A 55986-nucleotide genomic window follows, 5' to 3' on the forward strand; every position below is an offset into this window, starting at 1 on the left:
TCGCCAAATCTTACACCCACTTGGCCATGGGAGGCAGGCTCATCAGGACCGCATTCGCGTCGTGCCCTGTCGCCAAGCCAAACTTGGTGCCACGATCATAGACGAGGTTGTATTCTGCATAGAGGCCGCGATGCACCAGCTGTGTGTCCTTGTTGGCCTCGTCCCACGGCGTGTTGCGGCGCTTTTCGGTCACTGGCACGAAGGCGGGTAGGAATGCGCGGCCAATGTCTTGGGTCAGGGCAAAGTCCGTTTCCCAATCGCCAGTGTTGCGGTCATCCATGAAGATCCCGCCAACACCACGGGCGCGGCCGCGGTGCGGGACATAGAAATACTCGTCCGCCCATTCCTTCAGCTTGCCGTAAAGCCCGGGGTCATGGGGATCCAGATGCTCTTTCTGAACATTGTGGAAATGCGCGGTGTCCTCGTCATACTCGATACAGGGGTTCAGGTCCGAACCTCCACCGAACCACCACGCGCCGGGGGTCCAGAACATGCGGGTGTTCATATGCACCGCAGGGCAATGCGGGTTCTGCATATGCGCCACCAGCGAAATACCCGAGGCCCAGAAGCGGGGATCATCCTCGATCCCCGGAACGCCTCGGGCCGCCATTGCTTGCTGTGCGGGTTTGCCCAGCGTGCCGTAAACGGTCGAGATATTAACGCCTACTTTTTCAAACACACGCCCACCGCGCATGACGCTCATCAGTCCGCCGCCCGCGTCCGATCCGTCGTCTGACTGGCGCGTGGTTTTTGTCACTTCGAACCGTCCGGCGGGTTGATCCGACAGGGGGCCGTCCGTCTGGCTGTCTTCAAGCGCCTCGAATGCGGTAACGATCTGGTCGCGCAAGTCGTGGAACCACTGGCTGGCGCGTGCTTTTTGATCGGTCATCTGGTCGGTCATCGGTGGCTCCGGGTGTCAAATTAAACTGCTACCCGATCAGCTATCAAAGCTGCGCAGGTTTGGCAAAAGGCAGGATGTCGCGAGGGATGCGCGCTTAGTGTGCTGGATTACCCACTGCGTCTAACAGGCTGCGCCCGCCGTCGACCTGCATGATGTGGCCGGTCATGAAGCTGGACCCTTCCGAGGCCAAAAACTGCACCGCTTCGGTGATGTCCGCGGCGGGTGCAATCCGCCCCAGGGGCGTGCCTTCGATAATGTCATCGCGGGTTTCGGGGGCTTCGCGGATGGTGTTGCGCAGGCTTGCGCTCATCAGCGACGCGAAGGACACGGCGTTCACGCGGATACGATTGGGGGCAAGCGCCACCGCCAGCGACCGGGTCATCTGGTCCACCGCCGCCGAGGCAATCGAATAGGCCATGAGACCGGGTTGAGTGCGGGTCGACGCGATTGAGGACAAGTTCACGATTGCGCCCAGTGGGGTCTCATCGTCTTCGTCGTCCAGATCCTCGCCCTGAAGGATCATCCGTTTGGCGACCAGTTGGCTGAGCCGCAGGCTGGTCATCAGGTTTTGATCAAGCAAGGACGTGACCGATTTGTCATCCACGTCCAGAGGATCGGCCAACGCCACCTGACGCGATGCATTGACCAGAATGTCTACGCGTTCAAACGCATCGATTGTCGCCGACAGCAGGTTTGCAATGGTCAGTTTTTCGCGCAGGTCGCCTGCGAAAATGCGGGTGTTTCCGGCCTCGTCACTGTCTTCATCGGGGTTCGGGCCCCATTGATCCAAAAGCCCCGCTTCGTCCATGTCGGCGCACACCACATTGGCGCCGTGATCGGCGAAATGGCGGGCGATGGACAGGCCGATGCCGTTGGCGGCGCCGGTGATGATGGCGGTTTTGCCTGCGATGGAAAAGGACATGATGTCTCCTGTCTCTGGGCGATTCCCCGCGCCAGACTAGCGGATGTTACCGCGTCACGCGATGAGGTTTCAGCCCTGCTAGCAGCTTGAAGCCCGGCGTGCCGCCCAGATCCTCGACCACGCGGAAATACTTGGCCAGCGTTTCTTCGTAGGGCAGGTGGCGATTTGCAACCATGACGAAGCGGCCCGATGGCTTCAGGATCCGTGCCGCCGATTGAATGAAGGCCTGCCCCAACTCGGGGCGGCCTGCGCGGCTGGTGTGAAACGGCGGGTTCGAGATCACCACGTCATAGGGTTGATCCGTTGTGAAGGTTGTCGCGTCGTCCCAGAGGAACCGCACGCGCGGGTCGTCGATGTTGCGACGGGCGCAATCCAGCGCGACCTTGTCGGCTTCGATCAGGTCCAGAGCTTCGACGCCTTCGCGTGCTAGGATGTGGCGCGACAGATAACCCCAGCCCGCGCCCAGATCCGCGACGCGACCGTTGATGGCGTCGGGCATAGCTGCGGCCAAAACCTCGGACCCTTTGTCGATCTTCTCGGCCGAGAAGACGCCGGGGCGCGTGGTGTAACCGTCGGGAAGAGCGATGTCTTGGGCCGCCCATTCCGGGGCGTCCAGACCTTGAAACCAGACAATCTTGCCATGTGCTTTGGACAGGTTGTCTAGCAGGTTAGATCGATTTTTCAGGGCTTTCAGATGGCTGTCCATCCCGTCGGTTTTCTGACCGTCCAGAATGACCAGACCGCCATCAGTGGCACGATCCGCGGCGTGAAGCCAAGCCTGCGCCAGCGCTTTCGAACGGGGCGCACAGACCAGCGCAGCGGTAAAGCCTGCGTCCGGCAAGTCACTGACAACTTCGTATCCCCGCGCGGTCCAGAACTGCACATCGGGGTGGAAGTGGCTGTAAATCGTCAAGCGATCCTTGGGCAGCGCTGATAAATCGTGATCCGGCGACGGGCCGATCACCAGAATGCCGCCATCGTCAGGCAGCGCAATCAGCCCTTCATCAAGGGCAATGGGCAAACGTGTTTGAAGCATTTCAGACCCCGCGCGCGGCGGTCATTCCTTTTCCATGGTGCATTGCAGCGGGTGCTGGTGTTCGCGCGCCAGCTGCATCACCTGAGTGACCTTGGTTTCCGCAATCTCGTACGAGAAGACACCCGCCACGGCCAGCCCCTTCTTGTGCACGGTCAGCATCAGCTCGAACGCCTGCGAGTGGTTCAGACCAAAGAAGCGTTCCAGCACCATGACGACAAACTCCATTGGCGTGAAATCGTCATTCAACAGCAGCACCTTGTACATCGGCGGGCGCTTGGTCTTGGGCTTGGTTGCAACCGCAAGGCCAGCTTCGCCGTCATCATCGGGGTGACCCGAGGACAGGATGAATGGGGATGTTGTCATAAAGACATCGCTCCTTGGGTTGCAGTCAAAGGCATCCGGGTCACACAATATATGTTCTGCCTGCGCCCTGAAAAGGGGAAGGGGTAAGGTATTCGGCTTGGCTCATACAAAATAGGGACGCAAGCCTCAACAATTGGTTTCTGTGCATCGGCGGGATGTGGCAAATCAAGCGCGGATTTTTGCCCGATCTATCGTTTGGGTGGGGCTGAACTGTGGGCAGATGTTGTGGGCTGAGTGAAGGCGCGCACCAATATCTGGCGTTTTCAGGCCGGACGTGGCCTGCAAGCCACGCTGTAGAGCTTTGAAAATAAGCGGTTTCCCAAACGTTTCCTGCGTGCTAGCCTGAAAAAAACAAATCAGCTGGACAAAAAGATCTGGCGATTGAGGCAGAAAAGGTAACCGTCGTGATGACGCGTTTAAAGCAGTTGGCCCGTTTCGGGCTATTTCTTGCAGTTATTGGCTGTATGGTTTTCTCCATGTCCGCGCGCGCGCAAGCTGCGCCCTATGCGGCGATGGTTATTGATGCGCGTACTGGCAAAGTGCTGCACGCGCGCAATGCCGATACCCGGTTGCATCCGGCCTCTCTGACCAAAATGATGACGCTGTATGTCGCGTTTGAAGCCATTAAGCACGGCGAGATTTCAGCCGATACGGTTGTGACCATCACGGGCAAGGCTGCGGCAGAGCCCCCGTCTAAGCTGGGCCTTCGCAAGGGACAGAAAATCAAACTGCGCTATCTGATCCGCGCTGCCGCAGTGAAATCTGCCAACGACGCGGCCACCGCAATCGGTATTGCGATCTCGGGGTCCGAAGCCGCCTTTGCACGCCGTATGAACCGCACCGCCAAAGCGCTGGGCATGACGCGGACGCATTTCAAAAACGCCCATGGTCTTACTGAAAGCGGACACCTGTCGACCGCGCGTGATATGACCACACTTGGTCGCCACCTGTTTTATGATCATCCCGGTTATTACAATCTGTTTTCGCGCCGCTCGACCCATGCGGGGATGAAGTCTGTGAACAACACCAACCGCCGTTTCCTGAACAGCTATAAAGGTGCGGATGGTATCAAGACCGGGTTCACCAATGCTGCGGGGTTCAACCTTGTTGCATCGGCTGAACGCGGGCAAGAGCGGATCATTACAACCGTATTTGGCGGACGTTCAACCGCATCGCGCAACGCAAAAGTGGCCGAGCTGATGAACCTTGGGTTTCGCCGCGCACCCAGCCGGGCTGCGGTACGTAAGCCTGCTCCGCCTTTGTATGCAGGGAATGTGGGCGGTGCCAGCCCAGCCGCTCCGACCGAACGGGTTGAGCCAGGTGCAGCAGGAAAGACCATTCGTCTGATCACCGCTGTCAAACGCAGCCCGCGCCCAGCGCCCCGACCTGTCGCGGCTCAAGAGCCGGTCGTTGATACGCAATTGGCCAGTTTGACGGACAGCATCAAGGATGCCGTCGCTGCGGCTACAGATGTAACACCTGCCGTCCCTGAGGCCGAGGCCGTTGCCTTAGTTCCCGCGATTGAAACCACGCCCGTACAACCCTTCGGGAATGAGCCTGCGGTTGCACAAGCGGCTATGGCCTCTCCGCCGCCGCGACCTGCTGCGATTATCCTGACATCGCTGGAACCAGCCACGAAGCCAGCGGATGCAACGCCTGAGATTGTGACCCGTATGTCAACGTCTGGCGGCCGGCACTATGCGATCAATGTAGGTGTTCTGGGGTCACGCTATCAGGCAGAGCGTCGTTTGCTGAAAACCGCCCTGCGCGAGATTGACACGTTGGACGAAGCCCTGCGCAAAGTCGTGAAACGTTCGGACGGGTGGCATGCGAACTTTGTCAGCATGACACAAGAACAGGCCGATCTGGCGTGTCGTCGCCTGAACGCACGCAATACGCGCTGCAAGGTGATGGGACCGTCCTGATTTAACCGTTTACTGAGATACCGCGTCGCTGGCTTTCATGTCGAAGGCAGCGGCCATCAGCGCGCGCGTATACTCGGTTTCTGGTGCGTCAAACACTTGATCCGCATCACCGCTTTCCACGATGTCACCGGCACGCATGACCAGCACTTTGTGGCTTAATGCGCGCACGACACGCAGGTCGTGGCTGATAAACAGGTAAGCCAGCCCATGTTTCCTTTGCAGACTGCGCAACAGCTCGACGATCTGAACTTGTACAGTCATATCAAGCGCCGAGGTCGGTTCGTCCAGCACAACGAGCTTGGGGCGTAGGATCATGGCGCGTGCAATGGCGATGCGCTGGCGCTGCCCGCCTGAGAACTCGTGCGGGTAGCGATGCATGGTGGAGGGGTCCAGTCCGACCTCTTCCATAATTTCAGCCACCATTTCACGCCGGTTTCTGCCGGGTTCAAGGCCATGCACCGACAGGCCTTCGGCAATGATTTCCTCGGCGGTCATGCGCGGGGAAAGCGATCCGTAGGGGTCTTGGAACACGATCTGCATGTCGCGACGCAACGGCTGCAATTGGCGTGACTTCAGCCCTTGAATACCATCGCCCATAAAGACAATCGGTCCATCCGAGCTGATCAGACGCATCACGGCAAGCGCTAGCGTGGTCTTGCCCGATCCACTTTCGCCAACAATGCCGATGGTTTCACCTGCGCGCACGTTGAAGGTCGCTGCGTTCACAGCTTTGATATGACCGACCGTGCGGCGCATCAGTCCGCGCTGGATGGGGAACCAGATGCGCAGGTCTTCGGCGCTTGCGATTTCAGGTGCGTCTGCGGGGACCGGATCGGGGCGGCCATGCGTCTCGGCCCCCAAAAGCATTTTCGTGTATTCGTGCTGCGGGTTCTCGAATACCTCGACGGTCGGGCCAGTTTCGACAATCTCGCCATCTTTCATGACGCAGACTCGATCCGCGATCTTGCGCACGATGCCAAGGTCGTGGGTGATGAACAGAAGGCTCATCCCCTCGCTGTCTTTTAGATCCGCCAGCAGGTCGAGGATCTGCGCCTGAATGGTCACATCCAGCGCCGTGGTGGGTTCATCTGCGATCAACAGCTCGGGGCCATTGGCCAGCGCCATGGCAATCATGACACGCTGACGTTGCCCGCCGGACAGCTGGTGCGGATAGTTCACCAACCGCGTTTCCGCGTCTCGTATGCCAACTTTGTCCAGCAGCTCTAGAATACGGGTGCGCACCGCGTCTCCGGTCAGCCCCTGATGCAGCTGGATCGACTCTGCCATCTGCTTTTCGATCGTGTGCAGTGGGTTTAGCGATGTCATCGGCTCTTGGAAAATGAAGCTGATGTCGTTGCCGCGCACGTCACGCAGTTCGGACTTTGACGCGCCGATCATCTCGCGCCCTTCATAGGTGATCGACCCGGTGACCTCGGCGCTGTCGGGCAGAAGCGACACGGTCGACAGGGCCGAGACGGATTTCCCCGACCCGCTTTCGCCCACCAAGGCAACGGTTTCGCCTTTCTCAACGTTGAAGCTGATTCCACGTACAGCGGGGTGGCTTTGCCCATCCTGTCGGAACGAGACGCTTAGGTTGTTGACGGTCAGAAGGCTCATTGGAAGGTCTTTCTTGGGTCAAACGCGTCCCGCACACCTTCGAAAATGAAGACAAGCAGCGACAGAAGGATTGAGAAAGTCATGAAGGCGGTAAAGGCCAGCCACGGGGCTTGCAGGTTCTGCTTTGCCTGTCGTGTGAGTTCGCCGAGCGATGGGGCCGAGGACGGAAGGCCGAAGCCAAGGAAGTCCAGTGTTGCAAGGGTCGAGATCGTGCCGGTGATGATGAAGGGCAGCATGGTCAGCGTGGCAACCATCGCGTTGGGCAGCACGTGGCGGAACATGATCACGCGGTTCGAGACACCCAGCGCGCGGGCGGCGCGGACATATTCAAAATTGCGGGCGCGCAGGAACTCGGCACGGACCACTCCGACCAGCGCGGGCCAGCCGAATAGGACCGTCACAAAGACCAGAAGCCAGAAACTTCGCCCGAGGATCGCAAAGAGGATGATGATCACGTAAAGCGACGGGGTCGAGGACCAGATCTCCAGAATCCGTTGGAAGATCAGGTCGATCCAGCCGCCGAAATAACCCTGAATAGCGCCGGCCGTGATCCCGATGATCGAGGTCAGGACCGTGACCACGATTGTAAAGAAAACCGAAAGGCGGAAGCCATAGATCACGCGGGCCAGCACGTCGCGGGCCGTGTCGTCTGTGCCCAGAACGTGTTTAGCATCGGGCGCGCTGGGGGCGGCGCCGTCAATGTCGTTGATGGTCGTGTAGCTGTATGGGATCGGCGGCCAGAGCAGCCAACCTGTGTTGATCGGCTCGCCCTCGACGGTGCCGGATTTGGCCTCGGCGATCACGCCTTCCGGATCGTCCCAGCAAGCCTCGGCTCCTTGGGCGATGATCAAGCATTGAACCTCGACATCGCCATAGACGGCTTCCGTTCGGAAGTCGCCCCCGAACGCGGTTTCGGGGTAGAATTTGAAGACGGGCGTGTAGAAGCCGCCGTCGTATTTCACCAAGATCGGTTTGTCGTTCGCCAGAAGTTCGGCGAACAGCGACAGGCCGAACAGGATTGCGAATAGGATTAGCGACCAAAAGGCGCGCCCATTGCGGCGGAAGTTGCGCCAGCGGCGTTGGTTCAGGGGGGACAGCGCCATGATCAGACCTCGCGCCCTTCAAAGTCGATGCGGGGATCGACGAAGACATACATGAGATCCGACAAGATGCCGACTAGAAGGCCAAGCAGGCCGAAGACGAAGAGGGTGCCGAAGATCACCGGGTAGTCGCGGGCCAGCGCGGCTTCGTAGCCCAGACGGCCCAACCCATCGAGCGAGAAGAGCGTTTCGATGATCACCGAGCCGCCAAAGAACACGCCCAGAAAGACCGAGGGGAAGCCTGCGATCACGATCAGCATCGCGTTGCGGAAGACGTGGCCGTAAAGCACCTTGTTTTCGGCCAAGCCCTTGGCGCGAGCAGTCACGACATACTGCTTCTTGATCTCGTCCAGAAAGCTGTTCTTGGTCAGCAGGGTCAGAGTCGCAAAGCTGGCAATGGTCGAGGCCAGAACCGGCAGGGTGATGTGCCAGAAGTAATCCACGACCTTGCCCCACAGTGACAGCTCTTCCCAGTTGTCGGATGTCAGACCGCGCAGCGGGAACCATTGCAGGTAAGACCCGCCAGCAAACAACACCAGCAGCAAGATCGCGAACAGGAAGCCCGGAATGGCGTAGGCCACGATGATCATGCCCGAGGTCCAGGTGTCGAACTTCGACCCGTCCCGCACCGCTTTCTGAATGCCCAGTGGGATCGAAATCATATAGGCAATCACGGTTGACCACAGCCCCAGCGTGATCGACACGGGCATTTTCTCGGCCACCAGCTCGAAAACGCCGATGGAACGGAAATAGCTCTCGCCAAAATCCAGCCGCATATAGTTCCAGATCATCGTGAAGAACCGCTCGAGCGGGGGCTTGTCGAAGCCGAATTCCTTTTCCAGCTCGGCAATGAACTCCGCAGGTAGGCCGCGCGCACCAAGATAGCTTTCGTCGCCGCTTGTGGCCGCCTCGACCCCGGCGTCTCCACCACCCGAGATGCTTTCAAACACATCCCCACCGCCTTCCATCTGGGCGATGATCTGTTCGATCGGGCCTCCGGGCACGAATTGCGTCAGCGTGAAATTGATCACCATGATACCGAACAGGGTCGGAATGATCAAAAGCAGTCTTCGCAGGATATAGGCGCCCATATGCGGTCCTTGGTTTTGTGCTCGGTTATGCGGCGTGGGTTATTTCAACACGCCTGCCGCTTCCAACTTGGCGGCTTTGTCTGCGTCGTACCACCAGAAGGACAATTCGCCCAGAGCCAGCGGCGGAAGATTTTCCGGGTGGCCGAAGATGTCATAGAAGGCCACGGTGTGCTTGTTCTTGTACCATTGTGGAATGGTGAAGCCGATATAACGCAGAACCCTGTCCAGCGCGTTGGTGGTTGTGCGCAGTTCGTCCAGTGTTTCAGACTGCGCCACAATGGGCAAAAGCGCATCCACTGCAGGATTGCGCAGACGCATCAGGTTGCGCGAGCTGTCATCGGCGGTTTTCGAGTGGAACCACTGTTCCAGCCCCGTGCCGGGTTCGAACCCCATTCCGATCGAGTGGGTTACAAGGTCGAAATCACCCGAACGGGTGCGTTCGATATATTGCGGGATGTCCACGCGGTCGAGCTTTGCATCCACGCCCAGCTGTTTCAGGTTCTCGACCAGAGGATTGATCACGCGATCAAATGACGGGCTGTAGGCCAGGAACGTGGCGGTCATCCGTTGACCATCTTTTTCAAGGAAACCGCTCGATCCGATTTCCCAGCCGGCCTCGTCCAGCAGTTTGTTGGCCTGCCGGTAGAATTTTCGCGAGGGCTGGTTTTCATCGGCATCGTGCACAGGAGGCATCACGGCGTCCTCCGTCAGGATGCTTTCCGGCAGCAGCCCCTGATCGACCAACGGCTGAAGGATTTCAACTTCGGCCGCGCTGGGCGCGCCTCTGGCGCCCAGATCAATGCCCGGCCAGAAGCTGTCCACGCGGCTGTAAAGCCCGCGGAACAGGGCCTCGTTCGACCATTCGAAGTTGAACATCAGACGCAGGGCCGCGCGCACCTTGGGGTCCTGCCATGTAGGGGTGTCCAGATTGAAGATGAAGCTCTGCGCGGTGCCGACCGATCCATCGGCAAACTCGGCCTTGATCGCATGGCCGTTGCGCAGGTTCGGGAAATCATAATCCTCGGCCCAGATCTGCGAGGAGTTCTCGGTGCGGAATGTGTAGGTGCCCGCTTTGAAGCCCTCCATCGCGGCGGTACCATCGGCGAAATAGATCGCCGTGATTTTGTCGAAGTTATTCTGCCCGACCGACAGCGGGTGGTTCTCGCCCCAATAGTTCGGATCGCGCTCGTAGGTCACGTGGCGGCCATAGTCGAAGCTGCCCAGCTTATAGGCCCCAGTGGCCATAAACGGCGCGTCCGAGCGGTCGTCCACACGTGCGCCGGTTTCTTCGAACCACGCTTTTGACAGGGCCATGCTGCTGCCCGCAAATCCAATACGGTCGCGCTTGGGGGCGTCCTCGGTGAAGGTGTATTTGACCTGCAGCGGGCCGGTGACTTCCACTCCGGCCACAATTTCTGTGATGATCGCGCGATATTCGGCGATGCCTTGTTCGACGAACAGGTTATGGCTGAAGGCGATGTCCTCGGCCGACATCTTGCTTCCGTCCCAGAATGTCACATCGTCGCGCAGATTGAAGATGACCCATGACAGATCGTCTGGATACTCCAACGTGGTACACAGGAAGCAGTAGACACCATAGGGATCGTCGGCGGTGTTCACCAGAATGCGTTCATACCCGATATCCGCCATCGAGGCCGTCGTGCCCTTGCGCGTGAAGCGGTTGAAGCTGTCAAACGTGCCCTGCGCCCAGATCGAGATTTCACCGCCCTTGGGCGCGTCCGGATTCACGTAATCCAAATGGGTGAAGTCCGGCCCATACTTCAGTTCGCCAAAATTGGAATAACCGTGGCTGACGGTGGTGTCCGCCTTTGCCGCCAAGGGTGCCAACGCAAGCACAACCCCGGTTGCCAGCCCAAGCCCCAGCGTCAGGGCGCGATTGTCGGGTCGGGCAAGGGTCTTTGTTTGTGCGTCGCGCATGGCGTTACCTCCGTTGATCAGCGGATTTCGTTGAACCGAGTAAAAAGGGCTGCCCGGTAACATTCAAGGCGCGAATTGGTGAACTGGGTGTTAATCGGCCGTGCGCCGCCTGAAACAGTGCAACGAAAAAGGCCGCCCGGTATCGGACGGCCTTTGAATTCTTCACCTAAGGGGCGTTTAGCCGCCGATGGTGGCGAGATACGCAACCAGGTTAGCGCGATCTTTGTCTTTCTTCAGACCCGAGAAGGTCATCTTGTTGCCCGGAGCAAACGCTTTCGGGTTGGCCAGCCAAGCGTCCAGCGCCTCGACGGTCCAGGCGTCGGCGCTCATGCCAGCCAGAACATCCGAGTATCCGAAGCCGGCAACGCCAGCGATCGGGCGGTCAACCAGGCCGTACAGGTGCGGGCCGGTGCCGTTGGCGCCGTCTTCCAGCTTGTGGCAGGCTTTACACTTGCCCCAGACCTTTTCGCCTTTGGCGGGGTCAGCTGCTGCAACCAGTTCAGCAAAGGGAACGGCTTCTTCTTCTTCCGCTGCACCGTGGTCTTCGCTTTCAGTCGCGATGACATAGCCGGTGGCTGCTGCGTGTGCTTCGTCGCCATGGCCTTCGCCGTGACCACCGCCGCTGGTGTTGAACAGGGCACTACCGGCCCAATTGCCCAGCAGGAATACCAAGAGCGTGCCAATCACGGCGCCGCTCGCTTTTGTAACTGTCATTGTGTCGAACATGTCGCGATCCGTCTCATCCAAAGTCAGAAGCCTTCTAGCCGCTTCCCTTGTATGTTTTCAAGCGATATGACGCCCAACTTATAGTCCTTTAACGCTAAACCGCAGGGAGGGTCCGTAAAATGACCAGCCGAATCGCCTTTCAAGGAGAGCCAGGCGCCTATTCCCACGAGGCATGTCAGGCCGCCAGACCCTATATGGAGGCCATGCCCTGCGAATCCTTTGACGAGGTCATTGCGGCCGTGCGGTCGGGTAAAGCGGATCAGGCGATGTTGCCGATCGAGAATACCACCTATGGCCGGGTTGCGGATATTCACCGGCTTTTGCCGGAAAGTGGGCTGAATATTCTTGATGAAGCCTTCGTGCGGGTTCGGATCAGCTTGATGGGGCTTCCGGGGACAAAGATCGAAGATATCCGGCTGGTGCGCGCCCATCCCGTTTTGCTGCCACAGTCCGCAAATTTCTTGAAGCTGCACGGTATGCGCGGTGTTGGTGCTGCGGACAGTGCCGGGGCGGCTGCGCATCTGGCAAAGACAAAAACGCCGGGCGAAGGCGTACTTGCCTCCGCCCTTGCAGCCGAGATCTATGGTTTGGATCTGTTGGCCGAGGACGTCGAGGATCACGGCCACAACACCACCCGCTTTGTCATCATGGGCCGCGAACCCAATCTGGCGCGGCGCGGAGAACATGGCATGATCACGACCTTCGTCTTCGAAGTGCGCAACATCCCTGCCGCGCTTTACAAGGCGATGGGAGGGTTTGCGACCAACGGCGTGAACATGACCAAGCTGGAAAGCTATATGGTGGACGGATCGTTCAACGCGACGCGGTTCTATGCCGATATTGATGGCCATCCAGAAGATCGGGGTGTTCAGCTGGCGCTCGAAGAGCTGGCCTATTTCACCTCAACGCTGGACATTTTGGGTGTCTATCCCCGCGATCCTGCGCGCGACTGAGGCAAAGGTGTCGGGCCCGTTTAGGCCCGATACCGTGCTTCGATCGTCGCCGCATATTCCGACACGCGCTTGCGAAATCGCCGCAGCATTGTTGTTCGTGCCAGTTTCAAAGACTGAATCAGAAGCCTTGCCGGAATGGTCTTAGGGCGCATGTCAACGCTAAGTGTCATGCGTGTCCGGGTGCGAGACAGGGCCATCAGCTCTACGTCCACATCCGCAGTCAAACCCGCGATCTTTGACAAGATACGCATTTGGTTGGGGCGATCAAATTGTTCTAGATTTATGTCCGCGACCCTTTGGCGTCCGCGATGTGTGAACTTGGCCTGCCAGCTCATCCCCTGACCGGGTAGTGCCATCGAGTCGGTGCGACGTACTTCCGCTCCGCGGCGCAAAGCAGCAAGTTCGAAGCTTTCGAAATCGGTCACGGCACTAAACACCTGATCGATGGTTGCTTCGATATCTTCGTGTGTTTTGATCTTCATCAACCACTCCTACCACTCACGCTGCCCGCAAAATGAGGCTAGTCCAGTCGATCTGCAAGCCAGTTCTGCATCAGAAAATGTGCAATGGCGCCTTTTCTGGCGGGTTTGATCGCCGGATTGCGCCCTGCAAAAATATCCAACATGTCCTCGCGCGTGATCCAGGTCGCATCGGCCAGTTCGGCCGGGTCAATCTTGATTTCTGTCGATGTCGCCTGTCCCCAGGTGCCCACCATAAGGGATGACGGATAAGGCCAGGGTTGAGACGCCAAATAGCCGACTGGCCCAACTCTTACACCAGCTTCTTCAAAAACTTCGCGTCTTGTGGCCGCTTCAATCGTCTCGCCGGGCTCGAGGAAACCCGCCAGCAGCGAATACATATCGTCTGGCCAGCCCACGCCGCGCCCAACCAGAACCGAATTGCCATGGGTGATCAACATGATCACCACCGGATCCGTGCGTGGGAAATGCGAGCGGCCGCAGGCATCGCAATTGCGCTGCCAACCGGCCATCGCGACATGTGTTTTCTTTCCACAGTTGGCACAGAACCCGTGAATGCGGTGCCATTCTAGGATCGACCGCGCTGTCGCGGCGACCTCGGCCTCGTCCGGGGTCAGGCCTGCCATGGTCGCGCGCAGCTCGGAGAATCCGATATCACTGGGTAAATCGGGATGACTTTGAATGCTGCGATCCACGAATTGCGTTGGATCTGGCAGATCATCTTCTGGCTCCCACCGAGAGACGTCTAACGCAAAGAGCGGCACGCCGTCTTGAAGGCCAAGATATACACGTGGTGCGTCTGCGAAATCCGCAGGAAGTGTGTCATGGGTCAAATACCCAAGATCCCATCCCTCGGCCTCGGGTCTCATCAAAATTTTTCCACGCCACACGGGCAAGAGCTGTGCGCTCTGGGTGAGCGTCTCCAATCTTTCCGGATCCGCGCGGCTTTCGGCATCCCGATTCAATTTGCCGGCGGCAAAGGTGACCTGTTCGGCGATTTTCATTGGGGTGCAGTCCTGTGTTGATGTAGTGCGGCGCACGCTAGCAGTTCCGACAAGTCTGTCCAGTTTGGAATCTTGCCGTGATCGGGCCATCAAATTGACATTTTGCAACAATAGCGAGAAATGAATTTAGATAAAACATCTCATGGGGGCGTTCGCGAAAGGCGGCGTGAATTAGGAAAATGGCAAGGGGATGAGGCACTTCGTTCAAGATTTGGCTGCGGATCAAGGGGCGCGCGTAAAACTGCGGATTCTAGCAACCACGGATCTGCATATGAATATTCTGCCCTATGATTATCACGCCGACCGGACGGTCGGTGGGTGGGGGCTTTCGCGCACGGCACAGCTTATTGAGGCGGCTCGGGACGAGGCAGCAAATGTGATCCTGTTGGACAACGGGGATTGCCTTTTTGGCTCGGCCTTGGGCGAAGTGCATTCGGCTGTCGCTGACCACCAGCTACACCCCATGATCCGCGCCCTGAACCACCTAAATTATGATGCAATGAACCTTGGAAATCATGATTTCGACCAAGGGCGGAGCGCGCTGATACAAGCCATTCAAGGAGCGGGGTTCCCGGTCTTGACGGCGAATGCAGTTCTGCCGGAAGAGGCACATCAGGCTCGGATTGCGCCGTTTACATTGCTGCAAAGGAAAGTGAAGGATGCTCTAGGCGATATACACGATCTGACCATCGGCGTGATCGGCTTTTTGCCACCAAATTCGTTACACCAAGCTCGGATTGCCACCACCGATATTCTTGAAGCTGCACGCAGATATGTCCCTCAGATGAGGGCGCAGGGTGCGGATGTGGTCATTGCGCTAGCTCATAGTGGTTTGGGCGCGGAAGCGCACATTCCCGACATGGAGAACGTGTTGTTCCCCTTGTCTGAGGTGGAAGGAATCGATGCGCTGATCGGGGGGCATACGCATCAGGTGTTCCCAGCGGTCGGTGAGGATGCGGATAGCTCTCTGAACGGAGTTCCGACGGTGATGCCCGGTTTTTGGGGGTCACATCTCGGAATTATCGACCTGGCCATCGAGCGTTGCAACGGGCGATGGGACGTGCGCCAAGGTTCAGCCGGTTTACGGCCGGTATCGGACGAAACGCCGGATGATGTTCTGGCGAAAAGCAGCTTTGAAGCGCTGTTTTCAGATCTTCACAATAGAACGCGAGAAGCGATGCAGGCACGCGTCGGGGAAGCGGAAGGTCCCCTGAATAACTATCTTACACTTGTGGGGGGGGACAGCGCCACGCGTCTGGTGCAGCGGGCCATGCTGGACCATGCCCAGTTGTGCCAAGAGGCGTTGGGGCTGCCGGACCTTCCGATTCTCGCAGCTAGCGCGGCCTTCAAGTCAGGCGGGTTTGGGGGGCCGGATTACTACACGGCTCTGCCTTCGGGGGCGCTGACCCAGCGATCGCTCGCGGATCTTTATATGTTTCCCAACAGCTTTGCGTTGGTGAAGGCAACGGGGGCATTTTTGCGTAACTGGCTCGAGCGGTCCTGCAGCATCTTTAACCAGGTATTGCCGGGGCAAAAGGCGGTACAGCTGAAAGATGATGGGGTGCCGGGCTATATCTATGAAAGCGTTTTGGGGCTGACCTATGAGATTGATCTGACCCAATCGTCTCGGTTCACGCCCTCAGGGGCGCTGCGCTTTGCCGAAGCTGGCCGGATCAGGTCGCTGCAATATAACGGGCGACCTGTGAAGGAAGACGACCAGTTTTTGCTGGCCACGACCGACTATCGCGTTCTGGGTGGCGGGAATTACCCGATCCCCGACCCTTCTGACATTCTGCCGGTTGCACCTATGGATATCCGCGATCTGCTGACGGACTACGTGGCCAATCACGGTCTGATTGCCATCGACGCCGCTCCGATTTGGCAGTTTCAGCCTGTGCCGGAGGCCTCGGTCTGGTTTCGATCATCACCCAAAGGGCAAGAGGCCGCGTCGGAGTATCCGTGGCTTCGGCTTGATGTGCTGGACCCATGTGATACGCGCGGATTTACCTGTTACGAGCTTGCGCTGTGAGGCTTGCATCCCTGCACGCAGCCTCATATATGAGGGGCGAGAGGTTGGCGCGGGTAGGCGCCTCGCCAATCTGGTCAGGTCCGGAAGGAAGCAGCCACAACGAGCCCCGTCTGGGTCGTGTTCAGCCTCTCACCACGTTTCAAATCCTACAGATTTGAAACCCCCGGCAGGCGAAACTTGTTTCGTCGAGAGGGGTAAAACTTCTCCGACACGAAACGCTGTTTCACAAGTCGGACCCAAGCCCGCGCGGCGATCCCCCATATTCGCCCCGCATTTGAACGGAGGAATTTTATGAGTGTCGTCACCGCCTTTCAGGCAGGTTGTCGCCCGTCGGAGTGATCCGGCCCTGCCTGAAACCGTGCACCCTACGCCGCGCCTGCGCGATGGGTGATCCTTTGTGCTAAATCAGGCAGATCAATGACATTGACACTTATGGACCTTGGATGGTCCGCTTCCTTCGAACAGGCGCGCGCCGAACATCCGGACACGCTGACCCCTTATCGACTGACCGAAATCCACCGTGCGCAGATGATTGCGCTGGGCGAAGACGGCGTTGTTACCCTGACCACGCCGAAGTTTTCGGCGGGCGAACTGGCCGTTGGCGACTGGGTTCTGGCCGACCCCGAGTTTCGCATCCAACACATCCTTGACCGTCGGTCGCTGCTTCAGCGCCGTGGCGCGGGCACCGATGCCCATGTGCAGTTGATCGCGGCGAATGTAGACACTCTGTTCATCGTCACCTCGTGCAACGATGATTTCAACATTGCACGGCTGGAACGGTTTTTGGCTTTGGCGCACGAGGCCGGGTGCTATCCGGTTCTGGTGCTGACCAAAGCGGATTTGTGCGATGATCCCCGCGAATACGAGCGCGAGGCACAGGTGTTGGATCCAATGCTGACCATTCTGACGGTAAACGCATGCGATCCTGAAAGTGCGGCCGAAGTGGCGGCGTGGTGCAAAGCGCCACAAACCGCTGCCTTTATTGGATCGTCCGGCGTGGGGAAGACCACGCTGACCAACGCGCTGACAGGTGGGGATGCCGCCACCGGAGCCATCCGCGAAGATGATGCCAGAGGGCGCCACGTGACCACGGCGCGCTCCATGCGACCCATGTTGCAGGGCGGGTGGATCATCGACATGCCTGGTATGCGCGCCTTGCGTCTGATCGATACGCGCGAGGGCATCGACAACGTGTTCGATGACTTGGCCGAGTTGGAAGCCCAGTGCCGCTTTACAGACTGCGCGCATGAGACCGAGCCGGGCTGTGCCGTTCAGGCCGCAATTGCGGCGGGGGATCTGGATTTGGAGCGTTTGGACCGCTGGCTGAAGCTGCGCAAGGGCGAGAAGAAGAACTCGGAAACCGTGGCGCAGTCGCGATCGCGAGAAAAGAAGTTCTCGAAGATGGTGAAGGGCGTGACCAAGGGTGCGAAGCATCGCAAAGGTCGGTAGCTCGCTTCGCGAGCCTGAAGGGGCTTCGCCCCAGAGGGAAAGCGGACGCTTTCCCTCGTCCCCAGGATATTTACGGTAAGAAAATAGAGACTAGAGCTGGCTTGCCCAGGCATATTGCGCGTCTGTTTCAACGGCACAGGGGCGCGCGGCGCGCAGGCGTTCCAGTGCCGTGGTCGGGTCTTCTTTGGTTTCGCACAGGATGCGCAGAAGCATCATGCCGGATCTTCCACAACCGCCCTTGCAATGGGCCAGGACCTTGCCTCCACGCGCGAGGATTTGATGAGCGGTGCCCGAGAGATCACTCCATTCGGCGATGATCTTGGCCGATGGCGCACCGAAATCTTGAATGGGCAAGTGATGCCAGATGATATTCGCCTGCGTCAGGTCGCGGCCTAGGTGGGTAGCGCCAAAACTGTCCATCTCGCGCCCGGTGGTCATGGTCAGCACCATGTCTGGAGACCATTGGATCAATGTCTCCAGGTCTTCACGGTAATCTCCGCTGCGGCCGGGCATCGGGCTGATGCCAAGTGTACCGTTGCCAGAAGACAGGCTTGCGATGGGAAAGAGCGGCTCCATGGGATTGGCGTAGCATGTGTAAAGACATCCGCCAACGGGCTTTCGGTGGACGGCGCGGCTTTGGCCGCATAGTCTGGCCCGGATACGAATCCGGCCCGAAGGCATTTCATGACCGACACGCAATCCGACGCCCCAGCCTATCAGGTTCTGGCGCGTAAATATCGCCCTGAAACCTTCGCCGATCTGGTTGGGCAAGAGGCCATGGTACGCACGCTGAAAAATGCGTTCGAGGCCGACCGGATTGCGCAAGCTTTCGTGATGACCGGCATTCGCGGGGTCGGCAAGACCACCACGGCACGGATCATTGCCAAGGGCATGAACTGTATTGGCCCGGACGGGCAGGGCGGACCGACGGTCGAACCGTGTGGCGAATGCGAGCATTGTGTTGCGATTGCCGAAGGGCGGCACGTGGATGTGATGGAGATGGACGCGGCATCACGCACAGGTGTGGGCGATATTCGCGAGATCATTGAAAGCGTGCACTACCGAGCGGCCTCGGCGCGCTACAAGATCTACATCATCGATGAGGTTCACATGCTGTCGACCAGTGCGTTCAACGCGCTGCTCAAGACGCTGGAAGAACCGCCTGCGCATGTGAAGTTTATTTTCGCGACGACTGAGATTCGCAAGGTTCCGGTCACCGTTTTGTCCCGTTGTCAGCGCTTTGATCTGCGCCGGATTGAGCCCGAAGATATGCTGGCCATGCTGCGCCGGATTGCCGATGCCGAGAAGGCCGAGATTGCGGATGACGCGCTGGCCTTGATTACGCGGGCGGCAGAAGGGTCTGCCCGTGATGCGCAGTCGCTGTTGGATCAGGCGATCTCCCATGGGGCCGGTGAAACCACCGCCGATCAGGTGCGCGCGATGCTGGGCCTGGCGGACCGTGGGCGCGTTCTGGATCTGTTTGACATGATCCTTAAGGGCGACGCGGCGGGTGCGTTGACTGAACTTGGTGCGCAATATGCCGACGGGGCCGACCCGATGGCAGTGCTGCGCGATTTGGCCGAAGTTTCGCACTGGGTCAGCGTCATTAAGATCACGCCGGAAGCGGTCGAGGACCCGACGGTGTCGCCCGACGAACGCACACGCGGGCAGCAGATGGCGCAGGCATTGCCGATGCGCGTCCTTGCCCGGATGTGGCAGATGCTTCTGACCTCGATCGAGGAAGTGGGCCGTGCGCCCAACGCGATGATGGCGGCTGAAATGGCGGTCATTCGACTGACCCATGTGGCCGACCTGCCATCGCCCGAAGAGTTGGTGCGCAAGCTGAAAGATTCGCCTGTACCACCCGCAGGCCCCTCGGGTCCGGGTGGAGGCGGCGGAATGCCAGCCGGGGGCGGAGCGCCAATGGGTGCGCCCGCCATGTCTACGCAATCTATGCCCTCGGGGCCGGGGGGAGGGGCGACTGCCTTGGCTGTTGCCGCGGATGCCGAAACCTCGCTTGCGCGATATGCGCGGTTCGAGGATGTGGTCGAACTGATCCGCACCAACCGCGACGTGAAGCTATTGGTTGAGGTCGAAGGCGGAGTGCGTTTGGCCGCATACCAACCGGGACGGATCGAGTTCACGCCCTCGGACAGTGCTCCGCAGGATCTGGCTGCCCGTCTGGCGCAGCGGCTGCATGGCTGGACCGGCGTGCGTTGGGGCGTGACGTTGGTAAATGGCTGCGAGGCCACGACCATCACAGAAACCCGCGACGGCGAGAAGCTGGCGCTGGAGGAGGAGGCCAAGGCCCATCCGTTGGTGCAAGCCGTGATCGCGTCGTTCCCGAAGGCCCGCATCACCGAAATCCGATCTGCCGAGGATATGGTGCAGGAAGCTGCCGAAGAAGGTCTGGCCGAGGTTGAAGACGAATGGGATCCGTTCGAGGAAGACTAGGCTCTGCCTTGTAACCGGTGCCTGCGCCCCGTATCTAAACGCTAAGTGAATTGACAGGAGCATCACATGTTCAAAGGACTGGGCGGCCTCGGCGATATGGCCGGGATGATGAAAAAGGCGCAGGAAATGCAGGCCAAGATGGCCGAGCTTCAGGAAAACCTCGAGACGATGACCGTGGTTGGCGAAAGCGGCGCCGGTCTGGTCAAGGCGACCGCCACGGCCAAAGGCGTTCTGACCAGTCTGGACATCGACCCCACCATCTTTAACCCGGATGAAAAAGAAGTGGTCGAGGATCTGATCTTGGCCGCGATCAAAGATGCGCAGGCCAAAGCTGCGCAGCGTTCGGAAAGCGAAATGTCGCGTCTGACGGAAGAGCTGGGCCTGCCCAAAGACATGAACCTGCCGTTCTAACGACCCGAATAAATGTCAGAAGCACCGCGTAATATCGAGAACCTGATCGAGCTGATGGCGAAGTTGCCAGGGCTCGGTCCGCGCTCGGCCCGTCGGGCGGTGCTATATCTGATCCGCAAGCGCGCGCTGGTGCTGACGCCCTTGGCGGATGCGATGCAGGCGGTGGCGGAAACTGCACGTGAATGCGTGACCTGCGGCAATGTTTCGACCTCGGATCGGTGTGACATCTGTGTTTCAGAAAAACGTGCAACCGGCGAGATCTGCGTGGTCGAAGACGTGGCCGACTTGTGGGCGATGGAGCGCGCGGGTCTGTTCAAAGGCCGCTATCACGTGCTGGGCGGAACCTTGTCTGCGCTGGACGCCGTCGGTCCCGAGGATCTGGGCATTCCACGTCTGGTTCAGCGGGTGGTGGATGACAGCATCAGCGAGGTTATTCTCGCCTTGAATGCCACCGTCGACGGACAGACCACCGCGCATTACATCGCGGACGAACTTGAAGGCCGGTGTCTGGTATCCTCGCTTGCGCAAGGTGTCCCCATCGGCGGCGAGCTGGATTATCTGGACGAAGGCACGATCTCGGCAGCCCTGTCCGCACGAAAGCGGATGTAAGTCACGGATCAGAACTGATCCAAAAGCCTCTTCAAGTAATCGCGTTCCAGTTCGGGGCGATCCGTCTCGCCCGAGCGCTTGCGCAATTCCTGCATCAATTCTTCGGCCCGGCGATAGGTTTCATCCGTGTCACCCAGTGGATTATCCGTTTGATTGGCCCCACCGCGCCCGGTTTGGCTGCGGCCTAGCGGGTCTTGGGTCGATGCACTTTCGCTGTCGCCGGGGTTTCCACCCTGCTGACCTTCCTGCTGCGCCTGTTGATTGGCCATTGCTTCGTCGAACTGGCGCAACCCTTCGCGCATGGCCTCCATCGCGTCGGCTTGCTGGTTCAGGGCTTCGGGGATGTCACCTTCATCCAGCGCTTCGGCGGCTTGACCCATCGCACGGCCCGCTTCATCCAGCGCTTCGCGTGCAGCTTGGCCTGCAGGATCGCCCGCGCCGGGCAAGTTTCGGCGTTGGGCGTTCAGCTGGTCTTGTAGGGCGCGCTGGCGATCAGCAAGGCTGCTGCCGGGATCGTCGCCCCCGCCGCCTAGGCTCTCGGGTCCCTCTTGTCCGCCGCCTTCGCCGGTCTGACCTTGTTCGCCCCCCGCACCATCGTGGCTTTGCCCGCGACCTTGGCCCCCGTCACGCCCTTCGTTGCCTTCGCTTTCGCCAGCTTGAGAGCCCTGTCCTTGACCCTGTTCCTGAAGATCACGGAAGGCCTGGTCTGACAGCCCCTGTTGCTGGCGCATGGTCTCGCGCAGTTCTTCGCGTGCGCCCTCGCCGGGGCGCTGGCCTTCACCACCCCGCGAGGCTTGCATGTTCTCCATCATCCGGCGCATCTGCTCTAGCATCTGCATCGCTTCGTCGGTTCGGCCTTTGCGCATCAATTCCTCGATCTGGTCCATCATTGCGTCCAGATCGGATTGGCTAAGTTCGATTAAGTTGTCCGGTTGCGGCGCGTTCGGGTCGCCCTGAGGTTCTTGCTGCGCCAGTTGCTCCATATAATCGCGCATCGCATCGCGGTATTCGTCCATCAACTCGGCCAGTTCTTCGGGTGTGGCCCCGTCACGCATTGCTTGTTCTAGGCGGCGATGTGCCTCTTCCATACGGGCGCGCGCGTCGTCCAGTTGGCCATCTTCCAATTCGACCGCGACATCCCACAAAACCTGAGCGATTTCGTCCCGCAGTTCCCCGGGGACACCGCTGGCAACTTCGGTGAAGTCGAGACCCGCCTCGAGCCGCCGGATCACACCACGCAGCTGCAGATATATTCCCTCGGGTAGGGACAACTCTTCTGGGTGGACCAGTGTGGCACGCAGAACTTGTGACACACGCCGCGCGTTGGCGCGGTTCCACAGAAGATCGCGGCGTTGTTCGATCAGTGTTTTCGCGAACGGATCCAGGAAACGGCGGGCGGGCAGGGTCATGGGATAGGGTTCGCTGTCTCCGACCTGTTTCGCGCCATCTTGCGTTTGAAAGGTTAAGGTGACGGGCAAACCGGCATAGGGATGTTCGGTCAGGTTCTCCTGTAGTACGCCTTCGATCAAGGTGCGCGCGCCGCGATAGGGCAAGGGTAGGTCCACCGTCACCTCTGGCCGTGGTTCTGGGGCAATGGTCAGTCCGTGATCCCGTGTTATATCGTCGAGCAAAAGGGTGATGATGACCTCTCCGCTGGTGACGCCATAGTCGTCGCTTGCGACGAACCCGAGCGTGAAATCACCGTTGAGCTGCCGGGTAAGCGGCCCGTTCGGGCGAACACTAGGTGGGGTATCTTCGAGCGCCGTGATCATCCAGTCGCGCGTCTCGGGTCCGTTAATAGACAAGGTACCGCTGCGCGTGATCCGATGGGTTAAGCTGGGGCCGGCGTTGGCGTCATTGTCCAGAATGGAACCTGCAAAGCCCAAGGCGTTTAGGTCGCCGTACTTGCGCAGGGTCAGGCGACTATCCTTGGGGATGGTCAGGGCGCCATCCGGTTGATCGTCCAGATACAAGCTGGGTTTGCCTGTATATGAGGGCGGTTCAATCCAGCCTTCCCAACTGGCAGCGACTGGGGCTGCTGCGCCGGTTGTGCCGGTCGTTGTGCCGGATTGCCATGGCCCAAATCCAATCGCCACCACGGCCCCGGTCGCAGCGATCAGACGCAATGCAAACGGGTCTTTCCGTGCCACCCGCAGATCGGGTGCAACCGGCTGCACGTCGTCCAGACGCGCGAGCATCCGATCCTGATGTGCCTGCCACAACCCGGCCGAAGCCACGTCGTCTACACCCGTGGCTTGGTCATCTTGAAGCGTGGCAATCGGGTGGCCGGTCAGGCTGTCATCCAACCGTCGAAGGGCGTGCCCTGATGTTGGCCAAATGAATCGGCGGGCAGCAAAAATAAGGCAAGTAAGGGCGACCAACCCCAAAGGCGCGGACACCGCCCAGCCGCGAAGACCGCCGAAGCCCGCTAGCGCAATTGCCACCAAACCCACGGTGGCCAACGGCCAGCCAGCTTGCCAAAGCCGTTCCAATACCATCCCGCCCCTTGTCAACGCCAAGGGCCAACGAAGGCGCTTTTGCACCTTCTGGGACAGGTCGGGCCGGGTCACCGGACCCGTGGAAACATCACAGCCATTCTGGAATGGTATCGCGTCCCAGCATCTCTTCATAGGTGGGACGTGCGCGGATGACGGCATATTGATCGCCCATCACCAGCACTTCAGGGATCAGGGGGCGCGAGTTGTACTCGGACGCCATCACCGCGCCATAGGCCCCGGCCGAACGGAAAGCGATCAGATCGTCAGGATTCAGGCCGTCCAAATCGCGGCCTTTAGCGAAGGTGTCGCCGGTCTCGCAAATCGGGCCGACAATGTCATAGCGCGATTTTTCTTCGCCGGGGGCGGCTTCGACCACGGGGATGATGTCGTGATGCGCTTCGTACATGGCGGGGCGCACAAGGTCGTTCATCGCGGCGTCAACGATCAGGAAGTCCTGCCCCTCGCCCTCTTTCACATAGATGACCGAGGTGACCATGATCCCAGCATTGCCGGACACCAGACGACCCGGCTCGATCTCGATCTCGCAACCCAAATGGCCCACGGTTTCCTTCACCATCTGCCCGTATTCGATGGGCAGTGGCGGCGCGTCGTTCGAGCGTTCGTAAGGAATGCCAAGCCCGCCGCCCAGATCAAGGCGCGTAATATCATGACCATCTTCGCGCAGCGCTTCGGTTAATTCGGCGACCTTTTCATAGGCCTCACGGAACGGCTGAAGCTCGGTCAGCTGCGAGCCGATATGCACGTCGATGCCGACGGCTTTAAGGCCGGGCAGGGAAGCGATTTCAGCATAGACTTCGCGTGCGCGTGCAATCGGAATGCCGAACTTGTTTTCAGATTTCCCGGTCGAAATTTTGGCGTGGGTTTTCGCGTCTACATCCGGGTTCACGCGTACGGTAACGGGGGCAATAACACCCAACTCGCTGGCGACCTCGGACAAGACGCGCATTTCCGGTTCGCTTTCCAGATTGAACTGGCGGATGCCGTTGGTCAGCGCCAGACGCATTTCGTCGCGGGTTTTGCCAACGCCCGAAAAGACGATCCGTTCGCCGGGAACACCTGCAGCAATCGCGCGGCGGTATTCACCACCCGAGACCACGTCCATGCCCGCACCCATTTCGCCCAGCAGTTTCAGAACGGCGAGGTTCGAGTTCGACTTGACCGCGAAACAGACAAGATGGTCAGCCCAATCCAGAGCTTCATTGAACAGCCCGATATGACGTTTCAGCGTTGCAGAAGAATAGACATAGAAGGGCGTGCCAACTTCGGCAGCGATCTCTTCAATCGATACGTCTTCGGCGTGCAATACGCCATCGCGGTAAAGGAAATGGTCCATCTTGGGCCTCGTCTGTCTGCGCTTTCACGATGCCCTAGCGGAACTGGGCGTCTCGCTCAACCCTCGGCCTTGATCGCAATGAAAAAACGCCGGTCGTGGTGACCGGCGTTTTCTAGGTAGATGCGGTAAGATTTACTGGGCCGCGACATCCTCGGCAGACCCCGGGCGAATAGGCTCGCCGTCTGCGCCGCAGGCCGCCAGCCCCAGAAGGGCGGTGATCAGAAGCGCGCGGATCATGCCAGCGACTCGGTCCAGCGGGCGATCTGCTTGCGCACTTCGCTGGGTGCGGTACCGCCATACGATGTGCGCGACGCAACCGAGTTGTGGACACCCAGAACGCCGAAGACTTCGTCGGTGATCTGCGCGTTGACCGACTGCATGTCTTCCAGCGACAGGTCGGGCAGGTCGCAACCACGTTCCTCGGCCATCGCCACCAGAGACCCGGTGACGTGGTGGGCGTCACGGAACGGCATGTTCAATGCGCGTACGCACCAGTCAGCCAAATCAGTGGCAGTCGAGAAACCGGACGAGGCCGCAGCTTCAAGGCTTTCGGTATTGGCGGTCATGTCCGCAACCATCCCGGTCATCGCAGCCAGTGCCAGCATCAGGTTGTCGGCGGCGTCAAAGACTTGCTCTTTGTCTTCCTGCATGTCTTTGGAGTAGGCCAGCGGCAGACCCTTCATAACGGTCATCAACCCGATGTTGGCGCCCATGATCCGGCCAATCTTTGCGCGGATCAGCTCGGCGGCGTCAGGGTTGCGTTTTTGCGGCATGATCGATGAACCCGTCGACCATTTGTCCGACATGCGCACGAAACGGAACTGGGCCGAGGACCAGATAACCAGCTCTTCCGCGAAGCGCGATAGGTGCATGGCGCAGATGGTGGCCGAGGACAGGAACTCCAGCGCGAAGTCGCGATCAGCCACCGCGTCCAGAGAGTTTGCGGTGGGGCGGTCAAAACCCAAGGCCTCGGCCGTCATGTGGCGGTCGATGGGGAAGGACGTTCCGGCCAACGCAGCTGATCCCAGCGGGCTTTCGTTCATACGGGCACGTGCGTCGCGGAAGCGTGACATGTCGCGGCCGAACATCTCGACATAGGCCATCATGTGGTGGCCCCATGTCACGGGCTGTGCAGTTTGCAGGTGGGTGAAGCCGGGCATGACCCAATCGGCACCCGCTTCCGCCTGACCCAGCAGCGCGCGGATCAAGGCCTCGAGCCCTTCAATTGCAGCGTCCATCTGGTCACGGACCCAGAGTTTGAAATCGGTGGCTACTTGGTCGTTGCGCGACCGGGCGGTGTGCAGACGACCAGCAGGTTCGCCGACGATCTCTTTCAAACGCGCTTCCACGTTCATGTGGATGTCTTCCAGCGCGGTCGAGAAGGCGAAGTTGCCCGCTTCGATCTCGGCCAGCACGGTCAACAGACCTTCGCGGATGACCTTGGCGTCACCTTCGGTGATCACACCGGTTGCGGCTAGCATCGCGGCATGGGCGCGCGAGCCTTCAATGTCCTGTCGCGCCATGCGCTGGTCATAGCCGATCGAGGCGTTGATCGCCTCCATGATCGCGTCGGGACCCGCCGAGAACCGGCCGCCCCACATTTCATTCGCGGATTTCGTGTCGTCGCTCATGATCTGCCTTTCAGGACATATTTCTTCTGGGCAATGCTATACGCGGCAAGGCGGGTGGGTGCAATTGCTCTGGCCACGGTTCCATGTGGCGTGGATTTGCCGACGTGACCGGATTGCCTTTGTGTCGCAACGTGCAGTCCCTACAGTGGTTAGACAAATCGCTGTCGACAGGACCCCAGATGCCACAACACTCCACCCTCTTCAGCCGCCGCATGGCGATGGCCACGCTGTCTGCTGCCGCCATGATACCGGGTCGCGTGCTGGCCGATAGTGGATTTTCAGGCTGGCTGTCGGGGTTTTCGACCAAAGCGCGCTCGGCAGGGGTTGGTGACACGGCCTTAAAAGCGTTAAGGCGGGCGGAATACCTGCCCTCGGTCATTAAGTCGGACCGCCGCCCGGCGGAAACGGCGCGTAGCTTGCAGGACTATATTGCATCGGCGGCCTCGCCTCAGCGGATCAAGGGCGGGCAGCGGGCGTTGTCCCGCTATCCCACGCTTCTGAAGAAGATCGAGAAGAAATACGGCGTTCCCAAAGAAGTCATCGTCGCGATTTGGGGAATGGAAAGCAGTTTTGGTGCGGTTCGCGGGTCTGCTTCGGTCCTGTCGACACTTGCCACGCTTGCCTATGAAGGTCGCCGGCGTGACTTGTTCGAGGCCGAGTTGATGGCCGCCTTGCAGATCCTCAGCTCGGGCGATGTATCGCCTTCGCGCATGAAGGGGTCTTACGCCGGGGCGATGGGACACACGCAATTCATGCCTAGCTCGTATTTAGCCCATGCCGAGGATTTCAACCGCGACGGTGCGCGCGACATCTGGTCGGATGATCCGACGGATGCGCTGGCGTCGACCGCAGCCTATCTGCGCGCAAAGGGGTGGACCAAAGGCCAGCCTTGGGCGGCCGAGGTGCGTCTGCCCAAAGGGTTCGATCTTGCTCTGACTGGGCGGGTTTATTCGCGCCGGTTGCGCGATTGGGGGAAGATTGGAGTTACTGATGTGAAGGGACGGGCGTTGACGGGTGCTGATAGTGGCGCGCTGATTCTGCCTGCTGGACCGACGGGCCCGATCTTCATGATCTTCCAGAATTTCCACGTGCTGAAGACCTATAACTATGCAGACAGCTATGTGATCGGCGTAGGGCATCTGTCAGACCGCCTTGCCGGAGGTCGCGCGATTCAGGCCAGTTACCCGAAGAAACCCTGGGGAATGTCGTCCAAAGAACGACAGGCGCTTCAGAAACGCCTGAACGATCTGGGTTTTCAGGCAGGCCGTCCCGACGGCGTCATCGGTGAAAAGGGGCGCGCCGCTATCCGCGCGTTTGAGGCATCGCAGGGGATGCCGGTGACCGGAGTGCCAAGCGTTCAGCTTTTGGCGAGACTGAGCTAAACTTGATCGTGCCGATGGCAACTGACCAGATGGTTGTTGAACAGTCCGCAAGCTTCCATCCACGCATAGACAATGGTCGGGCCACAAAACTTGAATCCGGCTTTCTTTAGATCTTTCGATATCTGAGTGGATAGCGAAGAAGATGTCGGCACCTCATCCAATGTCTTGTAGCGCCCGTTCAACGGCGCGCCGTCGACATAGCCCCACATCATGTCCCGAAAGGCCTCTGCGCCGCCCAAGTCCAGATAGGCCTGCGCATTGGTGATCGTGGCGGCGATCTTGCCGCGATGCCGGATAATGCCCTTGTCTTGCAGCAGGCGGTCAATCTCGGGCTCGCCCCATGTTGCGATCTGTTCGGGATCAAACCCTTCGAAAGCCGCACGAAAATTATCTCGCTTTTTAAGGATTGTGATCCAACTTAGTCCGGCCTGAAATCCGTCAAGGATCAACTTCTCCCACAGGGCGCGTCCATCCCATTCAGGCACACCCCACTCAAGGTCATGATATTCCTGATAAATAGGCTCGCTCCCACACCACGGGCAGCGGGGGGTGTCAGGGCTTTGCGACGGGGAATGGGTCATATTGTCAGGTCCGTGAAAGTTTTAGGTAACTTGTCTGATTTACGTCTCATTAGCATAGAATTGCCACTCATGGTCGTACGGCAGCAGAGGCGACACAATGTTCAACTTTGGAAGTAAGACATCCCCAAACGCGCAGATGCAAGATCCCGTGGACGGCCCAATCGGGGATCCGCTGAGTTCGGCCATCGGGATTCGCGATAAGGACGCGATCAGCTTAGTGCGCGATGCGTTGCGAAAGAAACGTGTTCGGCTGGCCTTTCAGCCTGTCATTCAAACGACGAACCCAGATCGCCGTGCGTTCTTCGAAGGGCTGATACGGGTTTTGGATTCTAATGGGCGGGTGATTCCCGCCAAGGACTTTATCGACTCGGTTGAAGACAAGGAGATGGGTCGCAAATTGGACGCGCTGGCGCTGGAAAAAGGATTGGAGGCTTTGCAGGCTGAACCTGGTTTGCGACTGGCCATCAATATGTCTGCCAGATCGATCGGATATCCGGGTTGGAAGAAGGTGCTAGAGCGCGGGCTCGAAGATGATCCGCATTTGGGCGAACGTCTGATCCTTGAGATCACGGAACGCACCGCGATCACCATGCCAGAGCTAGTGCGGGTCTTCATGGCCGAGATGCAGGGGCATGGTATCAGCTTTGCGTTAGATGACTTTGGGGCAGGCTATACCTCGTTCAAATACCTTAAAGATTTCTATTTCGATATCATCAAGATTGACGGCGAATTTATCCGAGGAATTCACAGTGATCCGGACAATCAGATCCTCACACAGGCAATGATCTCGGTCGCGCGGCATTTTGATATGTTCACCGTAGCTGAAAGTGTTGAATCAGCCGAGGACGCAGCATTTCTGACCCAAATCGGAGTGGACTGCATGCAAGGATATTATTTCGGTGTGCCGACCTTGGATCCCTATTGGCGCAAAGCGGCTTAGGCACGTGTGATAACGCAACCACGCTCACGCCGCTTGATTTTCTCTGCAATGCAGCACAGGATGCGCCCAGCAATGATCGTGCGGGATGGCGTGTGTTTTGGAAATTTATGAAACACGCGACAGATTGCTGATCGTCAGTCTGGAGGAAAAGGAAGCATCATGACCAATGTTGTAATCGTATCGGCCGCGCGTACCGCCGTGGGCAGTTTCTCGGGGTCGTTCTCGAACACACCCGCTCATGACCTCGGCGCCGCCGTTCTGGCCGAGATCGTCGCCCGTGCTGGGATTGACCCGTCAGAGGTCAGCGAGACCATTCTTGGTCAGGTGCTTCAAGCCGGCCAAGGCCAAAACCCTGCACGTCAGGCGCATATCAATGCGGGTTACGCGAAAGAGGCATCAGCTTGGGGTATCAACCAGGTTTGTGGCTCGGGCCTGCGCACCGTGGCGCTGGGCGCACAGCATGTTCAGCTGGGTGATGCAGCAATCGTCGCTGCCGGTGGCCAAGAGAACATGACCCTCAGCCCCCACGTCGCACACCTGCGTGCGGGCCACAAAATGGGCGACATGAAATTCATCGACTGCATGATCAAGGATGGTCTGTGGGATGCGTTCAACGGTTACCACATGGGTCAAACCGCCGAGAACGTCGCAGAGAAATGGCAGATCACCCGCGATATGCAGGACGAATTCGCCGTTGCCTCGCAGAACAAGGCTGAAGCCGCTCAGAAAGCTGGAAAATTCGCCGACGAAATCGTGCCCTTCACAGTGAAAACCCGCAAGGGCGACATCATCGTAGATCAGGATGAATACATCCGTCACGGCGCCACCATGGAAGCCATGCAGAAACTGCGCCCGGCCTTTATCAAGGACGGTTCGGTGACCGCTGCAAACGCTTCGGGCATCAACGACGGCGCCGCCGCCGTTCTGCTGATGTCGGCAGATGAAGCCGAGAAGCGTGGGCTGGAGCCGCTGGCACGCATCGCGTCCTACGCGACCGCTGGTCTGGACCCGTCGATTATGGGCGTTGGCCCAATTCACGCGTCGGGTAAGGCGCTGGATAAGGCCGGCTGGAAAGCTCAGGATCTGGATCTGGTCGAGGCCAACGAGGCCTTCGCTGCACAGGCCTGTGCCGTGAACAAAGACATGGATTGGAACCCGGACGTGGTCAACGTGAACGGCGGCGCCATCGCCATCGGTCACCCGATCGGCGCCTCGGGCTGCCGTATCCTGAACACGCTGTTGTTCGAAATGAAGCGCCGCGAAGCCAAGAAGGGTCTGGCGACCCTGTGTATCGGCGGCGGCATGGGCGTGGCTATGTGCCTCGAACGTCCGTAAGGTCGAAAGATACGATCGAAAAGGCGCCTTCGGGCGCCTTTTTTATTAACTGTTTTGTCGTGCTCTTGTCGCAACCGCAAAATAAAACTCTGCATTGCGGCAAAATGTTTGCGCAATAATATTGCGCAAGTTAAATTGAAAATGTAACAGAGTTTCAGACTCAGATTCGAAGTGGAGGAATATCATGGCCCGAGTTGCACTCGTCACCGGAGGTTCGCGCGGTATTGGCGCATCAATTTCAAAAGCGCTGAAAGCGGAAGGCTACGAGGTCGCCGCGACCTTCGCCGGCAACGAAGAGAAAGCCGCAGCCTTCACCGCCGAGACCGGCATCAAGACCTACAAGTGGAATGTTGGCAGCTATGAGGAAAGCAAAGCTGGCATCGCACAGGTTGAAGCTGATCTTGGTCCTGTCGACGTAGTTGTTGCCAACGCAGGCATCACCCGCGACGCACCTTTCCACAAGATGACCCCCGAACAGTGGCAGGAAGTCATCGACACCAACCTGACCGGCGTGTTCAACACCGTACACCCGATCTGGCCCGGCATGCGTGAACGCAAGTTCGGCCGCATCATCGTGATCAGCTCGATCAACGGTCAGAAAGGCCAGTTTGCTCAGGTGAACTATGCTGCGACCAAAGCTGGCGATCTGGGTATCGTCAAGTCGCTGGCACAAGAAGGCGCACGTGCGGGCATCACCGCCAACGCCATCTGCCCCGGCTATATCGCGACCGAAATGGTTATGGCGATCCCGGAAAAAGTGCGCGATTCGATCGTTGCAGGCATCCCGGCAGGCCGTCTGGGTGAACCGGAAGAGATCGCGCGCTGCGTAGCCTTCCTGGCGTCCGATGATGCGGGCTTCATCAACGGTTCGACCATCTCGGCCAACGGTGCACAGTTCTTCGTTTAATTACGCAGGACAATCACAATTCAGGGGCTGGCTGTTATGGCCGGCCCTTTTTGTTTTCAGTGCGGCAAGGGGCAGCGCGAAGGCTGCTACGATCCAACGGCCCACCAGACGAAACATCTTGGAACGTTCGGCGTGAGCACGTTCGTAGGTAATACGAAGATCGGTCTGTGATGTGGCAGTTTCTAGCATGGCGTTATCTTTCTTAAGTCATCTTTGCCTGGCCCCAATATGGGGCTTTGAAAATCTAGCGACAAACGAGACTTTCCATCCTTTCGGGTAAATGATACTTAACTGAAATGAGCGATCGTCCACCCCCGTTAACCGCCCTGCGCGCATTTGATGCCGCTGCCCGCCATATGTCCTTCCAAAAAGCTGCGGCTGAACTGAATGTGACGCCAGCAGCCCTGTCCTTTCAGATCAAATCGCTGGAAGAACATTTTGGTGCTCCGCTATTTCATCGACTGAATCGCGCAGTTGAACTGACCGAGGCTGGACGCCTGCTTGCCCCCGGTGCGGCAGATGGGTTCGAGATGCTGACCAGCGCCTGGCGCAATGCGCGGCGCAGTTTGGACAGCAACACTCTGACCGTTACCGCCGGGCCAGCGTTTACGTCGAAGTGGCTTGCGCCTCGGCTGTATGCCTTCGCCCACGATCATCCTGAGATCGAGCTTCGCTTTGCGGCGGGTCTGAAGATGGTGGATCTGAACCGGGACGAGATCGATGTTGCCATCCGCTTTGGCTATGGTCCGGATGACGGGTTGTACTCTCATCCGCTGGCAAGCGAGTGGCTAACACCGGTGATGTTGCCTGCCTTGGCTGAGAAATATCCCGAGCCAAAAGACCTGCTGTCTGCCCCGCTGATTCACAACACATCAGATGACTTTCTGAACCCGCCATGCGACTGGCCGGCGTGGCTGCGCGCTGCTGGGGTAGAAGGCACCCCTCGCATCGCATCGGTATTCTCGCAGCCAGACCATGCGTTGGATGCGGCGATGGCGGGGGTGGGCGTTGTACTGGGGCGGCGCGCGTTTGTTGTGAAGTATCTGGCCGAAGGACGGCTGGTTGCGCCCTATGGCTTGGCCTTGTCGACTAAGGCGCGTTTTCGTTTCCTGTGCCGTCAGGGACAAGAAAACCGCCCTGCGATTGCGGCCTTCCGCGATTGGGTGATTGCAGAGATCGCAAAAAACACGCATGTGACTGAAAGTTTGAAAATCGTTTCGGTCGAGGATCAGTCGTGACACGCAAAACTGCCACCTTCATCGGGTTCATCGCCGTATTGCTGTGGTCGCTTCTTGCGCTGTTCACCGTAGGGACCGACCCTGTGCCGCCTTTCCAACTGGCCGCGATGACCTTTCTGGTGGGTGGAACGCTGGGCGTGATCTGGATTGGTGCGACTGAAGGTCTGGGCATTCTGCGCACCGTTAGCTGGCGAGTCTACGCATTCGGGACGTTGGGCCTGTTTGGCTATCACGCGCTATATTTTTCGGCATTGCGCATGGCACCCGCAGCCGAAGCTGGATTGATCGCTTATCTCTGGCCACTCTTTATCGTTTTGTTTTCCGGGCTGTTGCCAGGTGAAAGCCTTCGCCCAATGCATGTGATCGGTGCGTTGATCTCGTTTGCGGGTGCTGCGCTGATCGTGCTTGGAGGGGCTTCGGGATTTGATACAACTGCGCTGCCGGGCTTTGTTCTGGCGTTCCTCTGTGCGCTTACATGGTCGGGATATTCGGTTCTGTCACGGCGGCTGGGAAATACCCCCACGGCTTCGGTCGTGGTGTTCTGTCTTGCCACAGCCATTCTGTCTACTGGCGCACATTTCATGTGGGAGGACACGGTCTGGCCCAACGGCACGCTGGGCTGGGCATCCGTCTTGGGGCTGGGATTGGGGCCGGTCGGGTTGGCCTTCTATGTCTGGGATGTGGGTGTCAAACGCGGTGATATTCAGCTTCTGGGCGTCGCGAGCTATGGCGCGCCGTTGCTGTCCACGCTTGTGTTGATCTTGGCTGGTGTTGCCCAGCCTCACCCATCCTTGCTGATCGCGGGGGTGTTGATCACTGCTGGGGCTTTAATGGCGGCACGGGCCAGTGCCGGTTCGTCAAAACAGACCTGACCCGAGCCTAAAGTCGTCAGGCCGTAGCCGTCGTCAGTCGTTCAATTTCTTCCTTGAGCTGGAGCTTTTGCTTTTTTAGTTCGGATATCTCGGCGTCTGTACTGCCGGGCGCGCGCTGGATCTCTTCGACTTTTTCCGAGAGGACCTCGTGTTTCCTGCGCAGCTCTTCAAGATGCGAACTCATGCTCATGGGGATCCTCCTGTTGGTTTATAGAACGTACCGAGTGCACCACACTTTCTTCCGCTTGTCACGAAAACGTTGCAAATCTTTGCGGGTATCTGCTGACGTGGTTGCCTGGCGTTTAACCGTTCGGGCTTATCCCCAGTTCAAGGCAGCACCATCGCGCAGGATGGCTTGTATCGCAGGCGTATAATGCTCGCGATCCGAAGTATGTTCGGCGCCTTCATGCAGAACAATCGGTGCCGCCAGTCGAAACGCCGCGCGTCCGCCCTTGCGGGCCTGCACTAGCAACAGTTTCGCCGCACGGCCGGTGCGCGGTGACAGGGGCTGCACCACAACCGATCCCAATCGGTCATCGAGTGCCGAAAGAATGTCCGGCAGCCGCTCGGCCGCATTGATCATTGTCAGCATCCCACGCGGTTTCAGACGTCGCGTGGCCTGATCCATCCAAATGGCCAGCGGGGTTTCTTCGCCCATTGCCTGTTCACGTGCATCGTGCGGCGACATGCTGCCCCGTGCACGGTCAAAATAGGGCGGGTTCATGATTACATGATCGAAGTTCTGAGCGCGCAAAACCTCCGGCATCTGGGCCAGATCTCCGTCATGCACGGTCAGAGAAATTCCGTTGTCTTTCGCATTCTTGCGCGCCAATTCCGCATGATCCGCCTGGCGTTCAATTCCATGAAGCCCCAATCCCGGAATGCGTCGCCCAAGACACAAGGACGCAGCTCCGACACCGCACCCCAGCTCCAGCACTGACTGGCCGGACTGTGCGGGGACTGCGCTGGCCAGAAAGACAGGGTCGACGCCCGCACGATAGCCCGTTCTGGGTTGAGACAGCACCAACTGTCCGCCCAGAAAGTCATCCTGTGTCAGGTCGTCCAAGGTCATCATGGCCTTTCAGCTTTCGAAGGCGATGTCGTGGTCGCGCAGGATCGCGCGAGCGATGAACAGATCTTCGTCACGCACCATTAGGCGGCGCGGCAAAATGCCAATGGACCCTTCCAGCGCGCTCATATGGACGTCCATCGCAAAGCAAGCTATATCCTCGCCTGTAAGAAGGGCGGTGACGAAGGGGATCATGGTTGGATCCGTGGTTCTCAGAAGCTCTTTCATGCATTCGGAGATAAGGGCATCCCTGCCCATTTGTCGAGCCGGTTGACGGGAAGGTGAAGATGCTGATCGAAGCTGCACATAAACCGCATGAGCGTCTGGGTCAGCATCTGGCCGAGGATTTGGAGGCCGTGAATACCCTGATTCGCGAACGTATGGCCTCGAAACATGCGCCACGTATTCCCGAAGTGACTGCACATCTGGTTGATGCAGGCGGCAAACGTCTGCGCCCCATGCTGACTTTGGCGGCAGCGCGTCTGTGCGGCTATGAAGGCCCCTATCACATCCATCTGGCTGCAACGGTTGAATTCATTCACACCGCGACCCTGCTGCACGATGACGTGGTGGATGAAAGTGCTCAACGCCGTGGCCGTCCCACCGCAAACCTTCTGTGGGACAACAAATCCAGCGTTCTGGTCGGTGATTACCTGTTCTCGCGCTCGTTCCAGCTGATGACCGACACCGGGTCGCTGGATGTGCTGCGCATCCTATCCAATGCCTCGGCCACGATTGCCGAAGGCGAAGTGCTGCAGCTGACCGCTGCACAGGATTTGTCGACAGATGAAGACATCTATCGCCAGGTCGTGCGCGGCAAGACGGCGGCGCTTTTCTCGGCCGCGACCGAGGTGGGCGGCGTCATCGCGGATGCTCCCAAAGAACAAGTGCAAGCGCTGTTTGACTATGGTGACGCGCTGGGCATTTCCTTCCAGATCGTAGATGACCTTCTGGATTACTGGGGCGGCGACGCCACCGGCAAGAACATCGGCGACGATTTTCGCGAACGCAAACTGACCCTGCCGCTGATCAAAGCTGTGGCCAAAGCTGACGCAAATGAGCGCGCCTTCTGGATCCGAACGATCGAAAAAGGTCGTCAGGAAGAGGGTGACTTGGAGCACGCTCTGGTGCTTTTGAACAAACATGGCGCGCTGCAAGACACACGGGCCGAGGCCATTGCTTGGGCCGACAAAGCCAAAGCTGCCCTGACCGTACTACCCGACGCGCCGATCCGGCACATGCTCCACGACATCGCGGACTACGTGGTCGCACGTCTGAATTAAACTCTCATTTTCTTACCAGAAATATCCCGGGGGAGCGCGCAGCGCGGGGGCAGAGCCCCCTCAGGCTCACGAAGTGAGCCACCGAAGCCCTAGGATAGCTTTGCAGCTTCTACCCACCATTTCGGCTTCGTCTGCGCCAGTGCCTTTGCGCCCGCCTTCGCGGCGTCCTCTGTTTCGAACAAGGCAAAACACGTGGCCCCGGATCCAGACATCCGCGCCAGTCGTGCGCCGGGCAGATCCGATAGCGAGTCCAATACATCCTGAATGACCGGAGACCGAGCAATGGCTGGGGCTTCCAGATCATTGCGCTGGGTGGCGAGCCAGTCGATGAACGCGCCGGTCTTCATTCCTTGTGGGATTCGTTTGGGCATGGGCGGGTTCTGTTTGCTCTCCAAAGCCTTGAAGACTTCCGGGGTGGGCACATCAACGCCGGGATTTGCCAGAATCGCAAACAGGGGTGGTAGACCGGGGCAGGGGGCGACGTCTTCGCCAATGCCGCGCATGCGCGCCGCTTGTCGCATCAGGCAGACACGCACATCTGCACCCAGTTCTGCCACGCCTTCGGGTAGGCGCGTATCTCCCAGCAAGTCCGACAGCGCCAATATGGTCGCTGCCGCGTCCGAGCTTCCGCCCCCGATCCCTGCCGCTGCGGGAAGATGCTTGGACAGAACGATATGCACAGGGACGCCAAACAGGTCCGCTGCGCGGGCGACAAGATTGGTGCCATCGGTCGGGACGCCCTCGGCGCGTGGACCGATCACTTCAAGTCGGTTCGCCTCAGCTGGCATCACGGTGATCCGGTCGCCCACATCGGCAAAGACCACAAGGCTGTCCAGCAAGTGATAGCCATCGCGTCGCTGTCCCGTGACGTGCAGGGTCAGGTTCACCTTAGCGGGGGCGAAAACCTTGGTGATGCTCATTCGGTGGCGCGCAGGGGATCGGCCCCTTCTTCTTCCAGCACTAAGTCCAGACCGACCTCAAGCTTGCGACGGATGCGGTCAGGATCCAGCTCGGTCAGGTCTGTGTCATCGGTGATGAAGCTCAGGGCGCGGCTCCATTGGAACTCGGCCTCGCGCTTGCGGCCAACGGCCCAATAGGTGTCGCCCAGATGGTCATTTAGGATGGGTTCCACCGGCTCCAGCTCGACCGCGCGCTCCATTTGCTCGACGGCGTCGTCATAGCGGCCCAAGCGATAGAAAACCCAACCCAGACTGTCGACGATATAGCCGCGATCCGGTCGGGCCGCGACAGCGCGTTCGATCATGCCCAGAGCCTCGTCCAGTTTTTCGCGGCGTTCGACCAGCGAGTAGCCCAGATAGTTCAAGACTGTGGGTTGTTCAGGGCTGAGTTCCAGAGCTTTGCGGAAATCGGCCTCGGCGGCGGTCCAATCGTCTAGTTTATGAGCGGCAATTGCGCGTTGGAAATAGGTGGGCCATTGGGCAGGCAGGTCGGCTTCGAACCGTGAAATGGCCAGATCATAAGCGTCGCGGGCTTCGGCAAAGCGGTCTTGCTGCATTAACGTGTCCCCAAGCGCCACGCGGAAGCGGACCGTGTCGGGGAAGGCTTCGGCAAGGGTGCGCAGCTCTCCTGTGGCTTCGTCCAGCCGGTCGGCTCGGCGCAGCACATCGGTGCGGCCAAGAGCGGCGTGCTGATAGGCGAAGCTGTCTTGGGGGACACGGCCAAAGGTCTCGATCGCCAAGTCATGATGCCCCATTCCCTCAAGGATCTGGGCTGAAAGAACCAGAACTCCTGCGTGGGTGGGCACCAGATGCTCGGCCAAGCGGTTGTAAAGCAGGATGCCGGTTTGATCGCCTTCGGTCCCAACCGTTTCGGCAACGGCGAATAGAAGCTCAGCGATACCGTCTTGTGGCGACCGAATGACGTTGAACTCAAGCGTCTTTCCGGATTCAAGATCTGCAATCATTTGCTCGACTTCCGGATCGGTCATGCCGGACTGCGCCGCTTTCATCAGCTCAAGAGCTTCCTCTTGGCGATCGCTTTGGCTAAGCGCCTGGGCATGGGCAAACAGGCCCGAGCGGTTCAGCTGCAACGCCCCGTCCTCGCCCCCCAGAATGCTTGCCGCGCCTTCGAAGTCGCCGACATAGGCCAGTGCCAAGGCTTTTTGATACAGCGTGAAGCCAAGGCTGGCGCTGTCTTCGCCCAGCGTGTCAAAAATGGTCAGCGCATCCGACATTTTGCCCTGCCCAATGCGGATCCATGCCTGAATCATTTGATCAATGACCGGTGCGATCGATACCTTGCTGCCCACAAGTCCGGTCGCCGTGTCCCAGTCGTCTGATTTCAGCGCTTCGCCCAACAAGACCAAGGCTGCGATCTGGTTGCCTTCACTGACCGACGCCAGCCTGCGCGCATAGGGCAGCGCATCATCCAGTTTTCCCAGCGCAATCTGGGCGACAATCAGCCCTTCTAACACGTCCAGATTTTCGGGATCTTTGGCAATGGCACGGGTGCCAAATTCGACCATCTCGGGGAAGTTGCGCGACAGATCGGCGTGGCGCGCGGCAAGATATGCCCCGGCTGCGCTGTCCGCATATGCGGCTGATCCTGCCGCGCAGTACGCGGCCAGGAGGGCAGGAAGGGCAAGGCGGCGCATGGCCGAAGATGTCAGGCGGAACAAGGGCATATATTCCTTAAGTCGCAGCAGGTTTTCTTCGATGGAACCTAATGTGCCTGCAAGTTGAAAACAATGAGGGGCAGCACATGGCCACCCCTCTTTGTCGTTTTTTTGATCACTTGCGATCACATGTTTGGATAGTTCGGCCCGTCGCCACCCTGCGGAACCGTCCAGGTGATGTTCTGGCTGGGGTCCTTGATGTCACAGGTCTTGCAGTGGACGCAGTTCTGGAAGTTCACCACAAAGCGCGGGTCTTTGCCGTCTTCTTCAACCACTTCGTAAACGCCAGCCGGGCAGTAACGCTGCGCAGGCTCTGCGAACTCGGGCAGGTTGACCGAGATCGGCAGGTCCGGGTTGGCCAGTTTCAAGTGGCAGGGCTGGCTTTCTTCGTGGTTGGTGGCCGCGAAGGACACGTTGGTCAGGCGGTCAAAGGACAGCGTGCCATCGGGCTTAGGATAGTCGATTTCCGGGTAATCCGCAGCCTTGCCGGTTGCTTCTGCATCGTTCTTACCGTGTTTCACGGTGCCGAAGGGCGACCAGCCGGTGATCGACTGTACCCACATGTCCAGTCCGCCCAGCATCAGCGATGCGGTGAGGCCATATTTCGACCAGAGCGGCTTAACGTTGCGGACCTTCTTCAGGTCTTTCGCAACTTCGCCGGTGCGCAGTTCTTCTTCATAGTCGTTCAGCTCGTCACCGGTGCGGCCTGCCTTGATGGCTTTCACGGCAGCATCAGCGGCAGCGATACCCGACAGCATGGCGTTGTGGTTGCCCTTGATGCGCGGGACGTTCACCAGACCGACCGAGCAGCCCAGCAGGGCGCCACCAGGGAACGAGGCTTTCGGCATCGACTGATAGCCGCCCTCGGTGATCGCACGCGCGCCGTAAGCGACGCGTTTGCCGCCTTCCAGCAGCTTTGCGATCTCGGGGTGATGCTTGAAGCGCTGGAACTCCATGTAGGGATAGAGGTGCGGGTTCTTATAGTTCAGGTGAACCACGAAACCGACGTAAACTTGGTTGTTTTCCAAGTGATAGATGAACGAGCCACCGCCGGCGTTCGAACCCAGTGGCCAACCCATCGTGTGGGTCACGGTGCCTTCGCGGTGCTTGGCGGGATCGATCTCCCAGATTTCTTTCATGCCTACGCCGAACTTCTGAACGTCGCGGCCAGCCTGAAGGTCGTATTTGCCGATGATTTCTTTCGCCAGCGAACCACGGACACCTTCCGAGATGAAGACGTATTTGCCGTGCAGTTCCATGCCCGGCTCGGTGTTCTCGCCATAGGATCCGTCAGCTTCCAGACCGAAGACACCTGCAACGACGCCCTTCACTTCGTCGTTTTCGCCGTAGACCAGCTCGGATGCTGCCATGCCGGGGAAGATCTCCACGCCAAGTTCTTCAGCTTGTTCTGCCATCCAGCGGCAGACGTTGGCCATCGACACGATGTAGTTGCCGTGGTTGTTCATCAACGGGGGCATTGGCCAGTTCGGCACGCGGATATGACCTGCCGGTCCAAGTACAAGGAAGTTGTCTTTCTTCACTTCCGTCTTGATCGGTGCGCCTTTTTCTTTCCAGTCCGGGATCAGCTTGTCCAAGCCGCAGGTGTCTAGAACGGCACCCGACAGGATGTGCGCCCCAACTTCCGAGCCCTTCTCAAGCACCACGACCTCAAGGTCTGGGTCTTGCTGTTTCAGACGAATGGCGGCGGACAGGCCTGCGGGGCCTGCGCCCACGATGACCACGTCGTATTCCATGCTTTCGCGTTCGATGTCGCTCATAATCTTTTCCCCGGTCGATCCGTTTCGCAAGATCGTTAGCTTGACGCACAGGGCGGGTCAATCAGGACACGACGTTACAAGGGTGAGTTTCCGACAAATTTGCCAAACCTTGGCTTTGTTTGCGCTGACACGGGTGGATCGGGCGCGGGGCACCTGATTTCGGATCCAATCGCACCTGCAAACAAGGGCGTTGCAAATCGTGTCGGATTGCTAGATTTTCGTCCCGACCGAGCCGCAATGAGAACACGCTGTCGGGCGCAATGGTGCCGGGCGACCAAATATGAACAGGTTTGATGGATAAGATACCTTTGACCCGCGCGGGTCACACCGCGCTGAATGACGAGTTGAAACAGCTGAAGTCAGTAGAACGCCCCGCGATCATCGAGGCGATTGCCACCGCGCGTGAACTTGGCGACCTGAAAGAGAACGCCGAATACCATTCGGCGCGCGAAAAGCAGGGCTTTATCGAAGGCCGCATCAAAGAGCTGGAAGGCATTCTGTCGCTGGCCGAAGTGATCGACCCCGCCAATATGTCGGGGACTGTTAAGTTTTCGGCGACCGTCACTATTGTAGACGAAGATACCGACGAAGAGAAAACCTATCAGATCGTAGGCGAACCCGAAGCCGATATCGAAAGTGGCAAGCTGAACATCAAGTCACCGCTCGCGCGTGCCCTGATCGGCAAGGAAGAAGGCGACAGCGTCGAAGTCCGCACGCCGGGTGGCGAGAAAGCCTATGAAATTCTGAGTATCGACTGGATCTGACCGTGGCAGACAAGCCTCAGATGAAGGACGTCAAGCAAGCGAAACCTAAAGGTGCCGCGCCATTGGACCTGTTGTCCGAGGTTCCTCCGCTCAGCATGGCCGAGGTAATCGGCCTTGCCCTGTCCTTTGTCTGGCTGGCGGCCTGTGCGATGTTTTTCATCGTGCTGGGCACAGGCTCGTCTGACGACGCGTTTGACCCGTTGCGTTTTGTGATGGTCGTTGTCGCGATCGCGATGCCTGTTGCGATGATTTGGGTGGCCGTGGCGGCGATGCGCTCGGCCCGGATCATGCGCGAAGAAAGCACACGGCTGAAGGCCGCCATCGACGGAATGCGCACGGCATATTTGCAGCAGCAACAAGGTGTGGGCGGCAATGGCGCGCAGGCCTCTAAGGTCGAGCAGAAACTGGAAGAGATCGCCAAGGTTTCACGCCGGACTGAAACGGCTCTGGCGACCTTTGTGTCCATCCGCCCTGGCATGCCCAGCTTGACCAATCCACATCCGATGCCCATCGCACCTGCTTTGGGCGCAGAGGAGATGCCGAAAGACCCCGAAGACCAGACCAGTCTGGAGCTTGGTACGCCGGCCGAGGACATGATCCCACCTCTGTCGATCGAGGATTTCATCCGCGCGATGCACTTCCCGGAACATGCCGAGGATGCCGAGGGCTTCCGCGCCTTGCGCCGTGCACTTGAGGACCGGCAGGTTGCTGGGCTGATCCAAGCCGCTCAGGATATTCTGACTCTAATGTCGCAGGACGGCATCTATATGGATGATTTGCGTCCTGATCGCGCCCGGCCCGAGGTTTGGCGCAAGTTTGCAGCCGGTGAACGGGGCAAGGGCATTGCCGCACTTGGTGGCGTTCGGGATCGCTCGTCTTTGGCCCTGACCGCTGGGCGGATGCGCAAGGACCCAATCTTCCGCGATGCCGCGCACCATTTCCTGCGGCGCTTCGACCAGACTTTTGCGCAGTTCGAAAAGAACGCGTCAGACGCGGATCTGGCGGCGATGGCTGACACCCGAACTGCGCGGGCTTTCATGCTGTTGGGTCGTGTGACTGGAACCTTCGACTGAGGTCGCGTTAGCCTGCACGCTTCTGACTGGCATAGGCGGCGGCCATGCTGATTGCCGCAATCACTCCACACATTAAAACCGCCCGCAGAACCGCCCCGTTAGTGGCACCCCAAATCGCGACAGAGCCAGCGAAGGCCAGCAGCATTGCGCCCGCAGCCAACCCGGTCACGCGGACCGCAGGTTTGGCGGCAGCGCGTGTACGACCCTGCCAAAGCCGCCGAAGCGTCGCCAGCATTTTCCCGATGTCGGTCTGAATTGCGATCAGAGACGGAACGATCAACAGCACCAGGAACATCCCGAATCCAAGCCCATAAACCAGCGTGATCACTGTGGGCTTCAGGAACTGTGCCTGCCGCGATGTTTCGTACAGCAAGGGCATTAGGCCCAGCACCGTCGTCAATGTGGTCAACATCACCGCACGCAGGCGGTCGGCAGCACCTTCGATGATTGCCGGAATGATTCCACGCTCTCGCGCGTATTCGTCGATGGTTGTTACCAGCACGATGGAATCGTTGATGATAATCCCAGTCATCCCGATCAACCCCACGACCGAGAACATGGACAACGGCACATCCCATTGCACATGCCCGTAAATCGCACCGACCAACCCGAAGGGAATGATCGACATGACCACCAACGGCCGCGTCCAGCTTGAGAAGATCCACGCGAGCGTCAGGAATATTCCCAGCAACACTAAGACCAGACCCGTACGGGCATCCGACAGAAAGTCTTTTTGCTGTTCGGCCAACCCGCCGATCCGGTATTCAATCGAATGAGTCTCGGCCAGTGCGGGCAGGATCTCGGTCTCGATCGTGCGCTGGATCTCTTCTGCGCGGGCGGCGTTGTCTTCGCTGATATCGCCAGAGACATTGACCATCCGAATGCCGTTTTCGCGTTGGACGGTGGCAAACCCTTGGCGTGTCTGCACGGATACCAGATCCGCCAGACTGACATAGGCGCCAGCCTGCGTGCGTAGTTGCATCCGCTCTAGAAAATCAGCCGAACGTTCGCCGTCGGGGATTTCGACCCGGATTTCGGCCGAACGTGTGCCATCGGGATAGGTCGCGGCCTCGACCCCGTTCAGGCGATTGCGCAACACACGGCTGAGGTCATCAATGGTGAACCCAAGTGCCTTGCCCTGCGCGGTCAGATCGAGAACCAGCTCTTCCTTGTCATAGCTCAGGCTGTCTTCCAGCGCCGATACTTCGGGGTATTGGATCAGCTGCGTTTTCAGGTCTTCGGCTGCGGCCTTCAGTGTTTCGGACGTGGCCCCAAACAGATCGACGTCAAGACTGTCGCCGCCCGGTCCAAAGCGTCCACCGCGGAAGGATAGAACCTCCAACAGCGGATGGTTCACGATCTCTTCTTGCAGGGCCGAGACGAGTTCGAAGGTGGAATAGGGGCGCAGGTCGGCGTCGATCAGCTCGATCACGATGGACCCAAGAAGATCGGCGTCTTTGTTGTCCACGCCCGACAAGCCGCGTCCTGCGTTCCCGCCGATCTGTGCCAACGCATGCGCCACGGGACTTGCGCCGTAGGTTTCTTCGAATTCGGCAGTCGTCTGTTCCACAGCGCGCTGCACATTGTCCAACATGGCGCGGGTGTCGGCGCGGGTTGCGCCCTCGGCCATCGCGAAATTCGCCGTGATCGACGAGCGTTCAGGCGCGCTGAAAAAGCGGAAGGTCAGGTCGCCCCGGATGAAGACCGAGGCTTGGCTGACTAAGATCAGGATGGTTGCCGCAATCACCGGATAACGCGCCTTGATCACCAGCGCCATCAAGGGGCGGAAGCCCTTGTCGCGCACCCAGCGGAAGCCTTTGTTCACCTGCCGGGATGGCCAATCATACCAGTGTTCTTTCGCCGTGTGGGTCAGAGCATGCGCCATGTGGTGCGGCAGGATCAGGAAGCATTCGATCAGAGACGCGGTCAGAACCACGATGACGGTGAAGGGGATGTCCGTAATCAGATCTCCGAACCGGCCTCCGATCGAGGTTAAGCCGAAGAACGCAATGATTGTGGTCAGCGTGGCGGAAAAAACCGGCGGGAACATCCGCCTTGCCGCGTTTTCGGCAGCCGTGAACGGTTCTTCGCCCAGTCGTCGTGCCCGGAAGTCCGCGTGCTCGCCCACCACAATGGCGTCATCCACCACGATCCCCAGCGTGATGATCAGCGCGAAAAGTGAGATCATGTTGATCGTGATCCCAGACATATACATCAAGAAAACGGCGGTGGTCATGGCTACGGGGATCCCCGCAGCCACCCAGAACGCGGTGCGGGCGTTCAGGAAGAGGAAGAGCAGCAGCAGCACCAGCCCAAGCCCCTGAAGGCCGTTTTCGGTCAGCATCTTTAGACGGGCAGAAATCAGGGCAGAGCGTGTGCGCATCAGCTCGATCTCGACCCCTTCGGGCAGAGTTTCCAGCATTTCGGCGCGGATTTCTTCCACAATCTCTTGCAGTTCAATCGCATCCCCTTGGGCAGAGCGCGAGACATTCAGCGCCATCGCCGGATCGTCGCCCACGAAATAAGATCGGTTGCGGTTCACGCCTTCGACGCGGACCATCGCCACATCTCCGATGGTCAGATTTGACCCGTCTGGATTTGCGCGCAGGACCAATGCAGCAATGTCATCAGGGGTCCGTTTTGGGTCACCTGTGCGAACCCGCGCCGCACCGGATGACACGTTGCCCGCCGGGTTCGCGCTGACCTCGCCCGCGATCACTTCGGCGATCTGGGCCATCGTTACATCATGTTCGATCAGCGACAGTGACGTGACTTCGACCACAGTTTTCGGGGCGGCAAAGCCCCGGATCGAGGTGCGAGTCACGCCGCGTTCAAACAGGCGGATCACCATTTCGTCGGCAAATCGACCCAACTGTTCGATGGCTACGGGACCCGAGATCACCACATCCGTAACGCTGTCGCGCCATGCGCCGCGTCGGACCGTGGGGGTGTCTGCGTCTTCGGGCAGATCGGTGATTTCGTCCACCGCGACCTGAATATCATCGGCTGCCTGATTGACGTCCCAGCCGGGTTCGAACTCCATTTCGATCCGGGCGCGGCCCTCGAAGGCGCGCGAGCTGACGCTGGATACGCCGTCCACGGCCAGAAGCGCAGGTTCCATCACCTGCACGATGGCGGTGTCTACATCTTCAGCCCCCGCACCCTGCCAACTGGTTGTGACGGTGACGCTTTCAACGATCACATCGGGGAAGAACTGCGCACGCATCTGCGGATAGCTGGCGATGCCAAGCGCCATCAGGATCACCAACAGAAGGTTGGCGACCGTGGCGTGGCGCGTGAAATAGGACAGGATGCCGGTGGCAGGGGTCATGGATCAGTTCCCCATCCGCTTTTCAAGCCGCGCCAGAGTGTCGGCAGGCAACTCGCCCTCTTCCAACTGGCGCAGAATGCGATCACGGGCGGGTTCAGGCATCCGTGTGTTGCTTTCCACAAAGCTTTTCAGAAGGGCAATTCGGGCAGGGTCCAGCGCGACCATTTCGGGTTTGGCTTCCGGGGCCAGCTTGCCGTCGCGCACAGGGCGCACGCGAATGCCTTCGCCCAAAACGGGGCTGCGCTTGGTGATTGCCTCGCGTCCGCTCAGACCTTTGGTGCGGACCAGAACGTCATCGCCCTGACGGCGGAGCAGCATCACTTGCGCGCTTTCCAGCCGGTCCTCGTCGCCCAGAAGCAAGATATTGCCCGAGGCATCCAGAGCGGTCGCTGGCAGGCGCACCACTTGGTCCAGCGGCGGTTCCGATAGTTCGACCGTTACGAAATCGCCCGGACGCAAGCCCGGCGTCGCGTCCAGATTGGCAAAGAGCATTCGGCCCGTTTGCCCTTCACCTACATCCGCACTTTCGCGGTCCACCCGGCCTGTGGCCGTCAGATCAACGCCCGTGGCTTCGAGCCGGATATTCACCGGCAGATCTGCAAGTGCGCCGTTGTCTGCCAGCAGCCGCGCATATTGCGCGGTTGAGACGCGGAATCCGACCTCAAGCTTATTGGGATCTACCAGCCGCCCAAGCTTTTCGTTCGGGGTGATAAGCCCGCCAAGCAAGACGGTTACATCGGTCAGAGTGCCTGAAAACGCGGCTCGAATCTCGGTTTCATTTAGTCGGCGCTGGGCTTCGTCGCGGGCAATTCCACGACGGGACAGGCTGGCTTCGGCTGTGGCCACTCGGGCTTCGGCGGTGATGACCGCCTGCCGTTTCCCCAGCACAGCTTGCGCGGCGGATGACGCCGCAAGAGCCGCGTTTTCGACGGCGGCTTCGGTGCCCACACCCCGGCCAACAAGATCGTTCTGCCGGGCGAGCGCGGCGTCACGCAAATCGGCCTGACCTCGGGCGTTCTCTAAATCATCTCGTGCTAGATCTAAGGCGGATTTGGCGTCGCGCAGTTCGGCCTCGGACTGGATCAAATCGGTTTCCGCCAAAGAAAGTGCAGCTTTGTAATCTGTGGGATCTATGCGCAGCAAAAACGCGCCTTCTTCGACCTGCCCGCCATTCACAAAGACGTCGGACATTTCAACCACCGTACCCGAGGCGCGGGCGCGGATGTCCAAGCCACGGCGCGTGGCCAGCTCTCCGAAGGATGACAGGATGGGGGTAATGGTTGCGGGTTCCAGCAAAACCACGTTGGCCGAAAATACCCGTTCACGGCCCGAAGGGGCTGCGTTGTCACGATCCGCGCGTGCCTTGAAGGCTGATTGCACCATCAGTGCGGCCATCGCCAGAAGGCCGATCGTTGCAGCCAGCAGGAAAAGCCCAATCAGGCTGCGTCCCAGAAATCGCATAAATCTCTCCGTCTCATCCGATGCCATCCTGACCTGCACCACAGGCGGGGGCAAGCGGCGTGTGGTCACAGTTTCGATGGGGCCAGCCCCGTGTGATCCTTACGGATCAAACGGACGAGCGGTTTATTTCCGTCGTTTATGTTCGTCCAAACGCGGAAAAATTTCGACGAAATTGCAAGGGGGATGGCGATAATCCAGTTGATGCACCAGAATTTCGTCCCACGCGTCCTTGCAGGCGCCGGGGCTGCCGGGCAGAGCGAAGAAGTACGTGCCGTTGGCGACGCCACCCGTGGCGCGGCTTTGCACGGCCGAAGTGCCGATTTTTTTCATCGAGACGATGGTGAACACGGTCCCGAATGCCTCGATTTCCTTTTCATAGACATCGCGATGTGCCTCGACCGAGACATCCCGGCCAGTCAGTCCCGTGCCGCCTGTCGAAATCACCACGTCGATTTCGGGGTCCAAGGACCACGCGCGCAGCTGATCCGCGATCTCGCCCCGCTCATCGCGGATAATCTTGCGATCAGCCAGAAGATGCCCGGCATCTTCCAGCCGTTTGACCAAGGTATCGCCCGAGCGGTCCTCGTCCATCGAGCGGCTGTCGGACACGGTCAGAACAGCGATGCGGACCGGAATGAACTCGCGTTGGTTGTCGGCGGGGATCTTGGACATGATGTGGCCTGTGTCTTTAGCGGGCTATGCGCCCTCGTTCAGTTTCGCTTGAATTTCCAGCAGATCCGCCCATGCCTCGCGCTTGGCGGCGGGGTTGCGCAGCAGATAGGCGGGGTGGAACATCGGCATGATCGGCTTGCTCCATTGGGTGTCCCAAGTGCCGCGCAGGCGGGTGATGCCGCGCTTGCCCAGAACGGCCTGACAGGGCGAGTTTCCCATCAAGACAATCAGCTCTGGTGCGACCAGTTGCACGTGGCGTTCAAGGAAAGGGACCATCATGGCCATTTCCTCGGGGCTGGGATCACGGTTTTGCGGGGGGCGCCAGGGCATCACATTGGTGATGTAAACGGCGTCCTTCGACAGGGGCACGTCGCGTCCCATATCGATGGCTGCGAACATCTTGTCCAGAAGCTGGCCTGCGCGACCGACAAAGGGGCGGCCCTCGATATCCTCGTCCCGGCCCGGCGCCTCGCCGATGATCATCACGCGCGCGGCGGGGTTGCCGTCGGAAATGACCGTGTTGCGCGCGCCTTTCTTCAGCTCGCAGCCGTCGAAGGCTTTCATCGCAGCTTTCAGTCCATCCAGATCCTGCGCACCCGCTGCGGCCTGTTTGGCCAGCGCGACATAGTCGATTTTAGGCTCAGCAGGCGGCGGAGTTGGGGCCGCACGTTTCGGCAGCTCGACCGGCATGGATTTGCGGGCTTCGGGCGCGGGTTTCGGCTCGGACGGGGCCAAAGCATAGCGATCCACCGGGGCGTCGGAAATTGCATCCACCGCGCCCAGCTCGATCTGCCATTCCAAAAGCGCTTTTGCGCTGTGCCAGTCTTGTGCCGATTCCATGGGATGCAGCCTAAGTGCAGCCGCAGGGAAGGTAAACGCCCCACGATCGCACCTTGTACGCACACAAGGGATAGACGAACCCGCGCCCCGAAACTATAAGCGCGTGGAACACAGGACGGAGGCCCGTATGACATTCCGCCAACGACATCTTCTGGGGATCGAACAGCTTCACCCCGAAGAGATCAAAACCGTTCTCGATCTTGCCGACAGCTATGCCGAGATGAACCGTTCATCCGTCAAGCATTCCGATGCTTTGGCCGGGCTGACCCAGATCAACATGTTTTTCGAGAACTCCACCCGCACACAGGCGTCTTTCGAGATCGCCGGCAAGCGTCTGGGCGCGGATGTGATGAACATGGCGATGCAGGCGTCGTCCATCAAAAAGGGCGAGACGCTGATTGATACGGCGCTGACGCTGAACGCGATGCATCCCGACCTGCTGGTCGTACGCCACCCGCACTCGGGCGCGGTGAACCTGCTGGCCGAAAAGGTGAACTGCGCGGTGTTGAATGCAGGCGACGGCAAGCACGAGCATCCCACACAGGCGCTGTTGGACGCGCTAACCATCCGGCGCGAAAAGGGCCGGCTGCATCGTCTGACAATTGCGATCTGTGGTGACATTGCGCACTCGCGCGTGGCGCGCTCGAACCTGATTCTTCTGGGCAAGATGGAAAACCGTGTGCGTCTGGTCGGTCCGCCGACCCTGATGCCCAGCCAGATCGACCAGTTCGGGGTCGAGGTCTATCACGACATGGAAGAGGGTCTGAAAGACGCCGACGTCGTCATGATGCTCCGCCTTCAGCGCGAGCGCATGGATGGTGGCTTCATCCCGTCGGAACGCGAGTATTACCACCGCTATGGTTTGGACGCCGAAAAGCTGGCCCATGCCAAGGATGACGCCATCGTCATGCACCCCGGTCCAATGAACCGCGGGGTCGAGATCGATGGAACCATCGCCGACGACATTAACCGATCCGTTATTCAAGAGCAGGTCGAAATGGGCGTCGCCGTGCGCATGGCCGCGATGGATTTGCTGGCACGCAACCTGAAAGCCGAACGCGAGAGCCGAACCGAGGGTGTCTATGTCTGAGCAAGAGTTCGAACTGGAACCCCGTCTGGAAAGCCAGACCGCCCCCGAGCTTGAGCCGGGTGAAAAGCTGATCGAAAGCTTTTCGGGCAACACGTCGACCTATGTGAAAGAGCACGTGATGCTGGCCGCTTTGGGCGCGGTTGTGATCTCGGGCGGGCTGATGGCAATGGGCAATCCTCATCCCTGGACCGGCGTGATTGGATCTGTCGCAGCAATTGCCGTGCGCGGGCTGTATGTCGCGAAGGAACAGCTTGGCTTCACATGGCACCTGACCAACCGCCGCCTGATCGGCCCGGGCGGACGCACCGTGCTTATGACCTCGATCGACAAGGTGAACGTGATTTTCACCGCCGCCCAGATCGTCACACTGTCGGGCGACAAATACATGCTGAAATATCAGGCCGACGCCAAGGCCACCCAAGCCGCGATTGATCGTGCGAGAGGGGCCGCATGACGGATCAACTGCGGGAACTTGGTTGGGGTGACTATCTGGACGAAGGGGAAGAGATCCTCTGGCAGGGACGGCCCGATCAAAGCGTAGCGCTGGCGTTGGATTTTCCAGTTGTCTGGTCCCTAGCGGGCGCATTCTTTCTGTGTGTTCTTGCTGTGTCCATTTCCCAAGGCATTCTAAACGCGACCGTTCTTTCGACGCTCGTCTTTCTGGCTTTTGTTGTCTTGGTTTGCTTGCTGACGGACACTTATCGCAGACGCTCGACGTGGTACACGCTCACAAGTCGTCGGGCCTTTGTAGCTACGGATTATCCTATGGTTGGGAAAAGTATCACAAGCTACCGGATCACCCCGGAAATGGTTGTGGAATTCCAACCCCGAGCGCCGGCGTCGATTTTCTTCGCGGAAGAATGGCGCGATTATGGAAGAGAACGTGAACTGGTCAAAGTCGGCTTTAGACGCCTGGCCGATGGCCAGAAGGTGTATCGACTTATTCAAGACATTCAAATGAAAGGGGCGGTACAATGACCACCACCTTCACCAATGCTCGCCTGATCAACCCGGAAACCGGCACCGACGAAATCGGCAGCCTGACCATCGAAGGCGGGCTGATCACCGGCATCAACGAGGGCGAGGAAGGCGACGTCGTTGATTGCGGCGGAAAATGTCTGGCCCCCGGCATTGTGGATATCGGTGTGAAGATCGGCGAGCCGGGAGAGCGGCACAAGGAAAGCTTCCGCACCGCCGGGCTGGCGGCCGCGGCAGGCGGTGTGACCACAATGGTCATTCGCCCCGACACCACCCCCGCCGTGGACACGCCCGAGACGTTGTCCTTCGTGACCCGCCGCGCAGGGCAGGTGAGCCCTGTGAACGTGCATTCCATGGGCGCTTTGACCAAAGGCCGCGAAGGCCGCGAGATGGTCGAGATGGGCTTTATGCTGGATGCGGGCGCGATTGCCTTTACCGATTGCGACCACGTTGTGACCGACAACAAGGTCTATTCCCGCGCCATGACCTATGCGCGGTCTTTGCGTGCGCTGATCATCGGCCACCCACAGGATCCCCAACTGTCCAAAGGGGCGGCGGTGACCTCGGGCAAGTTTGCATCCTTGCGCGGTCTGCCCGCCGTTAGCCCTCAGGCTGAGCGGATGGGGCTGGAACGTGATCTGGTGCTAGCCGAGATGACGGGCGTTGCCTATCACGCTGACAGTCTGTCCACCGCGAAATCACTGCCTGCGCTGGAGCGAGCGAAAGCGGCAGGCGTGGACGTGTCAGCCGGGGTGAACATTCACCATCTGACCCTGAACGAGCTGGACGTCGGCGACTACCGCACGTTCTTCAAAGTCAAACCGCCTCTGCGCAGCGAAGACGACCGCCTTGCAATGGTGGATGCTGTGGCTTCCGGCCTGATCGACATCATTTCTTCGATGCACACGCCGCAGGATGAGGAAAGCAAACGCCTTCCTTTCGAAGAAGCGGCCTCTGGTGCAGTCGCGTTGGAAACCCTACTGCCCGCAGCGATGCGTCTGGTGCATGCGGGTCTGATCGACCTGCCTACGCTCTGGCGTGCGCTGTCCCTGAACCCGGCCCGACGCTTTAACCTGCCGGGAGGAGAGCTGACCGTGGGCGCCCCCGCCGATCTGGTTCTGTTTGACCCGGATGCGCCTTTCGTTCTGGACCGCTTTAAGCTGAACTCGAAATCCAAGAACACGCCCTTTGATGGCGCACGGATGGAGGGCAAAGTGCTGGGCACATGGGTCGCCGGTGAGCGCGTATTTGGGGGCGACGATGCCTGAGCTGATCACCTCGTTCCCGCTGCTGATCCTTGTTGCTGTCGCGGGCTATCTTCTGGGCTCGATCCCTTTTGGCATCGTCATGGCACGGCTGTTCGGTCTGGGCGATCTGCGCCAGATCGGGTCGGGCAACATCGGCGCCACCAACGTGCTGCGCACCGGTAACAAGCCCGCCGCCTTCCTGACCCTGATCGGAGACGCCGGCAAAGGTGGAGCCGCCGTTCTGCTGGCTCGCGCCCTGTTTGCCGAAGACGCCGCCCAACTGGCAGGGTTCATGGCCTTCCTCGGTCACTGTTTCCCGGTGTTTCTGGGCTTCAAAGGCGGCAAGGGTGTCGCCACGTGGCTGGGCACAATGCTGGCGCTAGCCTTCCCGCTGGGGCTGGCCGCCTGTGCCACATGGCTTGTCACCGCGCTGGTCTTCCGCATCTCCTCGCTCGCCGCCTTGGTCGCAGCGGCGCTGTCGCCCATCGCCGCACTGGTGTTCGGCTGGAACAGCCTTGTTCTTATTTCGGTTGCATTGGGCGCCTTGATTTTCCATCGCCACCGCGCGAACATCGCACGTATTAAATCGGGTGACGAGCCACGCATTGGGCGCAAGTGAAGCCAAGAGTAACAAGGAGTAATCCTAATGGATTTTCAGACTTCTGTTAGAACATGCTTTCAGAAATACGTAACCTTTTCAGGCCGCGCGATACGAAGTGAATACTGGTGGTTCTCTCTGTTCCTTATCCTCGCTTCGATTGTTTTGGGTCTTGTGGACAGTGTGCTGTTCGGCTGGGAGACGCTGTTTTCTCCGTTGGGTGATCTGTTCTCGCTGGCGACGATTCTGCCAAGCTTGGCTGTTACTTCGCGCCGTTTGCACGATATCGACAAATCCGCGTGGTGGATGCTACTGATCCTTCTGCCTATTATCGGCTGGATCGTTCTGATCTATTGGATGTGCCAGCCCGGCACGCAGGGCCCGAACCAGTTCGGCAACGACCCGTTTGGCAACGATCCGATTGATCACGATGACAACGACTATGCGCCGTCTTCGATCCCGACTGTCGGTGACTGATCATCCGTTGATCTGAAACACTTTATCTTTCGACGTCGCGCCTTGGATCAGTTCAAGGCGCGATTTTGCTATGCCGAGCGCGTCCGCCAGCAGCTTTAAGACCGCCTTGTTGGCCTTGCCGTTTTCGGGCGCGGTTGTGGTCTGGATCCGAATCTGCCCTTCGCGCAACATGACCTCGTTGCGGGATGCCTTGGGCGTCACCCGCACTGCGATCCGCGCTCGGTCTTCCACCAGATATGACAACTCGGCTTTCTTCATGAGCGCAGAGTGCCGTGCGGGGCTGGACGACGCAAGGCCGCTGGGTCACTGTGCTGACAACATGGAGGGCAAGATGCGCAAGACAGGGTTTTTCTGGGACGAGAAGTGCTTTTGGCATTCGGGTGGCAACTATGCTGGCAACTTGCCTGTGGGCGGACTGGTGCAGCCTTTGGCGGCAGGTGGCTTACCGGAAAGCCCTGAAACCAAGCGACGTTTGAAAAATCTGATGGATGTGACCGGGCTGTCGGGTGCGCTGGACGTGCGCACCGCTGCCCAGTCCGATATCGAGACGCTTGCGCGCGTACATCCGGCGTCTTTCTTGTCGGACTTCAAAGCCGCATCGGATACGGGTGGAGGAGAGCTGGGCCTGCGCACGCCTTTCGGTCAGGGTGGATACGAGATCGCAGCGCTGTCAGCGGGCCTGTCTGTCGCGGCGCTTGAAACCGTTCTGCGGGGCGAGGTTGACAACGCCTATGCCCTTTCGCGCCCGCCGGGGCATCACTGTCTGCCGGACTTCCCGAATGGCTTTTGCTTGCTGGCCAACCTTGGCATCGCGATCCGCAACGCGCAGGCCAAGGGATTGGCCAAGCGTTTTGTCGTGCTGGATTGGGACGTGCATCATGGCAATGGGACCGAGGCGATTTTCATCGACGATCCCGATGTGCTGACCATCTCGATCCATCAGGAACGGAACTATCCGCTGGACACGGGCGACGCAGACGTGCGCGGGGAAGGCAAGGGGGAGGGCGCCAATGTGAACCTGCCGCTGCCGCCGGGTGCAGGGCATGCGACCTATATCGAAGCGATGGAGCGGATTATCCTGCCTGCCATCCGCGCCCATGAACCCGAAGTGATCGTAGTCGCCAATGGCTATGACGCGGCGGTGATTGATCCGCTGTCCTGCATGTTGGCGACCGCCGATACATTCCGCCAGATGACCCGCATGGTCATGCAGTTGGCCGATGACATCTGCGACGGGCGGGTGATGATGGCGCACGAGGGCGGGTACTCCGAGGTCTACGTCCCCTTCTGTGGCCATGCCGTGCTGGAAGAGATGTCAGGGTCGGACATTCACGCCCCTGATCCATTGGCCGAGGCCTTCAACATCCGTCAGCCAAACAAAACGGCCGAGGCATTCTTTTCCGGACAATTGTCAGACTTGTCAGATTTCTTCAATGTAAAGTGACTTAACATCTTGACGTTGGGCCATACAGCCCCGACATACCCCCCAAGCCAGCCGCCTCCCGCGGCCAAGCAAGATATTGCTCTGACCAAGGACAACACCATGCCTGAACGCAACCAAGCGGCGCTCGATTTCCTTCTGACCCGCCGGTCTCGTCCGGCCAAGACGCTGACCGGTCCAGGGCCGGATCGCGAAACGGTCAAAACCATCCTAACCGCCGCCGCCCGCACGCCTGACCATGGCAAGCTGGAGCCGTGGCGCTTTGTGGTGCTGGAAAAGCCTGTCTTGATGCGCGCCCACGCGCTGGTGGCCGAACGCGGTGCCGCGCTAGGTCTTGAACCCGCCAAGATTGAGAAAGAACAGATCGCCTATGACCGCAGCCCTTTGGCTGTTGTGGTGGTTGAAAGCCCCGTTGACAGCGAGAAGGTACCAGCGATCGAGCAGACCTACTCTGCCGGCGCCGTTTGTCTGGCGCTTCTGAATGCTGCGCTCGCCTCGGGCTGGGGGGCGAATTGGCTATCTGGCTGGGCAAGCTTCGACACGAAGTTTACGCGTGCGGCCTTTGGCTTGGATAGTCACGAAAGCGTCGCTGGCATCATACATATCGGCACTGAAACTGTGGCCCCGCCGGAACGGCCGCGCCCAGACTTGGATACCATCACAACTTGGATAAAGACCTAATGTTTGACGATTTCTTCCGCGCACTTGGCCAGCTTGGCGACCCGCGCTTTCGCAATGTACTGCTGAAGGGGCTTGGCCTGACAATAGGTCTGCTGGTCGCGATCACCGTCGCGATGACATGGCTTGTGGGCTTTTTGGTCCCCGACACGTTGTCGCTGCCTTTCGTGGGCGAGGTCTCGTGGATAGACGGGTTGGCACTTTGGGCATCTGTGCTGCTGATGATGGTGCTGTCCGTCGTCTTGATGGTGCCCGTCGCGGGCGCCTTCACGGGGCTGTTTCTGGACGAGGTCGCCGACGCGGTCGAGGCTAAACACTATCCGCACCTGCCGCCCAACCCCGAGACATCGATCCTGAACGACATTCGCGAAAGCCTTGGCTTTTTCGGCGTGATCGTCGGGGTAAACTTGATCGCCCTGATCCTGTTTTTCTTCGTTGGCCCGCTGGCGCCGATCCTGTTCTACGCCGTCAACGGCTATCTTCTGGGCCGTGAGTATTTCACCATGGCCGCGATGCGCAGAATGCCCCGCGTAGACGCCCATGCATTGCGTCGTCGTCATAATGCCCAGATTTGGTTGGCTGGGTGTCTAATGGCGGTGCCGCTGTCGGTGCCGCTGGTGAACCTTTTGATCCCCATTCTGGGGGCGGCAAGCTTCACGCATATGTTCCACCGGCTGGCAGGACGCTAGAACGAAATAGGGCGCCCAATGGGCGCCCTTTTCTTATCCGCTAACGTCGTCATACCGGTCGAACCAGTCGATATCCTCGATCCCGATCCAGCCCGAGACGATGATCCCCGCGATGATCGCCCATACAATCGTGCAAG

The 55986-nt window shown here is 59.2% G+C and carries 54 protein-coding genes and 1 other RNA gene (2 of these 55 only partly in view); 26 read left to right on the forward strand and 29 right to left on the reverse strand.

All coding sequences use genetic code 11. The features are described from left to right. From ACP15F_RS00605 to clpS, 5 genes are all read right to left on the reverse strand, one after another. Positions 1 to 7 carry the start of a hypothetical protein gene (locus tag ACP15F_RS00605; protein ID WP_424938921.1) on the reverse strand. 500 nt of this gene lie to the left of the window's left edge, so 7 of the gene's 507 nt are visible here — the first part of the coding sequence; its start codon is at positions 5 to 7; its stop codon lies beyond the left edge, outside the window. Between the two features lie 3 nt (positions 8 to 10). Then, positions 11 to 901: an oxygen-dependent coproporphyrinogen oxidase gene (gene hemF, locus ACP15F_RS00610; protein ID WP_424938922.1), complete on the reverse strand. Its 891-nt coding sequence runs from the start codon at positions 899 to 901 to the stop codon at positions 11 to 13. Between the two features lie 94 nt (positions 902 to 995). Then, positions 996 to 1823, reverse strand: coding sequence for an SDR family NAD(P)-dependent oxidoreductase (locus ACP15F_RS00615; protein WP_424938923.1), 828 nt, complete (start codon positions 1821 to 1823; stop codon positions 996 to 998). A gap of 46 nt (positions 1824 to 1869) precedes the next feature. Beyond that, positions 1870 to 2859: a class I SAM-dependent methyltransferase gene (locus tag ACP15F_RS00620; protein WP_424938924.1), complete on the reverse strand. Its 990-nt coding sequence runs from the start codon at positions 2857 to 2859 to the stop codon at positions 1870 to 1872. A gap of 21 nt (positions 2860 to 2880) precedes the next feature. After that, positions 2881 to 3222: an ATP-dependent Clp protease adapter ClpS gene (gene clpS / locus ACP15F_RS00625; protein WP_424938925.1), complete on the reverse strand. Its 342-nt coding sequence runs from the start codon at positions 3220 to 3222 to the stop codon at positions 2881 to 2883. Positions 3223 to 3629: 407 nt separating this feature from the next. Between clpS and ACP15F_RS00630 the strand changes: the two genes are divergently transcribed. Beyond that, positions 3630 to 5147 (forward strand): serine hydrolase, encoded by a 1518-nt coding sequence (locus ACP15F_RS00630; protein ID WP_424938926.1) that lies wholly within the window; start codon positions 3630 to 3632, stop codon positions 5145 to 5147. 9 nt (positions 5148 to 5156) lie between these two features. Here the strand turns inward: ACP15F_RS00630 and ACP15F_RS00635 are convergent, their stop codons facing one another. The 5 genes from ACP15F_RS00635 to ACP15F_RS00655 form a co-directional block, all read right to left on the reverse strand. After that, positions 5157 to 6764, reverse strand: coding sequence for an ABC transporter ATP-binding protein (locus tag ACP15F_RS00635; RefSeq protein WP_424938927.1), 1608 nt, complete (start codon positions 6762 to 6764; stop codon positions 5157 to 5159). Then, on the reverse strand, positions 6761 to 7867 hold the full coding sequence (locus ACP15F_RS00640; protein WP_424938928.1) for an ABC transporter permease: 1107 nt from the start codon (positions 7865 to 7867) through the stop codon (positions 6761 to 6763). The genes ACP15F_RS00635 and ACP15F_RS00640 overlap by 4 nt, the downstream gene beginning before the upstream one ends. A gap of 2 nt (positions 7868 to 7869) precedes the next feature. Further along, positions 7870 to 8955, reverse strand: coding sequence for a microcin C ABC transporter permease YejB (locus ACP15F_RS00645; RefSeq protein ID WP_424938929.1), 1086 nt, complete (start codon positions 8953 to 8955; stop codon positions 7870 to 7872). 39 nt (positions 8956 to 8994) lie between these two features. Beyond that, entirely contained in the window at positions 8995 to 10893 is a 1899-nt protein-coding gene (locus ACP15F_RS00650; protein ID WP_424938930.1) for an extracellular solute-binding protein, read from the reverse strand. Between the two features lie 177 nt (positions 10894 to 11070). After that, on the reverse strand, positions 11071 to 11619 hold the full coding sequence (locus ACP15F_RS00655; RefSeq protein ID WP_424938931.1) for a c-type cytochrome: 549 nt from the start codon (positions 11617 to 11619) through the stop codon (positions 11071 to 11073). A 119-nt stretch (positions 11620 to 11738) separates the two neighbouring features. Here ACP15F_RS00655 and ACP15F_RS00660 point away from each other — a divergent pair, with 119 nt between their 5' ends. Continuing rightward, positions 11739 to 12572: a prephenate dehydratase gene (locus tag ACP15F_RS00660; RefSeq protein ID WP_424938932.1), complete on the forward strand. Its 834-nt coding sequence runs from the start codon at positions 11739 to 11741 to the stop codon at positions 12570 to 12572. A gap of 20 nt (positions 12573 to 12592) precedes the next feature. Here the strand turns inward: ACP15F_RS00660 and ACP15F_RS00665 are convergent, their stop codons facing one another. Together ACP15F_RS00665 and nudC are read right to left on the reverse strand one after the other, a co-directional pair. Further along, positions 12593 to 13054 carry an SRPBCC family protein gene (locus tag ACP15F_RS00665; RefSeq protein WP_424938933.1) on the reverse strand — a complete coding sequence of 154 codons (462 nt, stop codon included), beginning with the start codon at positions 13052 to 13054 and terminating at the stop codon, positions 12593 to 12595. 38 nt (positions 13055 to 13092) lie between these two features. Next, positions 13093 to 14055 carry an NAD(+) diphosphatase gene (gene nudC / locus ACP15F_RS00670; protein ID WP_424938934.1) on the reverse strand — a complete coding sequence of 321 codons (963 nt, stop codon included), beginning with the start codon at positions 14053 to 14055 and terminating at the stop codon, positions 13093 to 13095. Between the two features lie 190 nt (positions 14056 to 14245). On the opposite strand from nudC, the gene ACP15F_RS00675 reads away from it, so the two are divergent. The 3 genes from ACP15F_RS00675 (at position 14246) to rsgA (ending at position 17533) form a co-directional block, all read left to right on the forward strand. Further along, on the forward strand, positions 14246 to 16084 hold the full coding sequence (locus tag ACP15F_RS00675; RefSeq protein ID WP_424938935.1) for a bifunctional 2',3'-cyclic-nucleotide 2'-phosphodiesterase/3'-nucleotidase: 1839 nt from the start codon (positions 14246 to 14248) through the stop codon (positions 16082 to 16084). 37 nt (positions 16085 to 16121) lie between these two features. Beyond that, positions 16122 to 16219, forward strand: an RNA gene (gene ffs / locus ACP15F_RS00680) — signal recognition particle sRNA small type. A 282-nt stretch (positions 16220 to 16501) separates the two neighbouring features. Continuing rightward, entirely contained in the window at positions 16502 to 17533 is a 1032-nt protein-coding gene (rsgA, locus tag ACP15F_RS00685; RefSeq protein ID WP_424938936.1) for a ribosome small subunit-dependent GTPase A, read from the forward strand. A gap of 90 nt (positions 17534 to 17623) precedes the next feature. On the opposite strand, the gene ACP15F_RS00690 is transcribed toward rsgA, so the two are convergent. Then, complete coding sequence (locus ACP15F_RS00690) at positions 17624 to 18109, reverse strand: protein-tyrosine phosphatase family protein (protein WP_424938937.1); 486 nt, start codon at positions 18107 to 18109, stop codon at positions 17624 to 17626. A gap of 108 nt (positions 18110 to 18217) precedes the next feature. On the opposite strand from ACP15F_RS00690, the gene ACP15F_RS00695 reads away from it, so the two are divergent. The 3 genes from ACP15F_RS00695 to recR all read left to right on the forward strand — a co-directional run bounded on the left by ACP15F_RS00695 (position 18218) and on the right by recR (position 21007). After that, positions 18218 to 19987: a DNA polymerase III subunit gamma/tau gene (locus ACP15F_RS00695; protein ID WP_424938938.1), complete on the forward strand. Its 1770-nt coding sequence runs from the start codon at positions 18218 to 18220 to the stop codon at positions 19985 to 19987. Between the two features lie 66 nt (positions 19988 to 20053). Then, a complete protein-coding gene (locus ACP15F_RS00700; protein WP_108855271.1) occupies positions 20054 to 20398 on the forward strand; it encodes a YbaB/EbfC family nucleoid-associated protein in 345 nt (114 codons plus the stop codon). Between the two features lie 12 nt (positions 20399 to 20410). Next, positions 20411 to 21007 (forward strand): recombination mediator RecR, encoded by a 597-nt coding sequence (gene recR / locus ACP15F_RS00705; RefSeq protein WP_424938939.1) that lies wholly within the window; start codon positions 20411 to 20413, stop codon positions 21005 to 21007. An 8-nt stretch (positions 21008 to 21015) separates the two neighbouring features. Here the strand turns inward: recR and ACP15F_RS00710 are convergent, their stop codons facing one another. The 3 genes from ACP15F_RS00710 to argH all read right to left on the reverse strand — a co-directional run bounded on the left by ACP15F_RS00710 (position 21016) and on the right by argH (position 26490). Then, entirely contained in the window at positions 21016 to 23637 is a 2622-nt protein-coding gene (locus tag ACP15F_RS00710) for a DUF4175 domain-containing protein (protein ID WP_424938940.1), read from the reverse strand. Next, entirely contained in the window at positions 23594 to 24859 is a 1266-nt protein-coding gene (lysA, locus tag ACP15F_RS00715; RefSeq protein ID WP_424938941.1) for a diaminopimelate decarboxylase, read from the reverse strand. The genes ACP15F_RS00710 and lysA overlap by 44 nt, the downstream gene beginning before the upstream one ends. Positions 24860 to 25092: 233 nt before the next feature. Further along, positions 25093 to 26490, reverse strand: coding sequence for an argininosuccinate lyase (gene argH, locus ACP15F_RS00720; RefSeq protein ID WP_424938942.1), 1398 nt, complete (start codon positions 26488 to 26490; stop codon positions 25093 to 25095). Positions 26491 to 26669: 179 nt separating this feature from the next. On the opposite strand from argH, the gene ACP15F_RS00725 reads away from it, so the two are divergent. Next, a complete protein-coding gene (locus ACP15F_RS00725) occupies positions 26670 to 27872 on the forward strand; it encodes a lytic murein transglycosylase (RefSeq protein ID WP_424938943.1) in 1203 nt (400 codons plus the stop codon). Here the strand turns inward: ACP15F_RS00725 and ACP15F_RS00730 are convergent. Continuing rightward, the gene (locus ACP15F_RS00730; protein ID WP_424938944.1) at positions 27869 to 28453 is read right to left on the reverse strand and encodes a DNA-3-methyladenine glycosylase I; all 585 of its coding nucleotides are present in this window, start codon (positions 28451 to 28453) and stop codon (positions 27869 to 27871) included. The genes ACP15F_RS00725 and ACP15F_RS00730 overlap by 4 nt on opposite strands. Before the next feature lie 136 nt (positions 28454 to 28589). Between ACP15F_RS00730 and ACP15F_RS00735 the strand changes: the two genes are divergently transcribed. The 5 genes from ACP15F_RS00735 to ACP15F_RS00755 all read left to right on the forward strand — a co-directional run bounded on the left by ACP15F_RS00735 (position 28590) and on the right by ACP15F_RS00755 (position 33745). Beyond that, complete coding sequence (locus ACP15F_RS00735) at positions 28590 to 29393, forward strand: EAL domain-containing protein (RefSeq protein ID WP_424940917.1); 804 nt, start codon at positions 28590 to 28592, stop codon at positions 29391 to 29393. 159 nt (positions 29394 to 29552) lie between these two features. Beyond that, entirely contained in the window at positions 29553 to 30728 is a 1176-nt protein-coding gene (locus ACP15F_RS00740; protein ID WP_424938945.1) for an acetyl-CoA C-acetyltransferase, read from the forward strand. A 184-nt stretch (positions 30729 to 30912) separates the two neighbouring features. After that, positions 30913 to 31635, forward strand: a complete 723-nt coding sequence (gene phbB / locus ACP15F_RS00745) for an acetoacetyl-CoA reductase (protein ID WP_108855279.1) — start codon at positions 30913 to 30915, stop codon at positions 31633 to 31635. 296 nt (positions 31636 to 31931) lie between these two features. Then, entirely contained in the window at positions 31932 to 32873 is a 942-nt protein-coding gene (locus ACP15F_RS00750) for a transcriptional regulator GcvA (RefSeq protein WP_424938946.1), read from the forward strand. Continuing rightward, positions 32870 to 33745, forward strand: coding sequence for a DMT family transporter (locus ACP15F_RS00755; protein ID WP_424938947.1), 876 nt, complete (start codon positions 32870 to 32872; stop codon positions 33743 to 33745). Before ACP15F_RS00750 ends, ACP15F_RS00755 begins: the two co-directional genes overlap by 4 nt. Before the next feature lie 16 nt (positions 33746 to 33761). Here the strand turns inward: ACP15F_RS00755 and ACP15F_RS00760 are convergent, their stop codons facing one another. From ACP15F_RS00760 to ACP15F_RS00770, 3 genes are all read right to left on the reverse strand, one after another. Then, on the reverse strand, positions 33762 to 33935 hold the full coding sequence (locus tag ACP15F_RS00760) for a YdcH family protein (RefSeq protein ID WP_424938948.1): 174 nt from the start codon (positions 33933 to 33935) through the stop codon (positions 33762 to 33764). Between the two features lie 126 nt (positions 33936 to 34061). Then, the gene (locus tag ACP15F_RS00765; protein WP_424938949.1) at positions 34062 to 34820 is read right to left on the reverse strand and encodes a tRNA1(Val) (adenine(37)-N6)-methyltransferase; all 759 of its coding nucleotides are present in this window, start codon (positions 34818 to 34820) and stop codon (positions 34062 to 34064) included. A 6-nt stretch (positions 34821 to 34826) separates the two neighbouring features. Then, a complete protein-coding gene (locus tag ACP15F_RS00770; RefSeq protein WP_108855285.1) occupies positions 34827 to 35042 on the reverse strand; it encodes a DUF2007 domain-containing protein in 216 nt (71 codons plus the stop codon). A gap of 59 nt (positions 35043 to 35101) precedes the next feature. Between ACP15F_RS00770 and ACP15F_RS00775 the strand changes: the two genes are divergently transcribed. Beyond that, positions 35102 to 36097 carry a polyprenyl synthetase family protein gene (locus ACP15F_RS00775; RefSeq protein WP_424938950.1) on the forward strand — a complete coding sequence of 332 codons (996 nt, stop codon included), beginning with the start codon at positions 35102 to 35104 and terminating at the stop codon, positions 36095 to 36097. 89 nt (positions 36098 to 36186) lie between these two features. Here ACP15F_RS00775 and ACP15F_RS00780 read toward each other — a convergent pair whose 3' ends face one another. From ACP15F_RS00780 to ACP15F_RS00790, 3 genes are all read right to left on the reverse strand, one after another. Beyond that, complete coding sequence (locus tag ACP15F_RS00780; RefSeq protein WP_424938951.1) at positions 36187 to 37017, reverse strand: 4-(cytidine 5'-diphospho)-2-C-methyl-D-erythritol kinase; 831 nt, start codon at positions 37015 to 37017, stop codon at positions 36187 to 36189. Next, a complete protein-coding gene (locus ACP15F_RS00785) occupies positions 37014 to 38735 on the reverse strand; it encodes a tetratricopeptide repeat protein (protein WP_424938952.1) in 1722 nt (573 codons plus the stop codon). The genes ACP15F_RS00780 and ACP15F_RS00785 overlap by 4 nt, the downstream gene beginning before the upstream one ends. Before the next feature lie 122 nt (positions 38736 to 38857). Next, a complete protein-coding gene (locus ACP15F_RS00790) occupies positions 38858 to 40510 on the reverse strand; it encodes a 4Fe-4S dicluster domain-containing protein (RefSeq protein ID WP_424938953.1) in 1653 nt (550 codons plus the stop codon). 293 nt (positions 40511 to 40803) lie between these two features. Here ACP15F_RS00790 and greA point away from each other — a divergent pair, with 293 nt between their 5' ends. Together greA and ACP15F_RS00800 are read left to right on the forward strand one after the other, a co-directional pair. Next, positions 40804 to 41274, forward strand: a complete 471-nt coding sequence (greA, locus tag ACP15F_RS00795; RefSeq protein WP_424938954.1) for a transcription elongation factor GreA — start codon at positions 40804 to 40806, stop codon at positions 41272 to 41274. Between the two features lie 2 nt (positions 41275 to 41276). Further along, entirely contained in the window at positions 41277 to 42347 is a 1071-nt protein-coding gene (locus ACP15F_RS00800) for a hypothetical protein (RefSeq protein WP_424938955.1), read from the forward strand. Between the two features lie 7 nt (positions 42348 to 42354). On the opposite strand, the gene ACP15F_RS00805 is transcribed toward ACP15F_RS00800, so the two are convergent. The 4 genes from ACP15F_RS00805 to ACP15F_RS00820 all read right to left on the reverse strand — a co-directional run bounded on the left by ACP15F_RS00805 (position 42355) and on the right by ACP15F_RS00820 (position 48651). Beyond that, the gene (locus ACP15F_RS00805; RefSeq protein WP_424938956.1) at positions 42355 to 45678 is read right to left on the reverse strand and encodes an efflux RND transporter permease subunit; all 3324 of its coding nucleotides are present in this window, start codon (positions 45676 to 45678) and stop codon (positions 42355 to 42357) included. Between the two features lie 3 nt (positions 45679 to 45681). Next, positions 45682 to 47139: an efflux RND transporter periplasmic adaptor subunit gene (locus tag ACP15F_RS00810; RefSeq protein WP_424938957.1), complete on the reverse strand. Its 1458-nt coding sequence runs from the start codon at positions 47137 to 47139 to the stop codon at positions 45682 to 45684. 123 nt (positions 47140 to 47262) lie between these two features. Beyond that, a complete protein-coding gene (gene moaB / locus ACP15F_RS00815; RefSeq protein WP_424938958.1) occupies positions 47263 to 47811 on the reverse strand; it encodes a molybdenum cofactor biosynthesis protein B in 549 nt (182 codons plus the stop codon). 24 nt (positions 47812 to 47835) lie between these two features. Beyond that, the gene (locus ACP15F_RS00820; RefSeq protein ID WP_424938959.1) at positions 47836 to 48651 is read right to left on the reverse strand and encodes a uracil-DNA glycosylase; all 816 of its coding nucleotides are present in this window, start codon (positions 48649 to 48651) and stop codon (positions 47836 to 47838) included. 127 nt (positions 48652 to 48778) lie between these two features. On the opposite strand from ACP15F_RS00820, the gene ACP15F_RS00825 reads away from it, so the two are divergent. The 6 genes from ACP15F_RS00825 to ACP15F_RS00850 are packed head-to-tail and all read left to right on the forward strand — an operon-like array spanning position 48779 to position 53041. Then, a complete protein-coding gene (locus tag ACP15F_RS00825; RefSeq protein ID WP_424938960.1) occupies positions 48779 to 49741 on the forward strand; it encodes an aspartate carbamoyltransferase catalytic subunit in 963 nt (320 codons plus the stop codon). Beyond that, entirely contained in the window at positions 49734 to 50195 is a 462-nt protein-coding gene (locus ACP15F_RS00830; protein WP_424938961.1) for a hypothetical protein, read from the forward strand. The genes ACP15F_RS00825 and ACP15F_RS00830 overlap by 8 nt, the downstream gene beginning before the upstream one ends. Continuing rightward, positions 50192 to 50719 (forward strand): hypothetical protein, encoded by a 528-nt coding sequence (locus tag ACP15F_RS00835; protein WP_424938962.1) that lies wholly within the window; start codon positions 50192 to 50194, stop codon positions 50717 to 50719. The genes ACP15F_RS00830 and ACP15F_RS00835 overlap by 4 nt, the downstream gene beginning before the upstream one ends. Continuing rightward, complete coding sequence (gene pyrC / locus ACP15F_RS00840) at positions 50716 to 51987, forward strand: dihydroorotase (RefSeq protein WP_424938963.1); 1272 nt, start codon at positions 50716 to 50718, stop codon at positions 51985 to 51987. The genes ACP15F_RS00835 and pyrC overlap by 4 nt, the downstream gene beginning before the upstream one ends. Further along, positions 51980 to 52585 (forward strand): glycerol-3-phosphate 1-O-acyltransferase PlsY, encoded by a 606-nt coding sequence (plsY, locus tag ACP15F_RS00845; protein WP_424938964.1) that lies wholly within the window; start codon positions 51980 to 51982, stop codon positions 52583 to 52585. The genes pyrC and plsY overlap by 8 nt, the downstream gene beginning before the upstream one ends. A 27-nt stretch (positions 52586 to 52612) precedes the next feature. Beyond that, positions 52613 to 53041, forward strand: coding sequence for a DUF805 domain-containing protein (locus ACP15F_RS00850; protein ID WP_424938965.1), 429 nt, complete (start codon positions 52613 to 52615; stop codon positions 53039 to 53041). Here ACP15F_RS00850 and ACP15F_RS00855 read toward each other — a convergent pair whose 3' ends face one another. Beyond that, positions 53042 to 53299, reverse strand: a complete 258-nt coding sequence (locus tag ACP15F_RS00855) for a DUF167 domain-containing protein (RefSeq protein ID WP_424938966.1) — start codon at positions 53297 to 53299, stop codon at positions 53042 to 53044. It abuts the gene before it with no gap. 73 nt (positions 53300 to 53372) lie between these two features. On the opposite strand from ACP15F_RS00855, the gene ACP15F_RS00860 reads away from it, so the two are divergent. The 3 genes from ACP15F_RS00860 (at position 53373) to ACP15F_RS00870 (ending at position 55849) form a co-directional block, all read left to right on the forward strand. Next, the gene (locus ACP15F_RS00860) at positions 53373 to 54485 is read left to right on the forward strand and encodes a class II histone deacetylase (protein ID WP_424940918.1); all 1113 of its coding nucleotides are present in this window, start codon (positions 53373 to 53375) and stop codon (positions 54483 to 54485) included. 99 nt (positions 54486 to 54584) lie between these two features. Beyond that, positions 54585 to 55163, forward strand: coding sequence for a nitroreductase family protein (locus tag ACP15F_RS00865; protein ID WP_424938967.1), 579 nt, complete (start codon positions 54585 to 54587; stop codon positions 55161 to 55163). Next, positions 55163 to 55849 carry an EI24 domain-containing protein gene (locus tag ACP15F_RS00870; protein ID WP_424938968.1) on the forward strand — a complete coding sequence of 229 codons (687 nt, stop codon included), beginning with the start codon at positions 55163 to 55165 and terminating at the stop codon, positions 55847 to 55849. Before ACP15F_RS00865 ends, ACP15F_RS00870 begins: the two co-directional genes overlap by 1 nt. A 33-nt stretch (positions 55850 to 55882) precedes the next feature. Here ACP15F_RS00870 and ACP15F_RS00875 read toward each other — a convergent pair whose 3' ends face one another. Further along, a protein-coding gene (locus ACP15F_RS00875) for a DUF1467 family protein (RefSeq protein ID WP_424938969.1) crosses the window boundary here: on the reverse strand, positions 55883 to 55986 show its 3' end. Its footprint extends 175 nt past the window's final position; the window shows 104 of its 279 coding nt (coding positions 176–279); the start codon falls outside the window, past its right edge — the gene reads right to left on this strand; the stop codon is at positions 55883 to 55885.

The sequence above is a fragment of the Aliiroseovarius sp. S253 genome (assembly GCF_049800855.1).
Taxonomy (GTDB): domain Bacteria; phylum Pseudomonadota; class Alphaproteobacteria; order Rhodobacterales; family Rhodobacteraceae; genus Aliiroseovarius.

Excerpts from the sequence above, each read along its gene's own strand:
- hemF (WP_424938922.1), bottom strand. The coding sequence starts at position 901 with ATGACCGACCAGATGACCGATCAAAAAGCACGCGCCAGCCAGTGGTTC.
- ACP15F_RS00615 (WP_424938923.1), bottom strand. The coding sequence starts at position 1,823 with ATGTCCTTTTCCATCGCAGGCAAAACCGCCATCATCACCGGCGCCGCC.
- ACP15F_RS00620 (WP_424938924.1), bottom strand. The coding sequence starts at position 2,859 with ATGCTTCAAACACGTTTGCCCATTGCCCTTGATGAAGGGCTGATTGCG.
- clpS (WP_424938925.1), bottom strand. The coding sequence starts at position 3,222 with ATGACAACATCCCCATTCATCCTGTCCTCGGGTCACCCCGATGATGAC.
- ACP15F_RS00630 (WP_424938926.1), top strand. The coding sequence starts at position 3,630 with ATGACGCGTTTAAAGCAGTTGGCCCGTTTCGGGCTATTTCTTGCAGTT.
- ACP15F_RS00635 (WP_424938927.1), bottom strand. The coding sequence starts at position 6,764 with ATGAGCCTTCTGACCGTCAACAACCTAAGCGTCTCGTTCCGACAGGAT.
- ACP15F_RS00640 (WP_424938928.1), bottom strand. The coding sequence starts at position 7,867 with ATGGCGCTGTCCCCCCTGAACCAACGCCGCTGGCGCAACTTCCGCCGC.
- ACP15F_RS00645 (WP_424938929.1), bottom strand. The coding sequence starts at position 8,955 with ATGGGCGCCTATATCCTGCGAAGACTGCTTTTGATCATTCCGACCCTG.
- ACP15F_RS00650 (WP_424938930.1), bottom strand. The coding sequence starts at position 10,893 with ATGCGCGACGCACAAACAAAGACCCTTGCCCGACCCGACAATCGCGCC.
- ACP15F_RS00655 (WP_424938931.1), bottom strand. The coding sequence starts at position 11,619 with ATGTTCGACACAATGACAGTTACAAAAGCGAGCGGCGCCGTGATTGGC.
- ACP15F_RS00660 (WP_424938932.1), top strand. The coding sequence starts at position 11,739 with ATGACCAGCCGAATCGCCTTTCAAGGAGAGCCAGGCGCCTATTCCCAC.
- ACP15F_RS00665 (WP_424938933.1), bottom strand. The coding sequence starts at position 13,054 with ATGAAGATCAAAACACACGAAGATATCGAAGCAACCATCGATCAGGTG.
- nudC (WP_424938934.1), bottom strand. The coding sequence starts at position 14,055 with ATGAAAATCGCCGAACAGGTCACCTTTGCCGCCGGCAAATTGAATCGG.
- ACP15F_RS00675 (WP_424938935.1), top strand. The coding sequence starts at position 14,246 with ATGAGGCACTTCGTTCAAGATTTGGCTGCGGATCAAGGGGCGCGCGTA.
- rsgA (WP_424938936.1), top strand. The coding sequence starts at position 16,502 with ATGACATTGACACTTATGGACCTTGGATGGTCCGCTTCCTTCGAACAG.
- ACP15F_RS00690 (WP_424938937.1), bottom strand. The coding sequence starts at position 18,109 with ATGGAGCCGCTCTTTCCCATCGCAAGCCTGTCTTCTGGCAACGGTACA.
- ACP15F_RS00695 (WP_424938938.1), top strand. The coding sequence starts at position 18,218 with ATGACCGACACGCAATCCGACGCCCCAGCCTATCAGGTTCTGGCGCGT.
- ACP15F_RS00700 (WP_108855271.1), top strand. The coding sequence starts at position 20,054 with ATGTTCAAAGGACTGGGCGGCCTCGGCGATATGGCCGGGATGATGAAA.
- recR (WP_424938939.1), top strand. The coding sequence starts at position 20,411 with ATGTCAGAAGCACCGCGTAATATCGAGAACCTGATCGAGCTGATGGCG.
- ACP15F_RS00710 (WP_424938940.1), bottom strand. The coding sequence starts at position 23,637 with ATGAAGAGATGCTGGGACGCGATACCATTCCAGAATGGCTGTGATGTT.
- lysA (WP_424938941.1), bottom strand. The coding sequence starts at position 24,859 with ATGGACCATTTCCTTTACCGCGATGGCGTATTGCACGCCGAAGACGTA.
- argH (WP_424938942.1), bottom strand. The coding sequence starts at position 26,490 with ATGAGCGACGACACGAAATCCGCGAATGAAATGTGGGGCGGCCGGTTC.
- ACP15F_RS00725 (WP_424938943.1), top strand. The coding sequence starts at position 26,670 with ATGCCACAACACTCCACCCTCTTCAGCCGCCGCATGGCGATGGCCACG.
- ACP15F_RS00730 (WP_424938944.1), bottom strand. The coding sequence starts at position 28,453 with ATGACCCATTCCCCGTCGCAAAGCCCTGACACCCCCCGCTGCCCGTGG.
- ACP15F_RS00735 (WP_424940917.1), top strand. The coding sequence starts at position 28,590 with ATGCAAGATCCCGTGGACGGCCCAATCGGGGATCCGCTGAGTTCGGCC.
- ACP15F_RS00740 (WP_424938945.1), top strand. The coding sequence starts at position 29,553 with ATGACCAATGTTGTAATCGTATCGGCCGCGCGTACCGCCGTGGGCAGT.
- phbB (WP_108855279.1), top strand. The coding sequence starts at position 30,913 with ATGGCCCGAGTTGCACTCGTCACCGGAGGTTCGCGCGGTATTGGCGCA.
- ACP15F_RS00750 (WP_424938946.1), top strand. The coding sequence starts at position 31,932 with ATGAGCGATCGTCCACCCCCGTTAACCGCCCTGCGCGCATTTGATGCC.
- ACP15F_RS00760 (WP_424938948.1), bottom strand. The coding sequence starts at position 33,935 with ATGAGCATGAGTTCGCATCTTGAAGAGCTGCGCAGGAAACACGAGGTC.
- ACP15F_RS00765 (WP_424938949.1), bottom strand. The coding sequence starts at position 34,820 with ATGATGACCTTGGACGACCTGACACAGGATGACTTTCTGGGCGGACAG.
- ACP15F_RS00770 (WP_108855285.1), bottom strand. The coding sequence starts at position 35,042 with ATGAAAGAGCTTCTGAGAACCACGGATCCAACCATGATCCCCTTCGTC.
- ACP15F_RS00775 (WP_424938950.1), top strand. The coding sequence starts at position 35,102 with ATGCTGATCGAAGCTGCACATAAACCGCATGAGCGTCTGGGTCAGCAT.
- ACP15F_RS00780 (WP_424938951.1), bottom strand. The coding sequence starts at position 37,017 with ATGAGCATCACCAAGGTTTTCGCCCCCGCTAAGGTGAACCTGACCCTG.
- ACP15F_RS00790 (WP_424938953.1), bottom strand. The coding sequence starts at position 40,510 with ATGAGCGACATCGAACGCGAAAGCATGGAATACGACGTGGTCATCGTG.
- greA (WP_424938954.1), top strand. The coding sequence starts at position 40,804 with ATGGATAAGATACCTTTGACCCGCGCGGGTCACACCGCGCTGAATGAC.
- ACP15F_RS00805 (WP_424938956.1), bottom strand. The coding sequence starts at position 45,678 with ATGACCCCTGCCACCGGCATCCTGTCCTATTTCACGCGCCACGCCACG.
- ACP15F_RS00810 (WP_424938957.1), bottom strand. The coding sequence starts at position 47,139 with ATGCGATTTCTGGGACGCAGCCTGATTGGGCTTTTCCTGCTGGCTGCA.
- moaB (WP_424938958.1), bottom strand. The coding sequence starts at position 47,811 with ATGTCCAAGATCCCCGCCGACAACCAACGCGAGTTCATTCCGGTCCGC.
- ACP15F_RS00820 (WP_424938959.1), bottom strand. The coding sequence starts at position 48,651 with ATGGAATCGGCACAAGACTGGCACAGCGCAAAAGCGCTTTTGGAATGG.
- ACP15F_RS00825 (WP_424938960.1), top strand. The coding sequence starts at position 48,779 with ATGACATTCCGCCAACGACATCTTCTGGGGATCGAACAGCTTCACCCC.
- ACP15F_RS00830 (WP_424938961.1), top strand. The coding sequence starts at position 49,734 with ATGTCTGAGCAAGAGTTCGAACTGGAACCCCGTCTGGAAAGCCAGACC.
- ACP15F_RS00835 (WP_424938962.1), top strand. The coding sequence starts at position 50,192 with ATGACGGATCAACTGCGGGAACTTGGTTGGGGTGACTATCTGGACGAA.
- pyrC (WP_424938963.1), top strand. The coding sequence starts at position 50,716 with ATGACCACCACCTTCACCAATGCTCGCCTGATCAACCCGGAAACCGGC.
- plsY (WP_424938964.1), top strand. The coding sequence starts at position 51,980 with ATGCCTGAGCTGATCACCTCGTTCCCGCTGCTGATCCTTGTTGCTGTC.
- ACP15F_RS00850 (WP_424938965.1), top strand. The coding sequence starts at position 52,613 with ATGGATTTTCAGACTTCTGTTAGAACATGCTTTCAGAAATACGTAACC.
- ACP15F_RS00855 (WP_424938966.1), bottom strand. The coding sequence starts at position 53,299 with ATGAAGAAAGCCGAGTTGTCATATCTGGTGGAAGACCGAGCGCGGATC.
- ACP15F_RS00860 (WP_424940918.1), top strand. The coding sequence starts at position 53,373 with ATGCGCAAGACAGGGTTTTTCTGGGACGAGAAGTGCTTTTGGCATTCG.
- ACP15F_RS00865 (WP_424938967.1), top strand. The coding sequence starts at position 54,585 with ATGCCTGAACGCAACCAAGCGGCGCTCGATTTCCTTCTGACCCGCCGG.
- ACP15F_RS00870 (WP_424938968.1), top strand. The coding sequence starts at position 55,163 with ATGTTTGACGATTTCTTCCGCGCACTTGGCCAGCTTGGCGACCCGCGC.